56 protein-coding genes and 1 tRNA gene (1 of these 57 running past the window's edge) are annotated in these 55,665 nt (G+C 68.1%); 33 read left to right on the top strand and 24 right to left on the bottom strand.

Annotation, left to right across the window (positions count from 1 at the left end):
* Positions 1-10: 10 nt before the first annotated feature.
* Complete coding sequence (locus tag PK98_RS17310; protein WP_039093539.1) at positions 11-373, bottom strand: hypothetical protein; 363 nt, start codon at positions 371-373, stop codon at positions 11-13.
* A gap of 140 nt (positions 374-513) precedes the next feature.
* Between PK98_RS17310 and PK98_RS00575 the strand changes: the two genes are divergently transcribed.
* Positions 514-598 (top strand) — tRNA-Leu (locus PK98_RS00575).
* A 64-nt stretch (positions 599-662) separates the two neighbouring features.
* Positions 663-2,255 carry a trigger factor gene (gene tig / locus PK98_RS00570; protein WP_039093537.1) on the top strand — a complete coding sequence of 531 codons (1,593 nt, stop codon included), beginning with the start codon at positions 663-665 and terminating at the stop codon, positions 2,253-2,255.
* A 62-nt stretch (positions 2,256-2,317) separates the two neighbouring features.
* On the opposite strand, the gene PK98_RS00565 is transcribed toward tig, so the two are convergent.
* Positions 2,318-3,751: an amidase gene (locus tag PK98_RS00565; protein ID WP_235425340.1), complete on the bottom strand. Its 1,434-nt coding sequence runs from the start codon at positions 3,749-3,751 to the stop codon at positions 2,318-2,320.
* Positions 3,752-3,901: 150 nt separating this feature from the next.
* On the opposite strand from PK98_RS00565, the gene PK98_RS00560 reads away from it, so the two are divergent.
* From PK98_RS00560 to clpX, 3 genes are all read left to right on the top strand, one after another.
* On the top strand, positions 3,902-4,594 hold the full coding sequence (locus PK98_RS00560) for an ATP-dependent Clp protease proteolytic subunit (protein ID WP_039093536.1): 693 nt from the start codon (positions 3,902-3,904) through the stop codon (positions 4,592-4,594).
* Between the two features lie 46 nt (positions 4,595-4,640).
* A complete protein-coding gene (locus PK98_RS00555; protein WP_039093535.1) occupies positions 4,641-5,567 on the top strand; it encodes an acyltransferase family protein in 927 nt (308 codons plus the stop codon).
* A gap of 191 nt (positions 5,568-5,758) precedes the next feature.
* The gene (gene clpX / locus PK98_RS00550) at positions 5,759-7,027 is read left to right on the top strand and encodes an ATP-dependent Clp protease ATP-binding subunit ClpX (protein WP_039093534.1); all 1,269 of its coding nucleotides are present in this window, start codon (positions 5,759-5,761) and stop codon (positions 7,025-7,027) included.
* Positions 7,028-7,266: 239 nt separating this feature from the next.
* Here clpX and PK98_RS00545 read toward each other — a convergent pair whose 3' ends face one another.
* The 12 genes from PK98_RS00545 to PK98_RS00490 all read right to left on the bottom strand — a co-directional run bounded on the left by PK98_RS00545 (position 7,267) and on the right by PK98_RS00490 (position 16,544).
* Positions 7,267-8,190 (bottom strand): cation diffusion facilitator family transporter, encoded by a 924-nt coding sequence (locus PK98_RS00545; protein WP_039093533.1) that lies wholly within the window; start codon positions 8,188-8,190, stop codon positions 7,267-7,269.
* Positions 8,191-8,194: 4 nt separating this feature from the next.
* Positions 8,195-8,866: a monofunctional biosynthetic peptidoglycan transglycosylase gene (gene mtgA, locus PK98_RS00540; protein ID WP_039093532.1), complete on the bottom strand. Its 672-nt coding sequence runs from the start codon at positions 8,864-8,866 to the stop codon at positions 8,195-8,197.
* Between the two features lie 72 nt (positions 8,867-8,938).
* Complete coding sequence (gene tatC / locus PK98_RS00535) at positions 8,939-9,763, bottom strand: twin-arginine translocase subunit TatC (RefSeq protein WP_039093531.1); 825 nt, start codon at positions 9,761-9,763, stop codon at positions 8,939-8,941.
* Positions 9,760-10,200, bottom strand: coding sequence for a Sec-independent protein translocase protein TatB (gene tatB / locus PK98_RS15825; protein ID WP_052207812.1), 441 nt, complete (start codon positions 10,198-10,200; stop codon positions 9,760-9,762). The genes tatC and tatB overlap by 4 nt, the downstream gene beginning before the upstream one ends.
* A 27-nt stretch (positions 10,201-10,227) precedes the next feature.
* A complete protein-coding gene (gene tatA / locus PK98_RS00525; RefSeq protein ID WP_039093530.1) occupies positions 10,228-10,485 on the bottom strand; it encodes a twin-arginine translocase TatA/TatE family subunit in 258 nt (85 codons plus the stop codon).
* Between the two features lie 31 nt (positions 10,486-10,516).
* Positions 10,517-11,113, bottom strand: coding sequence for an SMC-Scp complex subunit ScpB (gene scpB, locus PK98_RS00520; protein ID WP_039093529.1), 597 nt, complete (start codon positions 11,111-11,113; stop codon positions 10,517-10,519).
* 7 nt (positions 11,114-11,120) lie between these two features.
* Entirely contained in the window at positions 11,121-11,888 is a 768-nt protein-coding gene (locus PK98_RS00515) for a segregation and condensation protein A (RefSeq protein ID WP_039093528.1), read from the bottom strand.
* Positions 11,885-12,895 (bottom strand): beta-N-acetylhexosaminidase, encoded by a 1,011-nt coding sequence (nagZ, locus tag PK98_RS00510; RefSeq protein ID WP_039096039.1) that lies wholly within the window; start codon positions 12,893-12,895, stop codon positions 11,885-11,887. Before nagZ ends, PK98_RS00515 begins: the two co-directional genes overlap by 4 nt.
* Positions 12,892-13,437 carry a cytochrome b gene (locus tag PK98_RS00505; protein ID WP_039093527.1) on the bottom strand — a complete coding sequence of 182 codons (546 nt, stop codon included), beginning with the start codon at positions 13,435-13,437 and terminating at the stop codon, positions 12,892-12,894. Before PK98_RS00505 ends, nagZ begins: the two co-directional genes overlap by 4 nt.
* Before the next feature lie 13 nt (positions 13,438-13,450).
* Positions 13,451-14,062: an SPOR domain-containing protein gene (locus PK98_RS00500; RefSeq protein ID WP_052207810.1), complete on the bottom strand. Its 612-nt coding sequence runs from the start codon at positions 14,060-14,062 to the stop codon at positions 13,451-13,453.
* 5 nt (positions 14,063-14,067) lie between these two features.
* Positions 14,068-15,810 (bottom strand): arginine--tRNA ligase, encoded by a 1,743-nt coding sequence (argS, locus tag PK98_RS00495; protein WP_039093526.1) that lies wholly within the window; start codon positions 15,808-15,810, stop codon positions 14,068-14,070.
* A gap of 83 nt (positions 15,811-15,893) precedes the next feature.
* On the bottom strand, positions 15,894-16,544 hold the full coding sequence (locus PK98_RS00490) for a hypothetical protein (protein ID WP_039093525.1): 651 nt from the start codon (positions 16,542-16,544) through the stop codon (positions 15,894-15,896).
* Positions 16,545-16,622: 78 nt separating this feature from the next.
* On the opposite strand from PK98_RS00490, the gene ispH reads away from it, so the two are divergent.
* The 3 genes from ispH to rnhA are packed head-to-tail and all read left to right on the top strand — an operon-like array spanning position 16,623 to position 19,010.
* Positions 16,623-17,600, top strand: coding sequence for a 4-hydroxy-3-methylbut-2-enyl diphosphate reductase (gene ispH, locus PK98_RS00485; protein ID WP_039093523.1), 978 nt, complete (start codon positions 16,623-16,625; stop codon positions 17,598-17,600).
* A gap of 19 nt (positions 17,601-17,619) precedes the next feature.
* Complete coding sequence (thrB, locus tag PK98_RS00480) at positions 17,620-18,570, top strand: homoserine kinase (protein WP_039093522.1); 951 nt, start codon at positions 17,620-17,622, stop codon at positions 18,568-18,570.
* Positions 18,567-19,010: a ribonuclease HI gene (rnhA, locus tag PK98_RS00475; RefSeq protein ID WP_039093521.1), complete on the top strand. Its 444-nt coding sequence runs from the start codon at positions 18,567-18,569 to the stop codon at positions 19,008-19,010. The genes thrB and rnhA overlap by 4 nt, the downstream gene beginning before the upstream one ends.
* On the opposite strand, the gene PK98_RS17305 is transcribed toward rnhA, so the two are convergent.
* Genes PK98_RS17305 through PK98_RS16580 form a run of 4 tightly spaced genes read right to left on the bottom strand, consistent with a single transcriptional unit; the run spans position 19,007 to position 22,666 of the window.
* On the bottom strand, positions 19,007-20,035 hold the full coding sequence (locus PK98_RS17305; protein ID WP_052207807.1) for an OmpA family protein: 1,029 nt from the start codon (positions 20,033-20,035) through the stop codon (positions 19,007-19,009). The genes rnhA and PK98_RS17305 overlap by 4 nt on opposite strands.
* A complete protein-coding gene (locus tag PK98_RS15815; RefSeq protein ID WP_152608490.1) occupies positions 20,032-20,571 on the bottom strand; it encodes a hypothetical protein in 540 nt (179 codons plus the stop codon). Before PK98_RS15815 ends, PK98_RS17305 begins: the two co-directional genes overlap by 4 nt.
* Positions 20,571-21,698, bottom strand: coding sequence for an NAD(P)/FAD-dependent oxidoreductase (locus tag PK98_RS00460; protein WP_152608583.1), 1,128 nt, complete (start codon positions 21,696-21,698; stop codon positions 20,571-20,573). Before PK98_RS00460 ends, PK98_RS15815 begins: the two co-directional genes overlap by 1 nt.
* A gap of 2 nt (positions 21,699-21,700) precedes the next feature.
* Positions 21,701-22,666, bottom strand: coding sequence for an alpha/beta fold hydrolase (locus PK98_RS16580; protein ID WP_039093519.1), 966 nt, complete (start codon positions 22,664-22,666; stop codon positions 21,701-21,703).
* 50 nt (positions 22,667-22,716) lie between these two features.
* On the opposite strand from PK98_RS16580, the gene PK98_RS00450 reads away from it, so the two are divergent.
* From PK98_RS00450 to PK98_RS00420, 7 genes are all read left to right on the top strand, one after another.
* A complete protein-coding gene (locus PK98_RS00450; RefSeq protein WP_039093518.1) occupies positions 22,717-23,163 on the top strand; it encodes a prepilin peptidase in 447 nt (148 codons plus the stop codon).
* A gap of 88 nt (positions 23,164-23,251) precedes the next feature.
* Positions 23,252-24,250: a Flp pilus assembly protein CpaB gene (gene cpaB / locus PK98_RS00445; protein WP_039093517.1), complete on the top strand. Its 999-nt coding sequence runs from the start codon at positions 23,252-23,254 to the stop codon at positions 24,248-24,250.
* Between the two features lie 53 nt (positions 24,251-24,303).
* On the top strand, positions 24,304-25,779 hold the full coding sequence (locus PK98_RS00440) for a type II and III secretion system protein family protein (protein ID WP_081996120.1): 1,476 nt from the start codon (positions 24,304-24,306) through the stop codon (positions 25,777-25,779).
* A gap of 44 nt (positions 25,780-25,823) precedes the next feature.
* Positions 25,824-26,492 carry a CpaD family pilus assembly protein gene (locus PK98_RS00435; protein ID WP_039093516.1) on the top strand — a complete coding sequence of 223 codons (669 nt, stop codon included), beginning with the start codon at positions 25,824-25,826 and terminating at the stop codon, positions 26,490-26,492.
* Entirely contained in the window at positions 26,489-27,784 is a 1,296-nt protein-coding gene (locus PK98_RS00430) for an AAA family ATPase (protein ID WP_039093515.1), read from the top strand. The genes PK98_RS00435 and PK98_RS00430 overlap by 4 nt, the downstream gene beginning before the upstream one ends.
* Positions 27,784-28,755 carry a type II secretion system F family protein gene (locus tag PK98_RS00425; protein WP_039093514.1) on the top strand — a complete coding sequence of 324 codons (972 nt, stop codon included), beginning with the start codon at positions 27,784-27,786 and terminating at the stop codon, positions 28,753-28,755. The genes PK98_RS00430 and PK98_RS00425 overlap by 1 nt, the downstream gene beginning before the upstream one ends.
* A gap of 19 nt (positions 28,756-28,774) precedes the next feature.
* Complete coding sequence (locus tag PK98_RS00420) at positions 28,775-29,800, top strand: type II secretion system F family protein (RefSeq protein ID WP_039093513.1); 1,026 nt, start codon at positions 28,775-28,777, stop codon at positions 29,798-29,800.
* A 16-nt stretch (positions 29,801-29,816) separates the two neighbouring features.
* Here the strand turns inward: PK98_RS00420 and PK98_RS00415 are convergent, their stop codons facing one another.
* A complete protein-coding gene (locus PK98_RS00415) occupies positions 29,817-30,311 on the bottom strand; it encodes a MarR family winged helix-turn-helix transcriptional regulator (protein WP_052207801.1) in 495 nt (164 codons plus the stop codon).
* A 309-nt stretch (positions 30,312-30,620) separates the two neighbouring features.
* Here PK98_RS00415 and PK98_RS00410 point away from each other — a divergent pair, with 309 nt between their 5' ends.
* On the top strand, positions 30,621-33,848 hold the full coding sequence (locus PK98_RS00410) for a TonB-dependent receptor domain-containing protein (RefSeq protein ID WP_039093512.1): 3,228 nt from the start codon (positions 30,621-30,623) through the stop codon (positions 33,846-33,848).
* A gap of 91 nt (positions 33,849-33,939) precedes the next feature.
* The gene (locus PK98_RS00405) at positions 33,940-34,938 is read left to right on the top strand and encodes a prolyl hydroxylase family protein (RefSeq protein WP_052207799.1); all 999 of its coding nucleotides are present in this window, start codon (positions 33,940-33,942) and stop codon (positions 34,936-34,938) included.
* A 7-nt stretch (positions 34,939-34,945) separates the two neighbouring features.
* On the opposite strand, the gene clpB is transcribed toward PK98_RS00405, so the two are convergent.
* On the bottom strand, positions 34,946-37,525 hold the full coding sequence (clpB, locus tag PK98_RS00400) for an ATP-dependent chaperone ClpB (protein WP_039093511.1): 2,580 nt from the start codon (positions 37,523-37,525) through the stop codon (positions 34,946-34,948).
* 188 nt (positions 37,526-37,713) lie between these two features.
* Between clpB and PK98_RS00395 the strand changes: the two genes are divergently transcribed.
* From PK98_RS00395 to PK98_RS00385, 4 genes are all read left to right on the top strand, one after another.
* Positions 37,714-38,412: an LLM class flavin-dependent oxidoreductase gene (locus tag PK98_RS00395; protein WP_235425339.1), complete on the top strand. Its 699-nt coding sequence runs from the start codon at positions 37,714-37,716 to the stop codon at positions 38,410-38,412.
* Positions 38,413-38,541: 129 nt separating this feature from the next.
* Entirely contained in the window at positions 38,542-38,733 is a 192-nt protein-coding gene (locus PK98_RS17300; protein ID WP_235425338.1) for a hypothetical protein, read from the top strand.
* Between the two features lie 61 nt (positions 38,734-38,794).
* Positions 38,795-39,001, top strand: coding sequence for a hypothetical protein (locus tag PK98_RS00390; RefSeq protein WP_039093510.1), 207 nt, complete (start codon positions 38,795-38,797; stop codon positions 38,999-39,001).
* The gene (locus PK98_RS00385) at positions 38,998-39,750 is read left to right on the top strand and encodes a hypothetical protein (RefSeq protein ID WP_039093509.1); all 753 of its coding nucleotides are present in this window, start codon (positions 38,998-39,000) and stop codon (positions 39,748-39,750) included. Before PK98_RS00390 ends, PK98_RS00385 begins: the two co-directional genes overlap by 4 nt.
* 6 nt (positions 39,751-39,756) lie before the next feature.
* Here the strand turns inward: PK98_RS00385 and PK98_RS00380 are convergent, their stop codons facing one another.
* On the bottom strand, positions 39,757-41,097 hold the full coding sequence (locus tag PK98_RS00380) for an MFS transporter (protein WP_039093508.1): 1,341 nt from the start codon (positions 41,095-41,097) through the stop codon (positions 39,757-39,759).
* Between the two features lie 190 nt (positions 41,098-41,287).
* Between PK98_RS00380 and cyoA the strand changes: the two genes are divergently transcribed.
* The 9 genes from cyoA to PK98_RS00335 all read left to right on the top strand — a co-directional run bounded on the left by cyoA (position 41,288) and on the right by PK98_RS00335 (position 49,900).
* Positions 41,288-42,460: a ubiquinol oxidase subunit II gene (gene cyoA / locus PK98_RS00375; protein ID WP_052207796.1), complete on the top strand. Its 1,173-nt coding sequence runs from the start codon at positions 41,288-41,290 to the stop codon at positions 42,458-42,460.
* Positions 42,461-42,480: 20 nt separating this feature from the next.
* Positions 42,481-42,756, top strand: coding sequence for a hypothetical protein (locus PK98_RS00370; RefSeq protein ID WP_052207794.1), 276 nt, complete (start codon positions 42,481-42,483; stop codon positions 42,754-42,756).
* The gene (gene cyoB, locus PK98_RS00365) at positions 42,753-44,786 is read left to right on the top strand and encodes a cytochrome o ubiquinol oxidase subunit I (protein WP_039093506.1); all 2,034 of its coding nucleotides are present in this window, start codon (positions 42,753-42,755) and stop codon (positions 44,784-44,786) included. The genes PK98_RS00370 and cyoB overlap by 4 nt, the downstream gene beginning before the upstream one ends.
* 125 nt (positions 44,787-44,911) lie before the next feature.
* A complete protein-coding gene (cyoC, locus tag PK98_RS00360; protein ID WP_235425452.1) occupies positions 44,912-45,454 on the top strand; it encodes a cytochrome o ubiquinol oxidase subunit III in 543 nt (180 codons plus the stop codon).
* Complete coding sequence (gene cyoD, locus PK98_RS00355; RefSeq protein ID WP_081995963.1) at positions 45,451-45,921, top strand: cytochrome o ubiquinol oxidase subunit IV; 471 nt, start codon at positions 45,451-45,453, stop codon at positions 45,919-45,921. Before cyoC ends, cyoD begins: the two co-directional genes overlap by 4 nt.
* Positions 45,922-45,940: 19 nt before the next feature.
* Positions 45,941-46,681 carry an SURF1 family protein gene (locus PK98_RS00350; protein ID WP_052207790.1) on the top strand — a complete coding sequence of 247 codons (741 nt, stop codon included), beginning with the start codon at positions 45,941-45,943 and terminating at the stop codon, positions 46,679-46,681.
* Between the two features lie 18 nt (positions 46,682-46,699).
* A complete protein-coding gene (locus PK98_RS00345; RefSeq protein ID WP_039093505.1) occupies positions 46,700-48,037 on the top strand; it encodes an ATP-binding protein in 1,338 nt (445 codons plus the stop codon).
* Complete coding sequence (locus PK98_RS00340) at positions 48,030-48,596, top strand: response regulator transcription factor (protein ID WP_052207789.1); 567 nt, start codon at positions 48,030-48,032, stop codon at positions 48,594-48,596. Before PK98_RS00345 ends, PK98_RS00340 begins: the two co-directional genes overlap by 8 nt.
* Positions 48,597-48,637: 41 nt before the next feature.
* Positions 48,638-49,900 (top strand): spinster family MFS transporter, encoded by a 1,263-nt coding sequence (locus PK98_RS00335; protein ID WP_039093504.1) that lies wholly within the window; start codon positions 48,638-48,640, stop codon positions 49,898-49,900.
* Here PK98_RS00335 and PK98_RS15810 read toward each other — a convergent pair.
* Positions 49,897-50,253 carry a UrcA family protein gene (locus PK98_RS15810; RefSeq protein WP_052207787.1) on the bottom strand — a complete coding sequence of 119 codons (357 nt, stop codon included), beginning with the start codon at positions 50,251-50,253 and terminating at the stop codon, positions 49,897-49,899. The genes PK98_RS00335 and PK98_RS15810 overlap by 4 nt on opposite strands.
* Positions 50,254-50,523: 270 nt before the next feature.
* Between PK98_RS15810 and PK98_RS00325 the strand changes: the two genes are divergently transcribed.
* Positions 50,524-51,669: a DUF3182 family protein gene (locus PK98_RS00325; RefSeq protein WP_052207785.1), complete on the top strand. Its 1,146-nt coding sequence runs from the start codon at positions 50,524-50,526 to the stop codon at positions 51,667-51,669.
* Entirely contained in the window at positions 51,666-52,484 is an 819-nt protein-coding gene (locus PK98_RS00320) for an alpha/beta hydrolase family protein (protein WP_081995962.1), read from the top strand. The genes PK98_RS00325 and PK98_RS00320 overlap by 4 nt, the downstream gene beginning before the upstream one ends.
* A 13-nt stretch (positions 52,485-52,497) precedes the next feature.
* Here the strand turns inward: PK98_RS00320 and glsA are convergent, their stop codons facing one another.
* On the bottom strand, positions 52,498-53,409 hold the full coding sequence (glsA, locus tag PK98_RS00315) for a glutaminase A (protein ID WP_039093503.1): 912 nt from the start codon (positions 53,407-53,409) through the stop codon (positions 52,498-52,500).
* Between the two features lie 72 nt (positions 53,410-53,481).
* Between glsA and PK98_RS00310 the strand changes: the two genes are divergently transcribed.
* Positions 53,482-54,447 (top strand): 2-hydroxyacid dehydrogenase, encoded by a 966-nt coding sequence (locus PK98_RS00310; protein ID WP_039093502.1) that lies wholly within the window; start codon positions 53,482-53,484, stop codon positions 54,445-54,447.
* A gap of 67 nt (positions 54,448-54,514) precedes the next feature.
* Here the strand turns inward: PK98_RS00310 and PK98_RS00305 are convergent, their stop codons facing one another.
* Positions 54,515-55,665 carry the final stretch of a hybrid sensor histidine kinase/response regulator gene (locus tag PK98_RS00305; protein ID WP_081995961.1) on the bottom strand. 1,705 nt of this gene lie beyond the right edge of the window, so 1,151 of the gene's 2,856 nt are visible here — the last part of the coding sequence; its start codon lies off the right edge, out of view; it ends in the stop codon at positions 54,515-54,517.

Below are 55,665 nucleotides of genomic sequence, written 5' to 3'. Positions count from 1 at the left end.
GGCTGCAAAATCAATATTGCGGCGGCGGGGTTTCCGCCGGTGCCTCGCCCGGGAGCGATGGCACATCGTCCGGAACGGCGCCGGGTTCGTCGATGTCGCCACCGTCCGGAAACACTTCGGGCGGCGGGGCTGGCTCGATCGGATTGGGGGTTTCCGGTACCACCTCGTCCGGAGTGGAGCCCGGCTGCAGTTCCTCGTCCTCTTCGGAGCGGTCGAAATCCCACAGCACGCTGCCGGGCGAATCACTGTCGCCATCGGCATCGGTCAAGGTAGCGGCATCCTGCGCGCTGGCGTGGGTATCCACCGCAGGCGGGGTTGCCGGCGGGATGCTGGGCGTCCCGTAATCGTCGGCGGAATAGATGGGGTCGGCCATGGCAAGCACTCCTTTGCCCACTCAACGTGATGGCTGCTGCACCTGTTCCCCGCAGAAGCTTGCCCTTTCCGTGCCAGCCGATTAAGGGCGCAGGCTTCGCATCGCAGGTGTCTCGCCTGCTGCGCTTCGTCGTGATCCGTGCGGGCGTGGCGGAACTGGTAGACGCGCTGGATTTAGGTTCCAGTATCGCAAGATGTGGGGGTTCGAGTCCCTTCGCCCGCACCAGCGCAGCCGTCGCCACCGTTCCGCTGACGAAACCCGTTCGCTTATGTGTGGAAGGCTTGTTTGAATGCAGATCGTCGAGACCACCAATGAAGGCCTGAAGCGCGCCTTTACACTTACGATACCGGCCGGCGAGATCCAGGCGCGCGTCGATGCGGAGATCAAGAAGGTCGCCCCGCAGGTAAAGATGCCCGGCTTCCGCCCCGGCAAGGTGCCCGCCAACCTGGTGCGCAAGATGCACGGCGAGGCGATCCATGCCGATGCGCTGAACACCACGCTGCAGGAATCGGTCGAATCGCTGCTGCGCGACAAGCAGCTGCGCCCGGCGCTGCAGCCCAAGGTCGACATGGCCGAGGGGTATGAGCAGGGCAAGGATGCCCAGCTGACCGTGGAACTGGAAGTGCTGCCCGACATCGCGGCGCCGTCCGTCGACGGGCTGACGCTGGAAAAGCTGACCGTGCCCGCCACGGACGAGGCGGTCGATGCCGCCATCCGCCAGCTGGCCGACCGGCAGAAGAGCTACTCCGATGCGCCGGAGGGCCATGCGGCCGCCGACGGCAACCAGCTGATCATCGACTTCACCGGCAGCATCGACGGCGTCGAGTTCGACGGCGGCAAGGGCGAGGACCAGCCGCTGGTGCTCGGTTCCGGCCAGTTCATCCCCGGCTTCGAGGAGCAGCTGACGGGGGCCAAGGCCGGTGAGGAGAAGACCATCACCGTGACCTTCCCCGCCGACTATCCGGCCGAAGACCTGAAGGGCAAGGACGCGCAGTTCGCCATCACCGTGAAGGCGGTGAAGGTCGAGGGCGATACGGTTATTGATGACGAGTTCGCCAAGAACTTCGGCCTGGAAGGTCTCGACAAGCTGAAGGAGCTGATGAAGGCGCAGGTCGAGCAGGAGACTGCCGGTCTTACCCGGACGCAGATGAAGCGTCAGCTGCTGGACCGTCTGGCCGCCGATCACGACTTCGCCGTGCCGCCGAGCATGGTGGAGGCCGAGTTCAACCAGATCTGGCAGCAGCTGGAAGCCGAGATCGCCCGCGAGGAGGATCCGGAGGCCGCCCGTGCCGAGATCGAGTCCGAGAAGGACGATTACCGCCGCATTGCCGAGCGCCGCGTGCGCCTGGGCCTGCTGCTGTCGGAGATCGGCCAGGCCAACGGCGTCGAGATCAGCCAGCAGGAAATGGGCATGCTGGTCCAGCAGGCGGCGCAGCAGTACCGCCCGCAGGATCGCGAGCGGTTCGTGGAGTTCGTGCGCAACGATCCCATGGCCCTCGCCCAGCTGCGTGCCCCGCTGTACGAGGACAAGGTCGTCGACTTCCTGTTCGACAAGGCCGAAGTGACCGAGCGGGAAGTGACCCGCGAGGAACTGGAAGCCGCGATCGAGGCCGAGGAAGGCACCGACGCGCAGCCGGCTGACGCGAAGCCTGCCAAGAAGGCTGGCGCCAAGAAGACCAAGGTCGCTGCCGACGACGCTCCTGTCGAGGCAGGCGCCGATGCCACCGATGGCGAAGGCGAGAAGCCGAATAAGAAGGCTGCGCCCAAGAAGAAGGCCGAACCTGCGGCCGAGGGTGCCTCCGAGAGCGAGGACGCGGCCGACAAGCCCGCCGCTAAGAAGAAGGCTCCGGCCAAGAAGAAGGCGGACGACACCGCCGAGTAACCCGCTCGCGCGCCCCTGCCCTTCATCAAGGGCAGGGGCAGCCTGCGAAACCTGTCCGCCGCCTAGTCGGCCTGCCAGGGCCTGAAGCCCGGCTCCGCCAGCACAGCTGTCCGCGCGCGTTCATACGCCGCCCCGGCGCGCAGCACGGCGGCATCCGACCAGCGCGCGCCGATGATCGACAGCCCGACCGGCAGCCGCTCCACCGCACCCATCGGCACGCTGAGATGCGGGTACCCCGCCACAGCGGCCAGCGACCCGGCGCCGATCGATCCGTCGTAATTGTCGCCATTGACCAGATCGGTGGCCCAGGCGGGGCCGCTCGTGGGCGCAACCAGCACCTGCACGCCATGCGCCGACAGAAGACGGTCGATCCCCTCCGGTCCGGCCAGCCGCAACGCATTGGCGCGCGCCCGCTCATAGCCGGCGCGGTCGGTCGCCACCTCGGCCTGCTCGAAGGTCTCCTGCCCGAACCAGCGCAATTCCTCCGCGCCATGTGCGCGGTTGAAGGCAATGACATCCGCCAGACTGCGGGCCGGAATGGCTGCAGGCGAGCCGGCCAGGTAAATGCCCAGATCCTCGCGCAGTTCGAACAGCAGCGTGGCAAACTCGTCCCGGCCCAGCTCCTCTGGCGGGCTCCAGTCGATCTCCACGATGCGGGCCCCGGCGCGGGCAAGATCGGCCAGCGCGGCATCGAACAAGGCCGCGACCGCGGGATTGTTGCCCACTGCCGGCCGCAGCACGCCGACGCCGACCCCGGCCAGACTGGCATCGGCAAGGCCGTCGGTGAAGTCGGCCTTTCGCGCATCCGCCTCCATCGTGGCCGGATCAGCCGGATCGCTGCCGGCAATGGCGGTCAGCAGCAGCGCCGCATCGGCCACGCTGCGGGTCATCGGCCCGGCGGTGTCCTGGCTGTGGCTGATCGGCACCACATGGGTCCGGCTGACGAGGCCCAGCGTGGGCTTGAAGCCGACGATGCCGTTCACGCTGGCCGGGCAGGTGATCGAACCGTCAGTCTCTGTCCCGATCGCACCCCAGGCGAGGCCTGCCGCCACCGCCGCCCCGCTCCCGCTGGAGGAGCCGCAGCTGTTGCGGTCGGTGGCATGGGGGTTCTTCACCAGCCCGCCGGTCGCGCTCCACCCGCTGGTCGCCCGGGGGGAGCGGATGTTGGCCCATTCGGACAGGTTGGTCTTGCCCAGCACCACACCGCCTGCACCCCGCAGCCGGGCGATCAGCGGCGCGTCACGCCCGGTGCGGTTGCCCGCCAGCGCCAGCGATCCCGCAGTGGTCGGCCATTCGCGCGTCTCGATATTGTCCTTCACCAGCACGGTCCGCCCGCCCAGCGGCAGCGCGGCCGCAGCACGCGCGTGGGCCGGTGCATCCGAATTGGTGACGATCACCGCATCGAGCCGCGGTCCGGCATCGTCGATCGCGGCGATGCGGCGCAGATAGGTCGCGCATCGCCCGCCGGATCGGCCAGCACCGGCTTGGCGGAACACAGCAACAGGGCGGCGAGCATGGCGGTGCGGGTCATGCGACCAGCTTGCCACACATGGCGTGGCAGGCAAGCATGCCGCCAGCTGCAAAGCCACTTGAACCGGCGGCAGGCAGGGGCGACATAGGCGCCCTGTTTGACGGAAGGGTTTGCAATGATCGACGTGTTTGGCGACGCCTATGGTACACAGGGACAGTTCCGGCAGGATCCGGTGACCGGTGCCCTGGTGCCGGTGGTCGTGGAAAGCACCAGCCGGGGCGAGCGCAGCTTCGACATTTTCAGCCGCCTGCTGCGCGAACGCATCGTGTTCGTGACCGGCCAGGTGGAGGACAACATGGCCTCGCTGATCGTCGCCCAGCTGCTGTTCCTGGAAAGCGAGAACAGCCAGGACATCTCGATGTACATCAACTCGCCCGGCGGCGTGGTGACGGCCGGCATGGCGATCCATGACACGATGCAGTACATCAAGCCGAAGGTGCGGACCGTGTGCGTCGGCCAGGCGGCAAGCATGGGCAGCTTCCTGCTGGCCGCGGGCGAGCCAGGCATGCGCGTGGCGTTGCCCAATGCCCGCATCATGATTCACCAGCCCAGCGGCGGTGCCCGCGGCATGGCGTCCGACATCGAGATCCAGGCGCGGGAAATCCTGCGGATCCGCAAGCGGATGAACGATCTTTACGTGCAGTATACCGGCAAGACGCTGGACGAGATCGAGCGGGCGATGGACCGCGACACCTTCCTGGAGGCGGACGAGGCGCTGGCCTTCGGCCTGGTCGACAAGGTGTTCGCGCACCGGCCGAAGGACCAGGAAGCAGGCAAGGAAAGCGGCACGGGCGGCGCGCCAGAGTAGGGGCTTCCCGGTTTACCTGCTGCACATCGTGCGTTAGACGCGAGATGTGCAGCAGCGGGAACATTGGAAGGAACTGGACGGCCTGCGCGGGGTCCTTGCGCTTGGCGTCGTACTGTTCCACTTCGGTTTCAACTCGTTCACCGCGCGGCACGGCTGGGCCGGAGTTCAGTTTCCGCTGGCCGTGGATGTATTTTTTCTGTTGAGCGGGTTCGTCCTCGCCTATTCGGCGCGCAATGGCATTGATCCTGGTCGGTTTCTTTACCGACGGTTCTGGCGGCTCTCACCGGTCTTCTATATCACTCTGCTCATGGCAGTGCTCGTATCGAGCGACGAGCCCCACCCGTTAGAGGCGCTGGCTGCCGTGCCTTGGTTGGGGCAGACGCCCATCAACAGCCCGTCGTGGAGCGTATCCTGGGAGTTCTATCTTCCGGTCATCGCGGTGCTTTCCGGCGTCAGGATCCCGCAGAAAGCCGTCCGCCCGCTGCTGGTCCTTTCCCTGGTCGGGCTGGGATTGGCGGACATATGGGTTGAGACGCTCTGGGTGTATCCTCTGCGCGCCCTGTTTGGTCTGTCGGGCGGGTACCTGCTTTACCGTTCCGGTTTCGACCTAAAGGTGCCCATGCTCCTGCCGGTAGGTCTGCTTGGCTTGTCGATGACTGCCGCGCAGTACGCCCCGGTCGTGGCGTTTACCGCCCCATTCTTCGCGTGCGCGAGCATTCTGGCCGGTCGTCATAGCAACACGGCCCTCTCCACCCCGCCGATCCAGTTGCTAGGAACACTTTCCTACACGCTTTATCTTGCCCACATGCCTGTCTTCATGCTGATGGAGCAAGTCGCGAATGTCGATCAGAATCCCCTCGCGAAGGTGGTCGCGCTTGTCATCTCACTGGCGGTTGCGGGCATCCTCACGGTGTGCGTCGAACGCCCGCTCATGCGGGGTTTTCGCAGGCTTCCGGCCGCTTCCGCACCTTGAGCGGGTGGGCGATGGTCGGGTAAAGATGACCTGGCGCATAAGCGCTGCTACGGCCGCTTGGCATTCGGTAGGACTAACCCCAACTCCCGGTTAGGCGACCAGCTCGGGCAACTCGCGATTGATCTTGTCCTTGCCCTGCCTACATTACCCACGAGTTTTCCCGGCCCCTTGCCGGGCCATCGGACGAGAGTATGACCAAATTGAGCGGATCGGACAGCAAGAGCACCCTTTACTGCAGCTTCTGCGGCAAGAGCCAGCACGAGGTTCGCAAGCTGATTGCCGGCCCCACCGTGTTCATCTGCGATGAATGCGTCGAGCTGTGCAACGACATCATCCGGGAAGAAGCCAAGGGCGGCATCGCCGGACGCAAGGACGGCGAAGTCACCTCCCCGCGCGAGATCTGCGACACCCTGAACGATTATGTGATCGGACAGGAGAAGGCGAAGCGCGTGCTCTCCGTCGCGGTGCACAATCACTACAAGCGGCTGAAGCATTCGGGCAAGTCGGGCGATGTCGAGCTGGCGAAGTCGAACATCCTGCTGATCGGCCCCACCGGTTCGGGCAAGACGCTGCTGGCGCAGACGCTGGCACGCACCTTCGACGTGCCCTTCACCATGGCCGATGCCACCACGCTGACGGAGGCCGGCTATGTCGGCGAGGATGTGGAGAACATCATCCTGAAGCTGCTGCAGGCCAGCGACTACAATGTCGAAAAGGCACAGCAGGGCATCGTCTACATCGACGAGATCGACAAGATCACGCGCAAGGCGGAGAACCCGTCCATTACGCGCGACGTCAGCGGTGAAGGCGTGCAGCAGGCGCTGCTGAAGCTGATGGAAGGCACCACGGCCAGCGTGCCGCCGCAGGGCGGGCGCAAGCATCCGCAGCAGGAATTCCTGCAGGTGGACACGACCAACATCCTGTTCATCTGCGGTGGCGCCTTTGCCGGCTTGGAAAAGATCATCGGCGATCGCCTGCAGAAGCGTTCGATCGGCTTCGGCGCGCATGTCGCTGATCCCGAACAGCGCAAGATCGGCGAGATGCTGATGCAGACGGAGCCCGAGGATCTGCTGCGGTTCGGCCTGATTCCCGAATTCGTCGGCCGCCTGCCGGTGATCGCCACCCTGCACGACCTGGACGTGCCGGCGCTGGTCATGATCCTGAAGGAGCCCAAGAACGCGCTGGCCAAGCAGTATGCCAAGCTGTTCGAGCTGGAAGACGTGAAGCTGACCTTCACGGACGAGGCGCTGGAGGCGATCGCCAAGAAGGCGATCAAGCGCAAGACCGGCGCCCGCGGCCTGCGCTCCATCGTCGAGGCGATCCTGCTCGACACGATGTTCGACCTGCCCGGCATGGACGATGTGACCGAGGTGGTCGTCGATCACGAGGTGGTCGAGGGCCGCAAGGAACCTGTCCGGGTGGTCAGCAGCGAAGGCAAGCAGCAGGAAGCTGCCGCCTGATCAGGTGAATTGAGCCCGGGCGGCACTGCACGTGCCGCCCGGCGCACAATTTTGTTAACCGCGTATGTTCACGCGGCTTCAGCGCTTCGCCGACCACCATGCTCCTGCCATTTTGCAGGAGCCGTCCGTTGCGTATCTTCCGGGTTTTTCCAGTTCTTGCCTGTGCTCTCGCTCTGGCTGCTGCCCCCGCGGGCGCGGCCATCTGGAGCAGCATGATGGGGCCGCTTTCGCCCGGCTGATCAGACGTGTCCGTCTTCCAGTACGCAGGGGTGCCCGCTTCCCCGCTCCACCTGCACCGTGGTGTGACCAATGCCGAAGCGATGCTCCAGCCGGTGGGCCAGATCGTGCAGGAAGCCGTCATCACTGCCGCATGGCATCACCAGATGCACGCTCAGGGCGGTCTCGGTGGTGCTCATCGGCCAGATATGCAGATCGTGCACCTGCGTGACGCCGGGCAACCCGGCCAGGTAGCCGCGCACCGCGGTCTCGTCGATCGATGGCGGAACGGCGAGCAGGCCCATCCGCAGGCTGTCCCTCAACAGCCCCCAGGTGCCCCAGCCGATCGCGGCCACGATCACCAGGCTGGTCAGAGGATCGACCCACCACGCGCCGGTCAGCAGGATGGCCACGCCGGCGATCACCACGCCCAGGCTGACCAGCGCATCGGCCGCCATGTGCAGGAACGCGCCGCGGATGTTGAGGTCGTGACCGCCCCCTGCGAACAGCAGCGCCGTCGCCCCGTTCACGACGATACCGATCCCGGCGACCACGATCATGGTCCAGCCGGCCACCGGTGCGGGATCGGCCAGCCGCTGCACCGTTTCGAACAGGATCGCACCCAGCGCCACCAGCAGCAGCCCGGCATTGGCGAGCGCCGCCAGGATCGAGCTGGACTTGTAGCCCCAGGTGAAGCGCGCATTGGCGGGTCTGGCGCTGGCCACGCTGGCAGCCCAGGCCACGGCGAGGCTGAGCACATCGGACAGGTTGTGCCCGGCATCGGCGACCAGCGCCATCGAGCCCGACCAGAAGCCGAAGCCCGCTTCCACCACCACGAACAGCGTGTTCAGCACCACGCCGATGGCGAAGGCCCGGCCATAGCTGGCGGGCTGATGCCCGTGCCCATGGCCGTGGGTATGCCCGTGATGATGGTGGTGCGCGCCCATTGCGCTAGCCGTAGATGCAGCTGTCGAGCCGGTCACGGCGGACAATGCCAAGCCGCGCCCGGATGCTGTTGCCGTAGCGGCGGGTAAACCCGGTCGGGCTGACCACTGCGCGTTCCTTGGGCAACGGCAGCACCGCCGCCATGCGCGCCGCCTCGCTGGCGGACAGGCGCGCGGCGGAATGGTGGTAGTAGCGTTCGGCCCCGGCAGCCACGCCATAGGTGCCGATGCCAGTTTCCGCCACGTTGAGATACACCTCCATGATCCTGCGCTTGCCCCACAGCTGCTCGATCAGCACGGTGAACCAGGCCTCCAGCCCCTTGCGGAAGTAGCCGCCGCCCTGCCACAGGAACACGTTCTTGGCGGTCTGCTGACTGATGGTGGAACCGCCGCGCAACCGCTCTCCCGCCATGTTGCGGCGGAAGGCCTGCTCGATCGCTTCCCGGTCGAAACCGTCATGGGTGCAGAACTTGGCGTCCTCCCCGGCAATCACCGCGCCCACCATCGTGCGGTCTATGCGGCTGAGCGGTTCCCAGTCCTTGGTGATGCCGTTGTCATCCATCAGCATGGTCAGGGTGACCGGCACCGGCACGAAGCGGAACACGATCACAGCCGCCAGGCTGAGGCCGATGAAGCCGAGGCCCAGCCAGACAAGCGCGCGCAGGATCGATCCGAACATGGTCAGATGTGCTAGCGCCTGCCGGCCGAACCCGCAAAGGGGTTACGGGTCCTGCCCGGCCCGTTCGGCGCTTTATTCCGCCGGGGCCTCGTCCAGCACGGCCTCGGCCTCGCGCGCGGCGCGTTCGGCGGCGTCGCGCTTTTCGTAGATCTTCATCAGCACCATGGTGGCCTCGAACAGGATCCACAGCGGGATGGCCAGCATCAGCTGGCTGACCACGTCAGGCGGCGTGATGACGGCGGCGACGATGGTGATGCCCACGATGATGTAGCGGCGGGAGGTCACCAGCTGCGAGCGCGTGACCAGGCCGGCCCGGTTCAGCAGCATCAGCAGGACCGGCAGCAGGAAGCTGATGCCGAAGGCGAGGATGAAGCGCATCACCAGGTCGAGGTAGTCGCCCATCGCCGGCAGCGCTTCCTGCTGCAGGCCGGAGGTGACCCCCTGGAAGCCCAGGAACCAGCGGAATGCCGTCGGCATGACCACGAAATAGGCCAGCGACGCCCCCATCGCGAACAGCACCGGCGTCGCGATCAGGAACGGCAGAAACGCCTTCTTCTCCTTCGCATACAGGCCCGGCGCGATGAAGGCCCACAGCTGGTTGGCGATGATCGGGAAGCTGACGAAGAAGGCGGCAAACAGACCGACCTTGATCTCCACGAAGAACGCCTCGTACAGCTTGGTATAGACCAGCCGCCCTTCCCCGTCCGGGAAGGCGTAGGCCAGCGGCCGCACCAGCAGGGCGAAGATGTCCTCCGCGAAATACATGCACACGGCGAACGAGACTGCCAGCGCCATGATCGCGCGCAGGAGGCGGGAGCGCAGTTCGATCAGATGATCGAGCAGCGGCGCCTGCGTGTCGTCGATATCCGCAAGGCTGAAGGGCTTCAGCGGCTTCATGCCCGCGGTTCCTCGGCCAGGGCCGGCGAGTGTGCCGGTTCAGCCGTCGCCGGAGCCGGGACCGGAGGCGGCGCGATCACGGCCGGCTCCGCAGGCGCGGGCGGCGCTTCGGCAGGATCGCTCATGATCGGTTCGGCCTGGACCGGCGGGGCCGCAGGCGCGGTCGCGTCAGGCAAGGCGGCCGTCTCGGCTGTGGCGCCGCCAGCCTGCGCCTGCATGATCTTCTCGTTCTGATCGCGCCATTTCTTTTCCATTTCGGCCATCTCCGATTCGCGGATCATGGCATCGAGCCCGGCGCGGAAATGGTTGGACAGGCGACGCATCTGGCCGATCCACTTGCCCGCAGTGCGCAATGCGAGCGGCAGGTCCTTGGGGCCGATCACGACCACCGCAACGACCACGATCAGCAATAGTTCGGTGGCACCGATGTCCAGCACGCTTCAACCTCTCCGATCGGCCGCGGGTCAGACCGGGGTCTTGTCGACGGGCTGCGCGTCGATCACGGCATCGTCCGAGGTGGCGGTGCGGGTGACCGGCACCGGTCCTTCGATGCGCTGCGGCGCCGCAGGCGGGTCGGTCCGCGCGTCCTCCTCGTTCAGGCCCTGCTTGAAGCTTTTTACACCCTTGCCGAAATCGCCCATCATCTCGCTGATCCGGCCGCGGCCGAACAGCACCAGGATGACGAGCGCGATGATCAGGATCTGGAAGGGTCCGAGGCTCACGATGGCAAAACTCCGTAACGTTTCACCGAGTCTAGGCGCTTTCCCCACCCTTTTCCAGCGCGCCCTGCTCGTCCGCTTCCTCGCCCCGCGCCAGCGCCTCGAACGCCTCGTCGACAGGGTCGAGCAGGCCGGCGGCGCGCAGCTCGTCGATCCCGGGCAGGTCGCGCCGGCTCGCCAGGCCGAAGTGGCTCAGGAAGTCGGCCGTGGTGGCATAGATGACCGGCCGGCCCGGAACGTCGCGCCGCCCGGCCACCCGCACCCAGCCTGCTTCCAGCAGCACATCCAGCGTGCCCTTGGCCGTCTGCACGCCGCGGATCGCCTCGATCTGCGCGCGGCTGACCGGCTCGTGATAGGCGATGATCGCCAGCACCTCGGTCGCTGCGCGGCTCAAACGGCGCGGCTGCTCGCGCGTGCGGCGCAGCAGGTGGGCAAGGTCGGGCGCGGTCTGGAACTGCCACCGCCCGCCGCGCTCCACCAGATGCACGCCGCGCTCCGCATAATCATCGACCAGCGCATGCAGCGCCGGCAGGACGGCGGCGCCGTTCAGCAGGGCGGCAAGCTGGTCGGTGGTCATGGGTGCTTCGGCTGCGAACAGGGCCGCCTCCACAGCGCGGGTCAGGTCGTCCATCGGCAGCTCAGGCCAGGCGGCGCAGATGCAGCGGGCCGAAGGTCACGTCCTGTCGCAGCTGCGCCCGCCCCTGCTTGGCCAGTTCCAGCGCCGCCACGAAGCTGCTGGCGAGGGCGGAGCGGCGCAGGCGCGGCTCGGTCCATTCGCCGTCGCGCGCGGGCAGGAACTCGCGCAGCTCCATCCAGTCGAGCGTGATCCCCAGCATGGCGGAGACCCGGTCCAGCGCCGAGTCGAGCGTCATCACCGGGCGTTCGCGCACCATGTGGACCACCGGCCGGGTGCGCACCTGCACCTGCCCATAAGACGATACCAGCCCGAACCAGTCGCACTGCCAGCGCGTACGCCGGTCCAGCCGCAGCCCCTCGGGCGCGCCGCGGGCGAATACGTCGCGGCCCAGCCGGTCGCGCGCCATCAGCCGGGCGGCGGCGTCGCGCATGGCGTTCAGCCGCTGCAGCCGCAATTGCAGGCGCAGCGCCAGTTCCTCGGGGTCCGGATCGGGCTGTTCCTCGCGCGGCAGCAGCAGCGCGGATTTCAGATAGGCCAGCCACGCCGCCATCACCAGGTAATCGGCCGCCAGTTCCAGCCGCATCCGCTCCGCCTCGATAAAGGCGAGATACTGGTCCACCAGCGCCAGAATGGAGATCTGCCGCAGATCGACCTTCTGCCGACGGGCGAGGTCGAGCAGCAGGTCCAGCGGCCCCTCCCATCCGTCCAGCTCCAGGTGCAGCTTGTCCGCCTCCGCCGCAGGCGGGGAGAACAGGTCCGGTTCGTTCACGCGGCGATCCGCAGCAGCGCATCCCGGCTGGCCAGCAGCGCCCCCCGGTCGAGCGGCTCGGCCGCGTCAGCCACCGCCAGGGCCGCGTCGAGCCGGGCCAGACGCGCATCGTCCATCGCCGGCAGCAGGTTGGCCATGCCGACCATGTCGTCCATCTTCGCCCAGCAGTTCAGCGCCAGGTCGCAGCCGGCCCGGTGCGCGGCAGCTGCGCGCTCCGGCACGGAGCCGGACAACGCCTCCATGTCGAGGTCGTCGCTCAGCAGCAGGCCGGCAAACCCGATCGTCTCGCGGATGATCCTCCCCACCACGAAGGGCGACAGCGTGCCGGGCGCGGCATCGTCCCACGCGGTATAGCGGACATGCGCGGTCATGCCGATGCGGGCACGGGCCGCCAGCGTGCGGAAGGGGGCGAGGTCCAGCGCCAGCGCCTCCGCATCGGCGGTCACGGTGGGCAGTTCCTTGTGGCTGTCGGCCCCCGCCCGGCCGTGGCCCGGCATGTGCTTGATGCAGCCGGCAACTCCGGCAGCGGCCAGCCCGTCCAGCACCGCGCGGCCCAGCGCCGCCACCTGCAGGGGTTCGGTGCCCAGCGCCCGGTCACCGATCACGTCATGCGCGCCGGGCTGGCGCACATCCAGCAGCGGCGAGTAATCGACGTTGATGCCGACCTCCGCCAGATCCAGGCCGAGCAGCGCGCCGTTGCAGCGCGCCGCCTCGATCGCGCTTGACGGGGCGATCTGCCACAGATCGGCAAAGGCCTGCCCGGTGGGGTAAGCGTCCCAGACGGGCGGTTTCATCCGCGCCACGCGGCCGCCTTCCTGGTCGATCGAGATCAGCAGGCGGTCCCGCCCGTGCAGCGCGCGCAGCTCGTCCGTCAGCGCGCGCAGCTGCTCCCGGTCTGCCACGTTGCGGCCGAACAGGATGTAGCCGGCGGGCTGTGCCTCCCGGAAAAAGGCCCGTTCCTCGGCCGACAGGGTCAGGCCGGCAGGACTGAAGATCGCGGGGGTCATCGCCCGCGCCACATGCGGGCCAGCGTGCCATCCCGGCGGACGAGGCCATGCCACAGCGCAAAACCGACATGCCCCACCACCAGCGATGCCAGTACCCAGCCAAGCGTGCCGTGCAGCGCGTTGCCTGCGGCGGTGAACGCCGGGATCTCGGGCGTCCCCTCGGGCATCCACTGGATGCCATACAGCCGCACGCCGCGCCCGCGCCCGGCCGCGCGGAGCAGGGCCAGCGTGGGCACCACCACCATCAGAGCGTACAAGGCCAGATGGCCCATCGTCGCAGCGCGAGCGAGCAGCGGCGAGCCTTCGTGCGGGGGCCGGCGACGATAATTGGCAAGCGCCCAGCTGCCGCGCAGCAGCACCAGCCACCACAGGGTGAAGCCGATCTGGAAATGCAGCGGCCAGACCGTTCTGGCGGCAGCGCTGTCGCCTGCCAGCAGGTGCAGCAGCGCGGTGGTGACCTGCAGCACGAGCAGCAGCGCCATGGCCCAGTGAAACGTCCGGCTGACGATACCGTAGCCTTGCGCGCTGTCCCGGACCTGCATCACCAATCCCCCCTCAACCCTTGACCTGGCAGTCGCCGCCCTCGCGGCGCAGCGCGGCGCAGAAATCATGCGCCTCCGCCACCGATCCGGCGACGACCTGCAGCCACCACACCGTGCCGCTGTCCGCGCGCCCCTCGACCACGCGATGCGAACGGCCTTGCAGCAACTGCAGGCGCTGGACCATCAGCTGCCAGCCCGCCGTTGCCGCCTCCTGCGAGGGATAGGCCCCGATCTGCACCCCTACCAGCCCCGTCGCCGGTGCGGCCGGCCCCGCCGGCCGCTGCTCCGTGATGCGCGCCTCCACCCGGCGGCCTTCCGCCACCTGGAAGCTGGTGTCGCCGGTCCCCTCCACGGTGCGGCCACCACGATCACCGGGCCGGACCTTGTAGGGGCCGGCGGGCGCTTCGATCAGGCTGCCATCCGCCTCGGGTGCAGCCTCCCCCGGTCCCGCCAGCAGCCACCAGCCGGCGATGCCCAGCGCGACCAGCACGACCAGCGTGACCAGGCCGGCCTGGGCCACCCGGGCGGTGTCGAGCCCGGCATCCTCGTCCTCGTCACCATCCAGCCAGGGATGCTGCTCATCCTCCAGCGCCAGCCGCAGCGTGCCGTCCTCGTCGCGCGCCATCGCAGTTACAGCTCCTCAACCGCCTCCACGCCCAGCAGCGCCAGGCCGTTCTTCACAACCTGCCCGATCTGCGTCGCCAGGAACAGCCGTGCCTGCGTCAGTTCGGCATCTTCGGTGATGATGCGCAGGGCATGGTCATCATTGCCCATGTTCCAGAAGGCGTGAAACGCGGCCGCCACCTCGTACAGGTAGAACGCGATCCGGTGCGGTTCGCGCGCCTGCGCGGCGGCTTCCACCTCGCGCGGGAACTGCGCCGCCAGCTTCACCAGCGTCAGCTCCGGCCGGCCCAGCCGCTCCAGCGCCTCCGCCGCCGGGGCCAGGCCCTGTGCCGCCGCCTTGCGCAGGGTGGAGCTGATCCGGGCATTGGCATATTGCACATAGAAGACCGGATTGTCCTTCGACGCCTCCACCACCTTGGCGAAGTCGAATTCCATCTGCGCCTCCGGCTTGCGGGTCAGCATGGTGAAGCGGACCACGTCCTTGCCCACCTCCTCCACCACTTCGGCCAGGGTGATGAAGTTGCCCGAACGCTTGGACATCTTCACCGGCTCGCCGTCGCGCAGCAAGGCAACCATCTGCACCAGCTTGACGTCGAACGGGATCGGGCGTCCCTCGCCTTCCGCCAGCGCCTCCACGGCCGCCTTGATGCGCTTCACCGTGCCGGCATGGTCCGCGCCCCAGATGTCGATCAGCTCGTCCGCGCTGTCCGCCTTCTGCATGTGGTAGGCGAGGTCGGCGCCGAAATAGGTCCAGTTGCCGTCCGACTTGCGGATCGGCCGGTCCTGGTCGTCCCCGAACCGGGTGGAGCGGAACAGGGGCAGCTCGACCGCCTCCCAGTCTTCCAGCAGCTTGCCCTTCGGCGCTTCCAGCACGCCGTCGAACACCAGGTCATGCTTGCGCAGCCATGCCTCGGCGGCGGCCGGCTTGCCGGCCCGCTGCAGCTCCGCCTCGCTGGAGAACACGGCATGGTGGATGCCCAGCAACGCCAGGTCGGCGCGGATCATGTCCATCATCGCCGCGACCGACCGCTCGCGGAACAGGTCGAGCCACTCGTTCTCGGGCGCGGCGGCGTAGCGGGTGCCGAACTCAGCTGCCAAATCTCGCGCAACTGGCACAAGATAATCGCCCGGATACAATCCCTCAGGAATAGCGCCGATACCTTGGCCTAGCGCCTCCAGATAACGCATGTGGACCGACCGGGCCAAGACCTGCACCTGCGCCCCGGCATCGTTGACGTAATATTCGCGCGTGACTTCGTGCCCGCCGAACTCCAGCAGGGCGGCCAGCGCATCGCCCACAACCGCGCCGCGGCAATGGCCCATATGCATGGGGCCGGTGGGATTGGCGGAGACATATTCGATGTTCACCCGCCGCCCGGCACCCTTCGTGCTGCGCCCGTAATCGGCACCGGTGGCAGCGATCGCCTCCAGCTCCGTCACCCAGTTGCGGTCGGCCAGGCGCAGGTTGATGAAGCCCGGCCCGGCGATCTCCGCCCCGGTCAGCAGCGGGTCGCCGGCCAGCTTCTCCACGATCTTTTCTGCCAGCGCGCGGGGATTGGTCTTCGCCTGCTTGGCCAGCACCATCGCGGCATTGGTGGAAAGGTCGCCATGCGCGGGGTCGCGCGGCGGCTCCAGGCTGACATTGGTGCGCGGCGTGCCGGGCGGCAGCGCGCCTTCCATCTCCAGCGCGGCAAGCGCGGCATCGATGCGGGCGGCGAAGGCGGCGTAGAGCGTGGGTGTGTCGGTCATCACCCGCGCCGTTAGCCGGATTTGGCGGGGGCGCAAAGGGAGGCCGGGCGACAGGCCTGAACGAGGCCCGCCACCATGACAGCCTAGCGCGTGGCGTTGTAGGCCAGCTGGTCCTGCGTCAGCTGGAAACCGACCAGCAGCTCGAACGTCGCCTGCGCCACCGCCGCGCGCACTTCCGGCGTGCTCAGCGGGTCGATCGCGGCGGATTCGTCGCCGGCCTTGCGCCGCTGCGTGATCTGCCGGCGAATATCGTCGGGCAGCGTCGCCGCCGTGCGGTTCACGGTGCCGGCGGCCACGCCCTGGCCCTGCGCCCGCGCCTGCCCGTCGGCGAACTGCACCACCACGGTGCCCACCCGCTTCGCCGTGATCGCCGATCCGCCGCGCACCACCGCCGAGTAGTACGGCAGCTCCACCGTGCGCGCACCCTGCGTGTTGCGGCGCTGCGCCACCACGTCGAACGTCGCCTCGGTATAGACCTGGTCCGACGCATCGTTGCAGCGGCTGCGCAGGTTGGTGATGGAGGCGGTCACATCCAGCGCATCGGCCGTGCGGGCCTCGGCCGGGGTGAACAGCGTGATGTTGCCGGTGTGGTCAGGCACGCCCACCGCCGGGCACACCGTGCGCAGGGCGGTGATGCCCACGCCCTGCTCGATCACCAGATCGCCTTCCGACCGGCAGCCCGCCAGCGCGATGGTGGCGGCAGTAGCAGCGAACAGCGCCCGGCGAGCGATCATGCGTGGCAATCCTTCTGGAACAACTTGGCGAGGCCCTAGCCCTTTCCCCTTTGGCCAGCAACCGCTACAGCCCGCCCCATGAACGCTCCCTTTCAGGCCCCCGTGGCTCCGGCTACCGACAAGCTCCCGCTGGAGGTGCTGATCGCCGCCCCGCGCGGTTTCTGTGCCGGGGTCGACCGGGCCATCGAGATCGTCGAGAAGGCGATCGAGCGCTACGGTGCGCCCGTCTATGTCCGGCACGAGATCGTCCACAACAAGTTCGTGGTGGACGGGCTGCGCGCCAAGGGTGCCGTGTTCGTGGAGGAACTGGACGAGGTGCCGCTGGACGCACCGGTCGTCTTCAGCGCCCATGGCGTGCCCAAGAGCGTGCCGGCGGAGGCGCAGGCGCGCAAGATGATCTGGCTGGATGCCACCTGTCCGCTGGTCAGCAAGGTGCACCGGCAGGCCGAACGGCAGGTGAAGGATGGCCGCCACATCATCTTCATCGGCCATCGCGGCCACCCTGAGGTAATCGGCACGCTGGGTCAGGTGCCCGAAGGCGTGATGACGCTGGTGGAGACGGAGGCCGATGTCGCCGCCCTGACCCTGCCGCAGGACCAGCCGCTGTCCTTCCTGACGCAGACCACCCTCTCGGTCGACGATACCGCCCGGGTGGTGGAGGCGCTGAAGGCCAAGTATCCGGCCATCAAGGGCCCGAGGGCGGAGGATATCTGCTACGCCACGTCCAACCGGCAGGCCTCCGTCAAGGAGATCGCGCCCGCCTGCGATCTGGTGCTGGTGATCGGTGCGCCCAATTCGTCCAACTCGGTGCGGCTGGTGGAGGTGTCGGAACGCTGCGGCACGCCGGCCCGGCTGATCCAGCGCGCGCACGAGATCGATCCGGCGTGGCTGGACGGCATCGGCACGATCGGCGTCACCGCCGGCGCCTCCGCGCCCGAACTGCTGGTGCGCGAGGTGGTGGACCAGCTGGCGCAATGGCGCGACATCTCGGAACGGCAGGTCACGATGGCGGAGGAGACGATGATCTTCAAGCTGCCCCGCCAGCTGGCCAGCTGACGACGGACGTCCGACCCACATGGCTGTCTACACCACGCTGGCCGCGCTCGAGCTGGCGACCCTGATCGCGCATTACGATGTCGGCACGCTGGTCAGCGCCAAGGGCATCGCCGAAGGCGTCAGCAATTCCAACTGGCTGATCGAGACGAGCGAGGCCCGCTTCATCCTGACCATGTACGAACAGCGGATGGACGTGGCCGAACTGCCGTTCTTCCTGGGCCTGCTGGACCATCTGGCGGCAAAGGGCAGCCCGGTGCCACGCACCATCCACGACGGGGGCGGCGCGGCGTTCCGCACCGTGGGCGGCAAGGCGGTCGCGCTGATCGAGTTCCTGCCGGGTGTCTCCGTCGACCGGCCGACGCCGGCGCAGGCACGGGCCGTGGGCGCGGCCCTGGCCGGGCTGCACCGGCACGCGGCGGATTTCACGGGGGAGCGAGCCAACAGCCTGGCCCTGCCGCAATGGCGCGAACTGTTCGCCGACTGCGGTGCGGATGGTCTGGCCAGCATCGATCCGGCCCTGCCCGCCACCGTGGCGCAGGAGCTGGCCTTTCTGGAAGCCAGCTGGCCGCATCACCTGCCACGCTCGGTCATCCATGCCGACCTGTTTCCGGACAATGTCCTGCTGCTGGACGACCGGGTCAGCGGGCTGATCGACTTCTACTTCGCCTGCCGCGACCTGACCGCGTACGATCTGGCGGTGACGCACAGCGCGTGGTGCTTCGATCGGGACGGCACGTTCCGCGCTGATATCTCCGCGGCGCTGCTGGCGGGGTACGGTCCGCTCTCGGCGGACGAGGCGGTGGCGCTGCCGGTGCTGGCGCGCGGGGCGGCGATGCGGTTCATGGCGACGCGCGCCTATGACTGGCTCAATACCCCGGCCGATGCGCTGGTCACCCGCAAGGACCCGATGGACTTCGCCCGGCGCCTTGCGTTCTACCAGCAGGCCGGCGCACAGGCGTTCGCGGCATGAAGCAGGTCGAGATCTTCACCGATGGCGCCTGCAAGGGCAATCCCGGTCCTGGCGGCTGGGGCGCGATCCTGCGCATGGGCGACCATGAGAAGGAACTGAGCGGCGGCGAGGCGCAGACCACCAACAACCGCATGGAACTGACCGCCGCGATCCGCGCCCTGACCGCGCTGAAGGAAGCCTGCACGGTGACGCTGCACACCGACAGCAAATATGTGATCGACGGCATCACCAAGTGGATCCACGGCTGGCGCCGCAACAATTGGATCAACTCGCAGAAGAAGCCGGTGCTCAACGCCGATCTGTGGCGCGAACTCGCCACCGCCAGCGACGCGCACAAGGTGACCTGGCAATGGGTCAAGGGCCATGCCGGTCATCCGGAGAACGAGCGGGCAGACCGGCTGGCCTCCGCCGCGGCGGAGGCTGCCGGGCGGAAGCGCTAGGGCGCTGCCGGGGCGCTGCCACCCGCCTGCGGCAGGATGACCTCGACACGGCGGTTGCGCTGCCGGCCAGCCTCGTCATCGCTGCCATCGGCATTGGCGTTCGGCGCCACCGGGCGCAACTCGCCCAGGCCGATCGTGGCCAGCCGCCCGGTCTCCACGCCCTTGCCCGCCAGATAGGTCTTCACCGCGTTGGCCCGCTGTTCGGACAGGCGCTTGTTGTAATCGTCGTCTCCGCGGGCATCGGTGTGCCCTTCGATGGTGATCTGCCCCGCCTGTCCGGCCTTGATCAGCTCCGCCAGGCGATCCAGCGTGGCGGTGGCGCTGCTGCGAATGGTCGCCTTGTCGAAATCGAAGGTGACGTCGCCGGCCAGCGACACGACCGTGCCGCGTTCCGAATCGACCGCGCCCAGTTCGGACTTCAGCTTGTCCACGACATTCAGGCTGCTGGTGGCGCGCGCCGCCTGCCCGAAGCTGGAACCGCCCTCCGTCGCGATGCCCATGGTGGATGCGGGCAGGTTCTGCATGTTCGACAGGGCGGACACCTCCGGCACCGATCCGCCGCGCGAGCCGGTGAGCGGCAGCTCGACCTCGAACCGGGGAGAGTTGCTGTACTTGTTGTCGATGCTGTCGCTGGCGTTGAGCATCAGCGTCGCGGTGCCGGACGAAGGCACGGCGCCGGCAAATACCAGCGCGCCGTCCATGGTCTTGCCCGGTGGCACCGCCAGATCGGCATTGGTCGGGGAAGGCACCAGCAGCAGCTTCTCGCCGCTGTCGGTCACGATGTAGCTGTTCTCGGTCCCGGCATTCAGCTCGACCTCCCGGTCGCGCCCGTTGATCACGCGCACCGACACCAGCGTGCGCTCTCCCGATGATTGCACGGACAGCACCTGCAGCACGGCGCCGTTCGCATGCACCGCCTGCGTGTCGACCGGCGAACCGCCGCCGCCGCCCAGTGCGCCATCGCACCCAGCCAGCATCAGCAGCGCCGCGGCGATCGCAGCGCCGCCCGCAGCACGCGGCGTCACTGCGCGGCGTCCTTCACCGGCAGGTCGACCCGGAAACCGGGCGTGGTGGAATATTGATTATCCGACGTGTGATTCTCGTTCAGGACCAGCACGGCGGCGTTGACCGGTTCCAGACGCCCCAGGAACACCAGCTCGCCTTCGAATGTCTGGCCCGCGGGGATCGACAGGCTGGGATTGCTGGCCGGTGGCGAGAGGTACAGGCGCTCGCCCGTCTCCAGCAGCAGGTAGCTCGTCCGGTTGGAAGGGAACTGGTTCAGATCGACGTCACGGTCGCGACCATTGATGACCCGCAGGCCCACTGCCGTATCGGTCGGTCGGGACTGCAGCGATGTCAGCTGCAGCACCGTCCCGTTCTGATGGGCGACCTGGATATCGAGCGGCCTGGCCGTGCCGTTGTTCCACAGCTTGGCGCTCGATGCCGGCGTGACTCCGGCGCTGGCGGACGCCTGCTCCTGCGGCGCGTCGGCGGATGGCTGGGTGCATGCGGCCAGCCCCAGGGTGGCGAAAGCGACAGTTCGGGATAGCACGTTCGACATCATACCCTCTTGGTTGTGGCGGTGTCTGCGAAACGGTCAGGTGCGTACAACGCATGATCCAGCGTTTCGGTCATCGTGTCCCGCCCGTGCCCGAGCAGCAGCTGTGCGCCCAGGCGGGCGGCGGCGGGCGCGGTCTGGATGCCGAAGCCGCCCTGCCCAGCGAACCAGAAGAAGCCCGGCACCCGCGGATCCCAGCCATAGACCGGCCGGCGATCGGGCGCGAAGCTGCGCAGGCCGGCCCAGCGGCGCTCCACCGCCTGCACCTGCCAGTCGACCACATGCTCCAGCCGGTCGATCGCCAGCGCCACATCCAGTTCCTCGGCCGCTGCGTCGCATGGATCGCTGGGCGTCTCGTCATGCGGGCTCAGCCACAACCGGCCGGATTCGGGCTTGAAGTAGAACCGCCCCGCCAGATCCAGCACCAGCGGCAGCGTGGCGGGCGCGGGCGGATCGGTGCGCAGCTGCGCCACCGTCCGCCGCAGTGGCTGGATGCCGAAGGCGTGCGCGCCGGCCAGGGCAGCGATGCTGTCGGCCCAGGCGCCGGCGGCGTTCACCACCACGCCTGCGTTGATGACGGTGCCATCCTCCGTTACCAGCCGCCAACCTTCGCCGTCACGCTCCATCGCGGCAATGCGGGAGGCCGCGCGCAGCGCCACGCCTCCGTCGCGCGCCAGCGCCAGGTAATGCGCGTGCAAGCCGGCCACGTCGATGTCGGCACAGGCCGGTTCGTGGATGGCCAGGTCCCAGCCGGACCGCAGGCCGGGGATCATGGGGGCGAGGCGGGCGCGATCCAGCACCTCGATCTGCACGCCCGTTCCGGCGAACCGGTCCACGAAGGCGCTCACCTCCGCCTCTGCCCCGGCGCGTGCCACATACAGCGCGCCGCGCGTGGTCAGGAAGCCGCCGTCACGCAGATACGGCCCGGAAGCGAGCGTCAGCGGCACGATCGGCGGACCGCCATAACATTCTTCCCAGAACGCTGCCGAGCGCCCGGTCGTGTGGTAGCCCGGCTGCCGCTCCGCCTCGATCAGCAGCACGCCGGTCCCCGGCCCGGCGAGCGATGCCAGCTCGGCCGCGATGCTGGCGCCGGCCATGCCGGCACCGATCACCGCGATGTCGCAGGTCAGCGTCACGCGGCCGTTACCCGGTCCAGGAAGGTGTCGATTGCCGCCAGCGCCGGCACGCGTATCGCATCCACCTCGCGCAGGAGCTCGTGCCGCGCTGCGAACCAGTGCAGTTCCGCCCACGGCAGGCGGGCCGCAGTGCGGCGGATGGCCCGCGGGCTCACCAGCCGGTCGGCTGGGGTGGCGATGATGCAGCAGGGCGTGGTGACCGCCTCCAGCAGGCCGGCCCGGTCCAGCCGCCGGATGGAGCGTACCGCACCCGCCATCCAGCCCCAGCTGCCCGGTCCCATCGCCAGTTCCGGCCGCGCGCCCCGCCACCACAGCTCGTCGGCATAACGGTCGTCGCAATGGGTCAGCAGGGTCTGGCGCGACAGCACCTTGCCGCCCGGCTTCTCGCTGGCCTTCCATGCCGGGCGGCGCGGATCGCCGACGCGCACCATGGTGGCCGCCAGCGCGCGCTTCAGCATGCCGGGCAGCGCATCGGGGCCGATGTCGAGCATCGGCGCGCTCAGCACCAGTGCGGCGGGTGCCGGGTCGAGCATCCGCTCCGCCAGCGCGCGCAACACCAGATGACCGCCCATGGAATGGCCGGCCAGCACATGCGGGCCGGGATGGCGCGCGGTCCAGTCCCGCCAGAACGCTGCCAGATCGTCCAGCCAGGCTGCGAAATCATCGATATGTCCGGTGGTGGCGTCCAGCCCCAGCCGGCCCGATCCGCCCTGCCCGCGCCACTCGGCCGCGCCGGCCTGCCAGCCCTGACCGCGCCAGTGCTCCAGCGTCTCGAGATATTTCTCGTAGGCGTCGCCACGTCCGCACAGGAACAGCAGCGATCCGCGTGGGGGACCGTCCGGCGGGGTCCAGTCCAGCTGGCGGATCAGATGGCCGTCACCGGCGCGCCAGCGGCTTTCACGGGCGCCATCGGGGATGTGGCGCCGGTCGAACGCCCGCAGCTCGCCGGTGGTGGTTACCATTTCGCAAGCGGTCCCGCGCTAGCTGCGGCAGTGTGACGCCTCATCCGACAATGACCTATGGCCTGCTGGCCCTGTTGGCAATCGCCCTGCTGGCCGCCGCGCTGGGCGACTGGCGCCACCGGCTGATCCGCAACCGGCTGAACGGCGCCATTGCCGCCGGCGCGCCGCTGTTCTGGCTCGCCTGCCACATGGAGCCATGGCCCGGCATCGCGATCCAGCTCGCCCTCGCCTTGCTGGTCCTGGCGGTCTGCGCCGCACTGTTCGCCGCCCGAATGCTGGGCGGCGGAGATGCCAAGCTGCTGGCGGCGCTGGCGCTGTGGGTGCCGCCGGCCGCCTTTGCCGAACTGCTGCTGGTGATGGCACTGGCCGGCGGGCTGCTGGCGGGTGCGATGCTGGTCACCCGTCGGCGCATGGCACCGGGCACACCGGCCAGCGTCCCCTATGGCATCGCCATCGCGGCTGGTGGTTTGTGGGTGCTGCCGGCGCTCTCCGCATGATCCCGCAGCCGGGCCCAACGGGGCATTAACCATTCGCCCCTAACCCTGTCCGGCAGGGCCGCACGGCAAGAAGGGGCATCGGCAGATCATGGACAGGAAGAAGCTGGCATTGCTGGGGGGTGCGATGGTGGTGGCAATGGCCACGGCGCTCGCCGCCCGGTCGATGTTCGCCGGCGCCGCCGCGCCGCAGGCCATCGCGATCGAGGCGCCCGTGCCTGCCGGACCGAAGGTGCTGGTCGCCCGGCGCGGCCTGCCGGTCGGCACGATCATTTCCGCCGACGCGGTCAGCTACCAGCCCTGGCCCTCCGAACTGGTGCAGGACGCCTATTTCGTGGATGGCGAGGCGTCGATCGACAAGCTGCTGGGCACGGTCGTCCGCTACCCCATCACGGCGGGGGAGCCGGTGACGCAGGGTTCGCTGGTGAAGCCGGGCGATCGCGGGTTCCTGGCGGCGGCGCTGGGCGCGGGCATGCGGGCGGTGACGGTCGACGTCTCGGCGCGCACCGGGGTCGCCGGCTTCGTGTTCCCGGGTGACCGGGTGGACATCATCCTGACGCAGTCGGTCACCGGCGAAGGGCAGCCGCTGCGCGCCACGGAGACCATCATGCGCAACGTCCGCGTGCTGGCCACCGACCAGTCGGCCGAAAGCACGACGGAGGAAGGCAAGACGCTGGTGCAGACCTTCCGCACCGTGACGCTGGAAGTGACGCCCCGCATGGCCGAGAAGATCGCGGTGTCCGAACAGATCGGCACGCTCAGCCTGTCGCTGCGCTCGATTGCCGACAGCCAGGGCGAGCTGGACCAGGCGCTGGCCGCCGGCGAGATCGACCTGCCGCCCGGCGCCACCCCGGCGCAGGAAGAGCAGCTGCTGCGCGCCGCCCTTGCCCGGCCGATGGATGTGCGCGGCTCCTTCGTCACCGGCGGCGATGTGTCGCGGTTCCAGCGCAGCACCATGCCGCGCACGGACAGCGCGGTGGCAACGCCGGCGCCGTCGCAACCGGCGGCCAATGTCGTGGCCGTCCCCGCCGGCCCGGCCGTGCGGGTGACCCGCGGCCAGCAATCCAGCCTGGTGCCGGTGGCCCGATGAGCATCCGTCGCCGCCCCACGCGCCCCGCTCCGCCCCATCGCGAGACCACCGCCATGCCCCGCCGCCTCCGCCTCCTGCCCTGCCTGCTGGCCGCCGCTGTCATCGCCCTGCCGCCCGGCACGGCGCAGGCGCAGCACCTGTCCGCCCCGTCGCAGGAGGTGGTGCTGTCCATCGGTCGCGGGCAGCTGGTCACCCTGCCCGCGGCGATGAGCGACATCTTCGTCGCCAACGAGGAGATCGCCGACGTGGAGGTGAAGAGCCGGCGGGAGCTGTACGTCATGGGGCGCGCCGGCGGCGAGACGGTGGTCTATGCCAGCAACGCCCTGGGCGAGACCATCTGGGCCGCCAATGTGCGTGTGGGATCGAACATCGACAGCGTGGACCAGATGCTGACGCTGGCCATGCCGGATGCACGAATTGCCGTCGCCACCATCGGCACCGGCACGCTGCTGCTGACCGGCACCGTCGCCGCGCCGGAGGATGCGGCGGAAGCCGCGCGGCTGGTCCAGGCCTATGCCGGGAAGGACGCCAACGTCATCTCCCGCCTGCGCCTGACGACACCGTTGCAAGTCATGCTGCGCGTGCGCATCGCGGAGGTCAGCCGGACGCTGGTCCGCGCCCTGGGCATCAACGTCGCCAGCCGTGATGCGGGCAGCGGCTTCCAGTTCGGCTTCGGACAGGGCCGCAACTTCTTCGACCAGTTCGGGCCCGATGGCCCCTTGTGGGCGTCTCCGGAGGGGGACAAGACCGGCCCCGGCACCTTGCTGAACAGCGTCAGTCCCGGCACCACGATCACCGGTATGGCCCGGTTCCTGGGCTTGGACCTGCTTGGCGCTCTGGACCTGGCGGAAACGGACGGGCTGGTCACCACGCTGGCGGAACCCAACCTCACCGCCATCTCCGGCGAGACGGGGCAGTTCCTGGCTGGCGGCGAATTCCCCATTCCGCTGAACCAGGGACTGGGCAACACCACGATCGAGTACAAGAATTACGGCGTCAGCTTGGCCTATACCCCCGTGGTCCTGTCCAGCGGACGCATCTCGCTGCGGGTGCGCCCGGAGGTGTCCGAGCTGTCGGCCCAGGGGGCGGTGACGCTGAACGGCTTCCAGATCCCGGCACTGACCGTGCGCCGGGCCGAAACGACGGTGGAGCTGGGTTCCGGCCAGAGCTTCATGATCGCCGGGCTGATCAGCAACGACGCACAGAATACCGTCAACCGCGCCCCGGGGCTGGGCGACCTGCCGATCATCGGCAATCTGTTCCGCTCGCGGGAGTTCCGCAAAGGCGAGACGGAGCTGGTGATCGTGGTCACCCCCTATCTGGTGCGACCGGTGGACGACAGCGCGATCCGCCTGCCGACCGATGGATTGCGGATCCCCGGCCTTGGCGAACAGCTGCTGCATGACAGCGCCACCGCACGCGATGGCGGCGGCGCGCGACCCGGCCCGGTCGCGGCCGAGACGGTCGCCCCGGACGCGACCCCCACCACCGCAGCCGCTCCCGAACCCGGCTTCAGCCTGATCCCGTGACAGCGAGGAACACCATGCCGCCACTCCGCAGACATCTGCCTTCGATGCACCGCCTCCGCTCCTCACGGCAATGGGCCCTGCTCGCCCTGCCGCTCGCCACGGCGCTGACGGCCTGCAGCACCGGCGCGGCCGGGCCGGCCGGCACCAACCGGGGGCTCGATTCGATCCACCAGCCGGTGGTCGAACGCACCACCTATACACTGGACCTGATCGGCGGCGTCACCGGCCTGCCGGCGATGGAACGCCAGCGGCTGGATGCCTGGCTGTCGGCGCTCGAGGCTGGTTCCGGCGACATGCTGGCGGTCGATGGCGCGGTCAGCCCGGCGGCGCTGGCGGACGTCGCCGCGATCACCGGACGGCATGGCCTGCTGGCGGCTCGCGCGGATGTCGCCGTGACCGGCCTGACGCCGCCCGGCATGCTGCGCGTGGCGGTGACCCGGTCCAGCGCGCATGTGCCCGGCTGCCCCGACTGGGCCGATCGCTCCGCCAGCCAGCTCGATAACCGCACGTCCAGCAATTACGGCTGCGGGGTCAACAGCAACATGGCCGCGATGATCGCCGATCCGCAGGACCTGCTGCGCGGGCGCGACGACACCGGGCGGACGCAGGCGATGACGTCCGACGGTGCGATCCGGACCTGGCGGGCGCGCGAGCCCGGCGTCGCCAAGGAACTGCCCCGCTCGGCCACGCTCAGCCGGGGAGGTGACCAGTGAACGCACCCTGGAAACCGCCGACCGGCCGCGATGCCTTCGCCGCCTTCGTGTGCGACGATCCCACGTTGGACCGGATCCGTGCGGCCGCAATCGGGCTGGGCTTCGCGCCGGAGAAATGCGTCCGCGGCGGCCTGCGCAGCGCGATCCAGGCGCTGGCCGTCAGCACCAGTCCGGCGATCCTGCTGGTCGACCTGTCCGACTGCATCGACCCGCTGAACGAGATCCAGGGTCTCGCCGAAGTGTGCGAGCCCGGCACGGTGGTGATCGCGCTGGGCCAGACCAATGATGTGCGGCTGTACCGCACGCTGCTGGCCAGCGGGCTGCACGATTACCTGCTGAAGCCGGTCATGACCGACCAGCTGACGGAGGCGCTGGCCGGTGCCCGCGCCGCCCTTGCCGCCCCGCGGGCCAGTGCATCGGACGGGGAACGGCCCCATGCCGCGATCGCGGTGATTGGCACCCGCGGGGGCGTGGGCGCCTCCACCCTTGCCGCCTCCATCGCCTGGAGCTGCAGCACGGCCGACGCGGCCAGCACCGCCCTGCTGGATCTGGACGTGCATTTCGGCACCGCCGCGCTCGCCTTCGACCTGGAGCCGGGCCGCGGACTGGCCGACGCGATCGACAATCCCGGGCGGATCGACGGGCTGTTCATCGAACGGGCGATGTCGCGCGCCAATCCCAACCTGGCGATCCTGTCGTCGGAGGCACCGCTCGCCACCACGCTCGCCACGGATGGCACCGCCTTCGTGCAGCTGCTGGCGGAGTTCCGCACTAGCTTTGCGCGCACGGTGATCGACCTGCCACGCGGGGTGATGATCAACTTCCCGCAGGTGCTCGCCAATGTCGGGACGATCATCCTGGTGACGGAACTGACGCTGGCCGGCGCGCGCGACAGCATCCGGATGCTGGCCTGGCTGCGCGCCCATGCGCCGGGCGCACAGACGCTGGTGGTCGCCAACCGCACCGGGCCGGGCACGGGCGAGATCGGCCGGTCGGAGTTCGAGACCACGATCGAAGGCAAGATCGCGCATCTGGTGCCGCTGGATGCCAAGGGGGCAGCGACCGCCGCCAAGCAGGGGCAATGTCTGGCCGAAGCCGCCAGGGGCAGCAAGACAGGCGCCGCGCTGAAGGCCCTGCAGGCCGCGATCAACGCAAGCTGCGCGGACGGTGACGCCGATGGCGCGCTGGTGCTGCGCGACCCGGCGGATGCGGCCGGCGGGGGCAAGGCCCGGTTCGACCTGAAGGCGCTGCTGGCCCGCGGGCGCTCGGGCGCGAAGGTGGCGGCGTCCTGATGGACCCGGTCGACCTGCTGCTGACAGGCGGAATGGTGGCGGGTGCCATCATCCTGGGCGCGCTGCTGCTGACGGGCGGCACGTCCGGCAAGCAGACGCAGCGCCGGCTGGAGGCGATGCGCCTGCGCCATGGCGACAGCGCGCAGATGCGCGTGGAATCGCAGCTGAAGAAGGCGATCGCCGCCCGCCAGCCGAAGGCTGCCGGTGCCGACGGCATCCAGGGACGGATCGCGGCCCTGGCCCTGCGGCTGGAACGCAGCGGCACGGGCTGGAGCCTGCGCGGCTATGGCCGGGCCTGCGGTACCATCGGGCTGGTGGTGGCCGCCCTTGCGTGGTTGCAGACCGGCGCGCTGCTGCTGGCGCTGGTGCTGGGCCTCGCCGTGGGTATCGGCCTGCCGCACATGGTGCTCGGATCCATGATCAGGCGCCGGCTGAACGGCTTCAACGCCCGCTTTCCCGATGCGCTGGAACTGCTGGTCCGCGGCCTGCGCTCCGGCCTGCCGGTCGGCGAGACGCTGAACGTCATCGCGAACGAGATCCCCGGCCCGGTCGGCCGCGAGTTCCGCACCGTGGTGGACGGGATCCGTATCGGCCGCTCCATGGAAGAATCGCTGCAGACGGTGGCCGACCGGCTGGCCACCGCGGAGTTCCAGTTCTTCGTCATCACCATCGCCATCCAGCGGGAAACCGGCGGCAATCTGGCGGAAACGCTGTCCAACCTGGCCGACGTGCTGCGCAAGCGCGGGCAGATGAAGCTGAAGATCCGGGCCATGAGCTCCGAGTCCAAGGCGTCCGCCTATATCGTCGGCGCACTGCCCTTTGCGGTCGCCGGCATGATCACCGTCGTCAATCCCGGCTACATCGAACCGTTCATGACCGACCAGCGGCTGACGGTGATCGGCCTGGGCGCGATGGTGTGGATGGGGATTGGCGTGTTCGTCATGGCCAAGATGGTCAGCTTCGAGATCTGACGGGGAAAGCACTGCAGCCATGGAACCGCTCCTGCACCAGCCCGCCGGCCCCACCTTGCTGGGCTTCGACATGATCGCCGTCGGCACCCTGCTGGCCGGTATCGCCGCGGTCGCGGTGATGGTGGCGTTCTACGCCGCGCTGGGCATGCGTACGCCAATGGGCCGGCGATCCAGGGCGCTGGTCGCCCGTCGCGACGAACTGAAGGCCGGCATCCTGACACGCAGCGGTCCCGGTCGGCGGCGGCAGAGCCTGTCGCGCCGCACCGCCACCACCGACCGGATCCGCGAATGGCTGAACCGGATGAAGGTGCTGCAGGACAGCCAGATCACCGCCATCCAGCAGAAGCTGGCCCATGCCGGATACCGCAATCGCGAACTGGCGGTCACGGTCATCCTCGCCCGCATGATCCTGCCGGTGGCGCTGGGCCTGCTGGCGGTGATCGTGCTGTACTGGGCGGAGCTGTATCCCGAGTGGGGTCCGTTCAAGCGGTTCTGCGGGTTCGCCGCCGCTGTTATCGCCGGCTACAAGGGGCCGGAGGTCTACCTGTCCAACAAGGCCAGCAAGCGCACGCTCGCCATCCGTCGCGGCCTGCCCGATGCACTGGACCTGCTGGTGATCTGCGCGGAGGCCGGCCTGACCGTGGACGCCGCCTTTACCCGCGTCAGCCGCGAACTGGGCCGCGCCTATCCCGAACTGGGCGAGGAGTTCGCGCTCGCCGCGATCGAGCTGTCGTTCCTGACCGAACGGCGTCACGCGTTCGAGAACCTGGCCTTCCGCGTCAACCTGGACCAGGTGCGCGGCGTCGTCACCACCCTGATCCAGACCGAACGCTACGGCACTCCGCTCGCCTCCTCGTTGCGCGTGCTGTCGGCCGAGTTCCGGAACGAGCGGATGATGCGGGCGGAGGAGAAGGCCGCGCGGCTACCGGCGATCATGACCGTGCCGCTGATCCTGTTCATCCTGCCGGTGCTGTTCGTGGTGATCCTGGGGCCGGCGGCCTGCACGCTGAGCGATGCGTTCAGCAATGGCGGCCTGGGGGGCTGAGACACGACCGCGCCGGTCAGTCGAAACCCCAGTCGTCGCCGATCGTCCCGCCATCCAGCTGGCGTCCGTCAAGCTGGCCGACCTGCCCTCGCACCCGTTCCAGCAGCGCCCGGAACTGGCGCTGCTCGTCCTCGCTCAGCACGCCCATGATCCGGCGGGTCATGTCCACCGCCAGGGGCATGATCTGCCCGTGCATCCCCCGCCCGTCAGCTGTCAGCTCCAGCAGATGGGACCGGCCATCCTGCACATTGGGGCTGCGCGCGATCAGCCCGCGCTCCTCCAGCACCTTGCAGGCGCGATTCACTGCCACCTTGTCCATCAGGGTCATGCCGGTAAGTTCCCGCTGGGTCAGCGGTTCATGATCCCCCAGCACCGCCATCACCCGCCATTCGGGCACGGACAGGCCGAACTGCACCTTGTATTCCAGTGCGATGCGGCCGCTCACCGCATTGGAGGTGACCGAAAGCAAGTACGGCAGGAAGTCCAGCAGGGGTGTGCTTGTTCTGTTCATTTGTTGCAGGAGATACCGCTTGCGTGAAACGATGCAAGTCTATGCATCGCTTCCATGGTGCATCTGAACGCAACCACCTCACCGGTGTTGTGCATCTGCATCGCACCGGGCCCATGCACCGGCCATGTTCGTCCGTTTCCGGACGCTTCACTGTAACTGAGAAGTCACAGTCGCGACGCGATCCATCAGCCGGCTGATTGTTCTGATTGTAACCATGCCCGGGATACCGCAGCAATCTGTTCAGATCAGTGCAAGCTTTGGGCCCGCGGGCGCACTCACTGGCAGGGAAAACATGGGGATAGCTCTAACATGAAGACCAACCAATTCCGTGGACGCGTGCTGAAGGCCGGCGTGGCTATGCCGGCGCTCGCCTTGATGAGCATTGCGGCCCCGGCCTTTGCGCAGGACGTCACCACCTCCACCACGCGGCCCGCCGCCGACCAGGCCGATGAGGGCACGCCCATCATCGTCACCGGTTCGCGCATCGCCCGCGCCAATCTCGACACGCCGACGCCCGTCACGGTCATCGGTGGCGAGGCGTTCTTCAACCAGGGCACCGTCAATGTCGGCGAGACCCTGAACGAACTGCCGCAGCTGCGCAGCACCTTCAGCCAGTCCAACGCGGGCCGCTTCCTCGGCACCACCGGCCTGAACCTGCTCGATCTGCGCGGCCTCGGCACGCAGCGCACGCTGACGCTGGTGAACGGCCGCCGGCACGTTCCGTCCGACATCCTGAACAACGCGGTCTCGACCGACGTCAACACCATCCCGTCCGACCTGATCGAGCGCGTGGACGTGGTGACCGGCGGCAACTCCGCCATCTACGGTTCGGACGCGATCGCCGGCGTCGTGAACTTCATCCTCAAGGATGATTTCGAAGGCTTCTCGGTCCGCGGCCACGCCAACATCAACACCGATGGCGATTTCAACGGCCAGTACATCTCCGGCATGTTCGGCCAGAACTTCGCCGAAGGTCGCGGCAACGTCACCCTTCACGCCGAATACGCCAACCAGGATCGCGTCTATGGTTCGGACGTGCCCTGGCTGCGCCGCCAGGATGGCTTCCTGACGATCGACGTCGATCCGGCACTGGCCGCCAGCCGCAACGGCAGCGACGGCTTCCCGGATCGCGCCTTCTTCCGCGACATCCGCTCGGCCTCGATCAACAATTTCGGCCTCGTGGCAATCCCGCAGCCGGCAGGTGCGGGAGCCCGTTGCGGCACCGGTCTTGCTGCCAGCGATGGCGGTCCGGCAAACACCGGCACGCCGTACAACTGCAGCTTCATCTTCGCTCCCGATGGCACGCTGGTCCCGCAGACCGGCACCCGCGTGGGCACCGGCCCGCTCGGCAGCATCGTCGGTGGCAACGGGCAGACGGGCCGCGAAGGCACGCTGCTGACGCTGCTGCCCTCGCAGGAGCGTATCAACGTCAACCTGCTCGCCAAGTTCGAGGTGTCGCCGGCGTTCATCCCGTTCGTCGAGGCGAAGTACGTCAACATCAAGACGCAGGGTCAGAACTCCACCCCCGCGTTCGTGCAGGGCACCACCTACGGCGACCCGCGTGAAACCCCGCGCCTGGACAACCCGTACCTGAGCACAGATGCTCGCAACACGATCGCCAGCAGCATCCTGGCATCCGGCATCAACGCCAACAGCCTGACCACCCGCACCGCGCTGAGCGCAGCGCAGCGGACGGCCGTGGCCAACGGTACGTACCGGTTCGCCATTGCGCGGATGCTGTCCGACCTCGGCAACCGTGACGAGGCTTCGGAGCGTGAACTGTACCGGATCGTCGGCGGTGTGCGCGGCGACTTCGCCGACAGCTTCAGCTACGAGTTCTCGGTCAACTACGGCAAGGTCAGGGAGGACACGACCGTCCTCGGCAACCTGATCCCGCAGCGCTTCATGCTGGCCATGGACTCGGCCCGCAACGCTTCCGGCCAGATCGTCTGCCGCTCGCAGATCGATCCTGCCGCTGCCACGGAATACGGCAACCCCGGCGATGCCGAGGCGCTGGCGCAGGACATCGCGAACTGCGTTCCGTACAACCCGTTCGGTGCCGGCAACAATGCGGCTGCCCGGGCCTACATCAACGAAGACACCGTCTCCAAGGCGGAGCTGGAGCAGCTCGTCGTGTCCGGCTTCGTGTCGGGTGACAGCTCCTCGTTCTTCGAATTGCCGGGTGGCCCGGTCGGCTTCGCGCTGGGCGGCGAGTACCGTCGTGAGGAGCTGTTCTTCCAGGCCGACCCGATCGTCGAGCAGGGCCGGACGTTCTACAACGCCCTGCCGACCTTCTCGCCCGATCCGTTCGAGGTGAAGGAAGCCTTCGCCGAACTGCGTCTGCCGCTGCTGGCCGACCTGCCGTTCATCGAGAGCTTCTCCGTCTCCGGCGCGGTCCGCGTATCCGACTACAACGGTGCGGTCGGTACCACCTGGGCCTACAACGGCGGCGCGGAGTGGGAGATCGTCCGTGGTCTGCGTCTGCGCGGCCAGTATGGCCGTTCGGTGCGCGCCCCCAACCTGACGGAGACGGCATCGCCCCTGTCGCAGAACTTCGCGCCTGGCTTCAGCGATCCGTGTCTGCCGCAGAACATCGGCAACAACCCGAACCGGGCCGCCAACTGCGCCGCCGATCTGGGCGCATTGCTGACCAGCCCTGCCTTCACGTCGCTGCCGGCCTACTCGCTGGAGATCCTCAGCGGTTCCAACCCGCTGCTGATCGAGGAAAAGTCTGACTCGTACACGGCAGGTGTGGTGTTCACCCCGGTCGCCGTTCCGGGCCTGTCGCTGACGGTCGACTACTTCGACATCTCGGTCGACAACGTGATCACCTCGCCGTCGGCCCAGGCCATCGTCAACGCCTGCTACGACCAGCCTGACCTGAACAACCAGTTCTGCAGCCTGTTCAACCGCTTCGACGGACCTGGTGCCGGTCCGAACCAGGAAGTTCCGGGTCAGGTTCTCGACAGCAACGCCGAGATCATCCCGCTCAACTTCGCATCGCGTACCGCGCGCGGGATCGACGTCGACTTCAGCTACGGGACCGATATCGGTGCGGATGCCCGGATCAGCACCCGCATGCTGTACACCCACACCCTGGAACGCAGCAATTACGAGAACCCGTCGAACCCGGACTTCGAGAACCGTCTGCTGGGTGAGCTGGGCTGGCCGGAAGACGAGTTCCGCTGGAACGTCAACCTGAGCCGCGGTCCCGTGACGCTGGGCTACACGATGTCCTACATCGGGCCGCAGACGATCGACCTGTACGAGAACGTCTATGCCGTCCCGGGTGCCTGCACCGCGAACGGCTGCCCGCCGAACAACCTCGATTATGCAGACATCATCGAATATCCGGACATCTTCTACCACGACCTGCGCCTGCAGGTGGACGTAGAGGAGAATTCCCAGTTCGTGGTTGGTGTGGACAACCTCCTCAACACCATCCCGCCGCTGGGCCTGACCGGTACGACCGAAGGCAGCGGCATCTACCGCGTCCGCGGCCGCAACCTGTTCGTCAGCTTCCTGGGTCGCTTCTGATCCACGGCTGACTGCCAGTCGCAAGCAAGGGGGTCGGAACCGGTCGGTTCCGGCCCCTTTTCTTATGCGCTTATCCAGTCCAGACAGGGGAATGGCCGGCACGCAGCAACCGTCAGACATCGCCACCGAAATGGCGCAACGTGGTGCCGTGGATCAGGCCTATGACCTGCTGGGCCGCGCAACCGACGCGGGCGATGCCGCCTCGGCCATGCTGCTGGCCGGCTGGCGCATGGCGGGCAACCTGATCCGGCGCGACCTGGTGGCGGCGCGCGACCTGTATGGCCGTGCGGCACTGCTTGGTGCGGACGAGGCGGAGCCGGTGTTCATCGCTCTGCTGGCAAACGGCGCAGGCGGCACCGCGGCACGCGACTGGCCCCGTGCACTACACCTGCTGCGTGATCGCGCACGGCGTGACACAACGGCGCGGCGGCAGGTCGACCTGCTCGATGCCATGGCCCTGGACGCGGACGGAGACCCAACGCATCGGCCCGCCACGGTCGCACTGTCACCGGCACCTGGCATGTGGCACAGCCCGGGGTTCTTCACGCCGGCGGAGTGCCGCTACCTGGCGGATCGTGCCGCGCCGACACTGCAACCGGCCAGTGTGGTCGATCCGCGGACCGGCGCCATGGTGCAGCATCCGGTGCGCCGCGCCCACGCCACGAGCTTCCCCTTCGTGCAGGAAGACATGGTGCTGCACGCACTCAATCGCCGCATCGCGGCGGCCACCGGTCATGCTGCGGAGCAGGGCGAGCCGCTACAGGTCCTGGGTTACGGCTCCGGGCACGAATATCGCCTGCATTCCGACGCTCTGCCGACGGCCGAGCCGAACCAGCGGATCGGCACGGTACTGGTCGTGCTGCAGGATGAATTCACCGGCGGCGAAACCGCTTTTCCGCCGCTCCGGTGGCAGTGGCGCGGGCAATTGGGAGAGGCACTGCACTTCCCCAGCCTGGATGCAGCCGGACGGGCGGACGAGCGGATGTGGCACGCCGGCCTGCCGGTCACGAGCGGGGTGAAGCTGATCGCCTCCAGATGGATCCGCGCCGCCCCGCTCGACCTGTCCGGTCCACCCGGCCGGCCGTTCTGATGCGGGCTCAGGTCACGCTGAACACCAGCGCTCCGTCGCCATCTTCCACATGCACGGTGCTGCCATCGGGCACCTCGCCCGCCAGCAGCTGCTCGGCCAGCGGATCCTGCACGTAACGCTGCACCGCCCGCTTCAGCGGCCGTGCGCCGTAGACCGGGTCGTAACCCACCCGGCCCAGCCAGCGCTTCGCGGCGTCCGACAGGTCCAGCACGATCTTGCGGTCGCGCAGCAGCTTCTGCACCCGCCCGACCTGGATCTCCACGATCGGCGCCATGTGCTCCTGTCCCAGCCGGTGAAACAGGATGATCTCGTCCAGCCGGTTCAGGAATTCGGGGCGGAAATGCCCGCGCACCACATCCATCACCTGCGGCTCGACTTCCTCCACGCTCTGCCCTTCGTCCATGCCGGCCAGGAACTGGCTGCCCAGATTGCTGGTCAGGATGATCAGCGTGTTGCTGAAATCCACCGCCCGGCCCTGCCCGTCGGTCAGCCGGCCATCGTCCAGCACCTGCAACAGCACGTTGAACACGTCCGGATGGGCCTTCTCGACCTCATCGAACAGCACCACCTGGTACGGGCGGCGGCGCACGGCCTCGGTCAGCACACCGCCTTCCTCGTATCCGACATAGCCAGGAGGGGCACCGATCAGGCGGGCGACGGCGTGCTTTTCCATGAATTCGCTCATATCGATCCGCACCATGGCGGTGTCATCGTCGAACAGGAACGCGGCCAGCGCCTTGGTCAGCTCCGTCTTGCCGACACCCGTGGGACCCAGGAACAGGAAGCTGCCGAGCGGCCGGTTGGGATCCTGCAAGCCGGCCCGTGCGCGGCGCACCGCCTTGCTGACGGCGGCCACGGCCTGCTGCTGGCCGATCACCCGCTGGCCGATCACCTGCTCCATCCTGAGCAGCTTCTCGCGCTCGCCCTGCATCATCCGTTCGACCGGAACGCCGGTCCAGCGGCTGACGACCCCGGCGATGTCGTCCGCGGTCACTTCCTCGCGCAGCATGGCCGTGCCGGTCAGCGCCTGCGCATCGGCCAGCTGGCGCTCCAGTTCGGGGATCCGGCCATAGGACAGCTCGCCCGCCCGGCCCAGATCGCCGGACCGCTGCGCCTGCTCCAGCTCCAGCCGCAGGGCATCGAGCTGCTCCTTGATCCGCGCCTCGGCATGGATCTTGTCGCGTTCCCCCTGCCAGCGGACGGTCAGCTCCGCGCTCTCGCCTTCCAGCCGGCCCAGTTCCGCGCGCAGGGCGGTCAGGCGATCGCGGCTGGCGCCATCGGTTTCCTTGCCGAGCGCCTGTTCCTCGATCTTCAGCTGGATGATCCGGCGGTCGAGCGCCTCGATCTCCTCCGGCTTGCTTTCCACCTCCATGCGGATGCGGCTGGCGGCCTCGTCCATCAGGTCGATGGCCTTGTCCGGCAGGAAGCGGTCCTGGATGTACCGGTTGCTCAGCTGCGCCGCGGCGACGATCGCGCCGTCGGTGATGCGTACGCCATGGTGCAGCTCGTACTTTTCCTTCAGCCCGCGCAGGATGGAGACCGTGTCCTCCACCGTCGGCTCCGCCACGAACACCGGCTGGAAACGCCGCTGCAGCGCCGCGTCCTTCTCCACATACTTCTGGTACTCATCCAGGGTGGTCGCGCCGATGCAGTGCAGCTCGCCCCGGGCCAGCGCCGGCTTCAGCAGATTGCCGGCATCCATGCTGCCCTCGCTGGCACCCGCGCCGATCAGCGTGTGCATCTCGTCGATGAACAGGATGATGTGCCCTTCGGCGCCCTTCACCTCGTCCAGCACGGCCTTCAGCCGCTCCTCGAACTCGCCGCGATACTTGGCGCCCGCAATCAGGGAACCCAGGTCCAGGCTCATCAGCGCGCGATCCTTCAGGCTGTCGGGCACGTCGCCATTGGCGATGCGCAACGCGAGGCCCTCGGCGATGGCGGTCTTGCCGGTGCCGGGCTCGCCGATCAGCACGGGGTTGTTCTTGGTCCGCCGGGCCAGGATCTGGATGGTGCGGCGGATCTCCTCGTCCCGGCCGATCACCGGATCCAGCTTGCCCGCACGTGCCGCTTCGGTCAGGTCGCGGGCGTAGCGCTTCATCGCGTCATAGGCCTGTTCGGCATTGGCGCTGTCCGCGCTGCGGCCGCCGCGCAGGGCATTGATGGCGGTGTTGAGCGCCTCCGCCGTCACGCCCGCCGCCTCCAGCGCACGGCCGGCTGGGGTCGTCTTCGCCAGCGCCAGCGCCAGCAGCAGCCGCTCCACCGTGACGAAGCTGTCGCCTGCCTTGGCCGCGACCTGCTCCGCCTGGTCGAGCACGCGCACCAGATCATTGTCGAGCCCCGGCGTAGCCTGGGCGCCGGAGCCGGAGACCGCGGGGATCTTCGCCAGCGCCTGCGCCAGCGCATCGGTCGCCGCCTTGGGATCGCCACCCGCACGGGTGATCAGGCCGGCCGCCATCCCTTCGGGATCGTCCAGCAAGGCCTGCAGCAGATGTTCCGGGGCAATCCGCTGGTGGCTGTTGCGGATGGCCACGGTCTGCGCCGCCTGCAGGAAGCCCTTCGCCCGGTCGGTATACTTGTCCAGATTCATGCCTGCCCTTGCTCCCCAGCAATGATGATAGCTTGAAACGTAGTGTGGCCATCGGGCAACACAAGAGGAAGGTGTCCTGCCGACCTAAAACAGCGGCGGTGCCCCGGTTACACCCATGTCCCTCCTTGCAGGATCACCGGCCGATCCCCTGATGGCAGGGAACAGCATTCCCGGACGGACCTGATCTCATGCGCAAGAATATCGGCTTTCTCAGCTTTGGCCACTGGTCGCCCCATGGCCAGTCGCACACCCGTTCCGCCGCGGACGTGCTGCTGCAATCGATCGACCTGGCGGTCGCGGCGGAGGAGCTGGGCGTGGACGGCGCCTATTACCGGGTGCACCATTTCGCCCGCCAGCTCGCCAGCCCGTTCCCGCTGCTGGCGGCCGTCGGCGCGCGCACCAGCCGGATCGAGATCGGCACCGGCGTGATCGACATGCGGTACGAGAACCCGTTCTACATGGTGGAAGACGCCAGCGCCGCCGACCTGATCAGCGGCGGGCGGCTGCAGCTGGGCATCAGCCGCGGATCGCCCGAACAGGTGATCGAAGGGTGGCGACACTTCGGCTACGCCCCGGCACCGGGGGAGAGCGACGGCGACATGGGCCGGCGCCACGGTGCGCTGTTCTTCGACCTGCTGCGCGGCGAAGGCTTTGCGGAGCCGAACTCCCGGCCGATGTTCACCAATCCGCCGGGCAAGCTGCGGCTGGAGCCGACCTCCGAGGGGCTGCGCGACCGGATCTGGTGGGGCAGCGCCAGCAACGCCACCGCCATCTGGGCCGGTCAGCAGGGCATGAACCTGCAGAGCAGCACGCTGAAGGAGGATGAAAGTGGCGAGCCTTTCCATGTGCAGCAGGCGCGGCAGATCAGGCTGTACCGCGACGCCTAGGCCGCGGCCGGGCACACGCGCACTCCGCGCGTCTCCGTCAGCCGCTCGATCTTCGCCATCACCGATGATCGTGACCGGGCCTATTTCGGGCGCAGCGGGGATCAGGACCAGATCGGCATCATCGACAACATGCGCGCGGTGTTCGGCCGCTCCTATGCGGCGGAGCCGGACCGGCTGGTGGAGCAGCTGAAGGCGGACGAGGCGATTGCCGAGGCGGACACGCTGCTGCTGACGGTGCCCAACCAGCTGGGTGTCGACTACAACGCGCATGTCCTTGAAAGCATCCTGACCCACGTCGCGCCGGCGCTGGGCTGGCGCTGAGTGGCGGATGATTGCAAGCATCGCCGGCTGTGCCTAGATTGACCGAACTCTGGAGCGCCGCATGCAGATCAATTCCGACCAGTCCCTCGAACTCGGCATGGCCATTCACCACCGCTTCGGCAGCTGGGAAGCCGTGCGCAAGGCGATGCGGGAGAAGGGCTGGTCCTATGTGGTCGACACTGCGGGCGTTCCGCCACCGGCCGATGACGAGCGGCCGACCTATACTGGCGGTCCGATCTCCATGATGCGCCGCTCCGGCGAACGATGACCTTCAGCTACACGCTGTTCCTGGTGCTCCTGCTGCTGGCACCCGGGTTCAGCGTGTGGGCCGGCCTCAGGCTCGGCGAACGTAACGAGCTGATCTCCCAGGCGCCCGAACGCCCCGGCTCGACCTTCTCGCTGCTGGTCATCGTGCTGGGTGCGCTGGCCGGGCACATCCTCCTCGCCACCATCCTGGCCGTCCAGGAAAGCGGCTGCCGTGCGAGCGGCGCCTGCCTGATGGTCGGCTTCGATCCCAACATCTATCGCGTCATCATGGCCGGGGATCGGCTGCGGCCCGGTGCCGCAGATGTGCCCCCGCTGCCAAGCTGGGCGGTGCTGTACTGGCTGGCGAGCCTGCTGCTGCCCGCGGTGCTGACCGGCTGGACGGCCTACCGCGTCAGCCAGTGGCGGCGGGTCCGGGTGTTGCGGGAACAATCGACGCTGGGCTGGCTGCAGAACTGGGTCGACCAGTCGCGCCAGCATGACCGCTTCATCATCGCCTATGTCGTCACCACCATGACCCATGATGGTGCCTACGTCGCCTATGAAGGGGCCGTGGTGAACTTCGCGCTGGACGACAACCGCGCCATCGCGATGATCGTGCTGGGCGGGTGTGACCGCTTCCTGGTCAGGATCACGGAAGACGGCGTCAAGCGCGTCGACGCCCCCACCTCCATCGGCCTGATCCAGCTGGATGCACGCAACTGCCTGAACATCGCGCTGGAGCTGTTCGGCGACCCCCGCGCGATGTCCTGAACCGCCCTATTCGATGTTCCGGCCCAGCTCGCGGTTGATCCACAGCGCGACCAGCGTGCACACCGCACCCGACAGCAGATAGGCACCCGCCGCGATCAGCCCGAACCGGGCCGACAGCCACAAGGCCGCCAGCGGCGCAAAGCCCGCACCGAACAGCCAGGCGAAGTCCGCCGTCAGCGCCGAGGCGGTGTAGCGGTGCCGCTGCGCGAAGCGGGAGGAGAGCGCGCCCGAGGACTGGCCGAAGGCCAGACCCAGCAGCACGAAACCGACCATCATGAAGATGACCTCGCCGGTTTCGCCCGCATCCAGCAATTGCGGCGCGACAAAGGAGAACACCGCGATCAGCGCCGCGGTGGCACCCAGCAGCGTGCGCCGGCCGAACCGGTCGGCCAGCAGGCCCGATCCGATCACTGCCAGCACGCCGACGCCGCCGGCGATCGCCTCGATCACTAGGAAGCGTATCGGGCTCTCCTCCGTGTAGAGGAACACCCACGACAGCGGATAGACGGTGACCATGTGGAACAGCGCGAAGCTGGCCAGCGGGGCAAAGGCACCGGCGGCGATCACCTTCCACTCGCTGCGGATGGTGTCGAGGATGGGGGCCGGCTGCAGCTCCCGCTTCTCGAACAGGGTCGCATATTCCGGCGTCACCACGATGCGCAGGCGGGCGAACAGCGCCACCACGTTGATGGCGAAGGCCACGAAGAACGGATAGCGCCAGCCCCAAGCCAGGAAATCCTGTGCCGGCAGCACGCTGACCAGGAACACGAACAGCAGGCTGGCCACGATCAGGCCGATCGGCGCGCCCAGCTGCGGGATCATCGCCCACCAGCCGCGTCGCCCTTCCGGCGCATTGACCGCCAGCAGCGATGCCAGGCCGTCCCACGTGCCGCCCAGTGCGAAGCCCTGTCCCATGCGGAACAGCGCCAGCAGCACGGCGGACCATGTGCCGATCGATTCGTAGCCGGGCAGGAAGGCGATCACCACGGTGGACACGCCCAGCAGGAACAGCGCCGTGATCAGCTTGGCACCGCGGCCCTTGCGCTGGTCGAGCCAGGTGAACGCCACGGTGCCCACCGGCCGCGCCAGGAAGGCGAGCGCGAAGATGGCAAAGGACCACAGCGTGCCCTGCAGCGGGTCCATGTACGGGAATACCAGGCGCGGGAACACCAGCACGGAGGCGATCGCGTACACGAAGAAGTCGAAGAACTCGGACGTGCGCCCGATGATCACGCCGACGGCGATCTCACCCGGCTCGATCCGGTGACCATGAGGGTCGCCCTTGTCCGCGTTGGCGACGCGGGCATCGCGCTCTGCCTCGTTGGTCGGCACCGTTCCGGCGGCCATGTTGATCCCTCTTGTTCCTGCAGCTGCTTGGACCGCCCGCCTTTACCCGGCAAACGCCAGGATGCAATCGGCATTGCTGCACTGCGATAGCGAGCGGAGTAATGATGCCATTTGCCCGCCTCATCCCGCGGTGTGGATTGGACAAATTGCCCTATGTGCAATGCAACATCATCGGTGTAGGCGCCGAACCATGCCTACGAATCCGAACGCTGGCCGCCTTATCCGTCGTGCCCTGCCCGTGCTCGCAGCCCTGCCCTTGCTGGCAGGTTGCGGTGAGCTGATCGTGCTTGATCCTGCGGGCGACATCGCCCGGCAGCAGGGCAATCTGGTGGTCATATCCACTCTGCTGATGCTGCTGATCGTGGCACCGGTCATGGCCGCGACCGCCTGGTTCGCGTGGAAATATCGCGCCGCGAACACGCAGGCGAAATATGCGCCCGACTGGGACCATTCGACGCATCTGGAGCTGCTGATCTGGGCCGCGCCGCTGATGATCATCATCTGCCTCGGCGCGCTGACCTGGGTCAGCACCCACCTGCTCGATCCCTATCGTCCGCTGACCTCCGGCGGATCGGACTCGCCGCTCGGGCCGGGGCAGGAAGCCGCCGCCCCCATGGAGGTGCAGGTGGTGGCGCTCGACTGGAAGTGGCTGTTCATCTACCCTGAACTGGGCATCGCGACGGTGAACGAGTTCGCCGCCCCGATCGACCGGCCGATCAGCTTCCGCATCTCCGGCTCGTCCGTGATGAACAGCTTCTACATCCCGGCGCTGGCAGGGCAGATCTACGCCATGCCGGGCATGGAGACCAAGCTGCATGGCGAGTTCGACCAGCCGGGCGAGTTCACCGGCTTCTCCGCCAACTATTCGGGTGCCGGCTTCTCCAACATGCGCTTCGCCGCCCGCAGCATGCCGGCGGGCGAGTTCGACCGCTGGGTTGCCGAGGTACGCGCCAGCTCCGGGCAGCTGACCCGCGCCGCTTACCTGGCGCTGGAGCGGCCGAGCGAGAAGGTGCCGCCGATGTACTTCTCGGCCGTGGAGCCGCAGCTGTTCGACCTGGTGGTCAACATGTGCGTCGATACCGACAAGATGTGCGCGCACGAGATGATGGCGATCGACGAGCGTGGCGGCCTGGGCATCGCCGGCATCCACAATGTCCGCCGCCTGGCCTACGACAAGTTCGGCGGTCGCGGCAGCGCGGGTGGGGACAGCGTGCTGCTGGCATCCGGCTCGCGCTACGTCCAGGCGACCTGCCTGGCGCAGCTCGACCCGGTCAAGGGCGGCCTGCTCGATCCCGTGAATGTCGCCCCGCTGACCGGCGCGGGCCTGTCGCGGCCGGCGACGCTCGCCGCCGCGTTCCTGTAATCCTGGGAAGACAACGTACCATGGACAAGCAATCACCCCCCGGCTCGCCCCAGCCCAGTTCACGCAAGCTGGGCCGTGCCGCCGTGCTGGTCGTGGCGCTGTTCGCCATCACGGGCGCGGTCGTCTTCGTCGGCATGAACATCTGGCATGCAACCGAGGTGAGCGAGGACGTGGCCACCGGCCAGACCCGCAATACCGAGCACACGCCACCCAATTTCGTCGACCGTAACGACGTGCCCGAACCCGATCGGGGCGTCCCCGCCGACCTGACACAGAGCGACCAGACGCAGCCATGACCCCCCATCCCGCACCCGAAGTCGGCCCCATCCTGGGCCGCCTCTCGCTCGAAGCGATCCCGCTGCACGAGCCGATCCTGATCGCGACCTTCGGCATGGTCGCCGTCGGCGGCGTGGCGCTGCTGGCGCTGCTGACCAAGTTCCGCCTGTGGGGCTATCTGTGGAACGAGTGGTTCACCAGCGTGGACCACAAGAAGATCGGCATCATGTACATGGTGCTGGGCCTGGTCATGTTCCTGCGCGGCTTTGCCGATGCCATCATGATGCGCATCCAGCAGGCGATCGCCTTCAACGGGTCCGAAGGATACCTGAACGCGCACCATTACGACCAGGTGTTCACCGCCCACGGCGTCATCATGATCTTCTTCGTGGCGATGCCGTTCGTGACCGGGCTGATGAACTATGTCGTGCCGCTGCAGATCGGCGCGCGTGACGTCAGCTTCCCGTTCCTGAACAATTTCAGCTTCTGGATGACAACGGCCGGCGCGGTGCTGGTGATGATGAGCCTGTTCATCGGCGAGTTCGCGCAGACCGGCTGGCTGGCCTACCCGCCGCTGTCGGGCATCGCGTACAGTCCCAATGTGGGTGTCGACTACTACCTGTGGTCGCTGCAGATCGCGGGCGTCGGCACGACGCTGTCGGGCATCAACCTGATCGTCACCATCCTGAAGCTGCGCGCACCCGGCATGGGCCTGATGAAGATGCCGATCTTCACCTGGACCAGCCTGTGCACCAACATCCTGATCGTGGCGTCCTTCCCCGTGCTGACCGCCGTGCTCGCGTTGCTGAGCCTGGACCGGTATGTCGGCACCAACTTCTTCACGAACGACTTCGGCGGCAGCGCCATGATGTACGTGAACCTGATCTGGATCTGGGGCCACCCGGAGGTGTACATCCTGATCCTGCCGCTGTTCGGCGTCTTCAGCGAAGTCACCAGCACCTTCAGCGGCAAGCGCCTGTTCGGCTATACCTCCATGGTCTACGCCACGATCGTCATCATGATCCTGAGCTACCTGGTGTGGCTGCACCACTTCTTCACCATGGGTAGCGGTGCTTCGGTGAACAGCTTCTTCGGCATCACCACCATGATCATCTCGATCCCGACGGGTGCCAAGCTCTTCAACTGGCTGTTCACCATGTATCGCGGGCGCATCCGCTACGAACTGCCGATGATGTGGACCGTCGCGTTCATGCTGACCTTCACCGTGGGCGGCATGACGGGCGTGCTGCTGGCGGTGCCGCCGGCGGACTTCGTGCTGCACAACTCGCTGTTCCTGATCGCCCACTTCCACAACGTGATCATCGGCGGCGTGCTGTTCGGCGTCTTCGCGGCGATCAACTTCTGGTGGCCCAAGGCCTTCGGCTTCAAGCTGAACAGCTTCTGGGGCAAGGTCAGCTTCTGGTTCTGGGTCCCCGGCTTCTGGGTGGCGTTCATGCCGCTCTACGTCATGGGCCTGATGGGCGTGACCCGCCGGATGCGCGTGTTCGACGATCCGGACCTGCAGATCTGGTTCGTGATCGCGGGCATCGGCGCGGCCATGATCGCGGCCGGCATCGGCGCCATGCTGGTGCAGTTCGCCGTCAGCATCTGGAAGCGCGAGGAGCTCGTCGACGAGAGCGGCGATCCGTGGAACGGCCGCACCCTGGAATGGGCAACCAGCAGCCCGCCGCCGGAATACAACTTCGCCTTCACCCCCAACATCCATGACCTGGACGCGTGGTACGACATGAAGAACCGTCACCATGACCGCCCCGTCACCGGGTTCCGCGACATCCACATGCCGCGCAGCACCGGCTCGGGCGTGATCCTGGCGGGGATCAGCCTGGTGATGGGCTTTGCACTGGTGTGGCACATCTGGTGGCTGGCCGGTCTCAGCCTGGTGAGCCTGATCAGCTACGCCATCTACCACACCTTCAATTACGACCGCGACTTCCACATCCCCGCCGCCCATGTGGCGGAGGTGGAGGAAGCCCGCTCGCGCCAGCTTGATGCGGTGCGCGCGCGGGAGACGCAGGCGGCAGGAGCATAGCTGCGATGAGCACCACCGACTGGGGCATCGACGTACCCGACGCCCCCCACACCGAAACGGTCGAAGGCCAGCCCATCCGCTTCTACGAGGTGGACGAACACAGCCATCCCGAAGGCTACAGCACCATGCTGGGCTTCTGGATCTACCTGATGAGCGACTGCCTGATCTTCGCGATCCTGTTCGCCACCTATGGCGTGCTCGGCGGCAACTACGCCGCCGGGCCGGGCCCGCGCGACCTGTTCGAACTGCCGCTGATCGCGGTGAACACGGCCATGCTGCTGTTCTCCTCCATCACCTATGGCTTCGCCATGCTGTCGATGCAGGCGAACAGGCTGCGCGCGACGCAGGGCTGGCTGGCGGTCACCGGCCTGTTCGGCCTCGCCTTCCTGGGGATCGAGCTGTACGAGTTCCAGCACCTGATCCACATCGGTGCCGGCCCGCAGCGCAGCGCCTTCCTGTCGTCCTTCTTCACGCTGGTCGGCACGCACGGCCTGCACGTCACCTTCGGCCTGATCTGGCTGGTCACGCTGATCGTGCAGCTGAACAAGCGCGGCCTGGTCCCGGCCAACCAGCGCCGGGTCGCCTGCCTCAGCATGTTCTGGCACTTCCTGGATGTCGTGTGGATCGGCGTCTTCACCGTTGTCTATCTGATGGGGATGCTGCGATGAGCTCGCACGACCAGACCGCCGACCTGTCCCATCCGGACCTCAAGCCGGACGGCGCGTTGCCGGCAGCGACCGAAACCGGGCACGAGGGCGGCCACGGGGCGCATCATGGCGGCCAGCATGATGGCCACGCCGTGGCGGAACTGCCGCATGCCACCATGCGCGACTACGTCATCGGTTTCACCCTGTCCGTGATCCTGACCGCCATCCCGTTCTGGCTGGTCATGGCCGGCACCTTCTCCGCCGCGGCGACCGCCGCGATCATCACCGTGTTCGCGATCATGCAGATCGTGGTGCACATGGTCTTCTTCCTGCACATGAATGCGAAGGCGGAAGGCGGCTGGTCGCTGTCGACGCTGGTGTTCACCATCATCGTGGTGGTCATCATGCTGTCGGGTTCGCTGTGGGTCATGAGCCACCTGCACACCAACATGATGCCGCAGGCGCACGAGCTGTCGCAGGTCCCATGATGACGGTCGGGGGCCGGGCATGATCGACCGTCCCCCCACATCCCCGTCGGCGCGCGCCCGGCGGGGCAGCCAGTGGCTGCTGGCGGGCATCGCCATCCTGCTCGCCGCCATTTGTATCGCACTCGCCATCTGGCAGGTGCAGCGGCGCGAATGGAAGCACCAGCTGATCCATGCAGCGGAGACGCGCTCGACCGCCGCTCCGGTCCCCGCCCCCGGTCCCGACCGCTGGCCCGCCATCACCGAAACGGATGACGTCTATCGCCGGGTGACCGCCACCGGCACCTTCCGCCATGACCGCGAGGCGCTGGTCCAGGCCGTCACCGACCTGGGCGGCGGCTTCTGGGTCATGACGCCGCTGGTGACCGATCGCGGCTTCACCGTGCTGGTCAATCGCGGCTTCGTCCCGCGGGAGCAGCGCGCGCCCGCCACCCGCGCCGCCGGCAACACCGCCGGGCCTGTCACCGTTACCGGCCTGCTGCGCGTGACCGAACCGGATGGCGGCTTCCTGCGCAGCAACGATCCCGCCGCCAGCCGCTGGTTCTCCCGCGATGTGCCGGCGATCGCGCGGGCGCAGGGCCTCGGCGCAGCCGCCCCCTACTTCATCGATGCGGACGCCACCGCCAATCCCGGCGGCTATCCGGCCGGCGGGCTGACCGTGCTCAGCTTCCCCGACAATCACCTGCCCTACGCGCTGACCTGGGCCGCGCTGGCAGCCTTGTGCCTGTTCGCAGCGTGGCGGGTGTTGCACCTGTCACGCTGATAGGGTCACATGCCCGTCATGGCCGTGACCACCCTCCAGGCTGACCTGCTGCCGGCCGACGCGCCGGCGGATGCCGGCCGTCGCAACCTGCTGCTGCTGATCCAGCTGCGCTGGTTCGCGGTCGGGGGCCAGCTGATCACGATCGAGGTCGTCCGGTCGGTCCTGGGCATCGCGCTGCCGCTGGTGCCGCTGCTGGCCGCGGTGCTGCTGCTGGTGGCGGTCAACCTGCTCAGCCTGCCGCTGCTGCGCCGCCGGCGCGACGTCACCAATCGCGAGCTGACACTGGCGCTGCTGCTGGATGTCGCGGTGCTGGCCTGGCAGCTGCATTTCACCGGCGGCATCGCCAATCCCTTCGCGCCGCTGTTCCTGCTGCAGGTGGTGCTGGGCGCGATCCTGCTGTCGCAACGCGCCGCCTGGGCGGTCGCGGTCGCAACCCTGGCAACGCTGCTGGCGCAATCGCTGTGGACGAAGCCGCTCCCCCTGCCCGCGCCTTATGCAGCCGATCCGCTGCAGCTCTACCTTCGGGGCAGCTTCGTCTGCTTCGCGCTGATCGCCGTGCTGCTGCTGGTCTTCGTCACCCGCACGGCGCGCAACCTGACGGAACGTGACGCCGCGCTGGCGCAGGTGCGGCAACGCGCGGCGGAGGACGATCACATCGTGCGCATGGGCCTGCTCGCCTCCGGCGCGGCGCACGAGCTGGGCACCCCGCTGGCCTCGCTGGCGGTGCTGATCGGCGACTGGCGCCGCCTGCCGCAGCTGGCGGCGGAGGAGGATCTGCAGGAGGATCTGGCCGACATGGAGGCCGCGGTGCAGCGCTGCAAGGCGATCGTCAGCTCCATCCTGATGGCCGCGGGCGAGGCGCGCGGCACGGTGACGGAGTTCACCAGCGTGCGCGCCTTCCTGCAGGCGATCGTCGCCGAATGGCGCAGCAACGCCACCGGCCGGATGCCGGCCGAGCTGGCCTTTGCCGACCATTTCGGCCAGCCGGACGTGCCGATCATCGCCGACCCTGCCTTGCGGCAGGTGATCGGCAATGCGATCGACAATGCGGTGGAGGTATCGCCCGACTGGGTCGGCCTCACCGCCTTGCGGGCACGGGGCCAGCTGGTGCTGGAAGTGTCCGATCGCGGCCCCGGCTTCGACCCCGCGATGCTGCAATCCTTCGGCCGGCCGTACCATTCCACCAAGGGGCGGGCCGGCGGCGGCGTCGGGCTGTTCCTGCTGGTGAACGTGCTGCGGAAAATGGGCGGAGCGGCCAGCGCACGCAACAATCCCGAAGGCGGTGCCACCGTCCGCATGGAGATCCCGCTGGTTGCGCTTGCCCCGACCGGCCACGATCTATCCGTCGATGGATGATCCCCAGCCGCCACCCGCCAGCGGGAACACGATCCCGCCCCTGCTGCTGATCGTGGAGGACGACGCCGCCTTCGCCCGAACGCTGCGCCGGTCCTTCGAACGGCGCGGCTATCACGTGATCAGCACGGACAGCCATGACGGGATGGTCGATCTCCTGGCCGGGCACCGGCCCGACTACGCCGTGATCGATCTCAAGCTGGGCGGTGCATCCGGCCTGACCTGCGTGCAGACGCTGCGCACTGCCACGCCGGACGTGCAGATCGTGGTGCTGACCGGCTTCGCCAGCATCGCCACCGCAGTGGAGGCGATCAAGCTGGGCGCGTCGCACTACCTCGCCAAGCCGGCCAACACCGACGATATCGAACGGGCCTTCGGCCTGACCACCGGCAATCCGGATGCGCCGGTCGACGGGCGGCAGTCCAGCATCAAGACGGTGGAATGGGAACATATCCACCAGACGCTGGTGGAGGTCGACTTCAACATCTCCGAAGCGGCGCGCCGGCTGGGCATGCATCGCCGCACCCTGGCGCGCAAGCTGGAGAAGCGGCCGCTGCGCTGACGGTGCTTGCCCCGCCCGGCGATAGCGGCGAGAGGGCGGCGATGAGGCAAGCCACCGGCGACACCCGGCCCGGCATCGTTCTGGCGATGCTGCTGCTGGTCTATATCTGCAACTTCGTGGACCGGCAGATCCTCGCCATCCTGGCGGCACCGATCCAGCGCGACCTCCTGCTGGACGATGCGCAGATGGGGCTGCTGGGCGGGGTGGCCTTCGCCCTGCTCTATGCCACCTGCGGCGTGCCCCTGTCGGCGCTGGCCGACCGCACCGGCCGCGCCCGGGTGATCGGCTGGTCGCTGGTGGTGTGGAGTGCCTGCACGGCGCTGTGTGCTGCTGCGCAAGGCTTCTGGCACATCTTCCTGGCGCGGCTGGGCGTCGGCGTCGGGGAAGCGGGCGGGGTCGCGCCGTCCTACGCCCTGATCGGGGAATACTTCCCGTCCCACCAACGCGCGCGGGCGCTGGCGATCTACTCGCTGGGTATCCCCATCGGCTCGGCCGCCGGCGTTCTGGCGGGCGGCACCATTGCGGCGCTGGTCGACTGGCGGCTGGCCTTCATGGTGGTCGGGGCGGTGGGCCTGGTGCTGGCACCGGTCTTCATGCGGCTGGTGCGCGACCGGCCTGCTGCGGCGCGGGTTGCACCCACCTCGCTCCGCCGGACAGCCGGGCTGCTGGTACGGCGGCGGTCGTTCTGGCTGCTGTCGCTGGCGCAGGCGCTTGCGTCCATGGCGGGCTACGGCATCGTGTTCTGGCTGCCTTCGGTGCTGCAGCGCAGCTTCGGGCTGGACCTGCTCGGCTCCGCGCAGTTCTTCGCCGGGCTGCTGCTGCTGGGGGGCATTGCCGGCGTGCTGGGTGGCGGCTGGCTGGGTGACCGGCTGGGGCGCCGGGACCGGGCGTGGCATGCCTGGCTGCCGGGCATGGCCTTCCTGCTGAGCGCCCCGCTGTTCGCCGCCGGGATCGTCAGCGGCAACTGGCGCGCAGCCTTTGCCCTGTTCCTGGTGCCACAGGCGCTCAGCTATTTCTGGATGGGGCCGATCCTGTCGGCGGTGCAGCACCTGGTCGCCGCGGCGGAGCGGTCGATGGCGAGCGCGCTGTTCCTGCTGGTCAACAACCTGTTGGGCCTGGCGGGGGGCACCTGGGCGCTGGGCCTGCTGGCGGACCGCCTGCGGCCGCTCTACGGCGACGATGCGCTACGCCATGCGATGCTGTGGTCGCTGCTGTTCTACCTGGCAGCGGGGCTGCTGCTGCTGGCAGGGGGGCGCTGGATCCGGCAGGATTGGATGCCGGAGCCAGCGCCGCAAGCCGGTTAGATCGACCCGCCGGCCGCGGCCACGGCCGCGCTGGCGGCGTAACCGCGTGCGTCAAGCTGCGCCAGGGCACCCGAACGGGCGCTGTCGAAGCAGTTCAGTGCAGATGGCGTGCGGTTGAGGACCGATCCACGCTCCATGTCGCACACCTCGAACGCCGCGCGGTTGACCCGCAGGGCGAGCGTGCGCTGGTCGTAGGGCGAGGTGAGGTTCAGGTCCGAAACCTTTACCGCGACGGAGCGGCTGTCTTCCGCAAGTGGTGATACGACCATCTTTTCGTTGGCAAGCGCAGGGGTGGCAATGGCGCCGAGGGCAAGAAGCCCGGTCAGCGCCGCGCGGGTGGTGAAATGCGGCATCGTTCTCTCCTGAGAGATCCACCTGCGCTGTGTCCGCGCCGGTTGGTCTATGCTGCTTATATTTGTGGCAGCGTGCCTAATCAATACGCAATGCACCAATTCGTCGCTGCGCTGCGGCACCCGTTCCGGCGGGCTGATCGTGTCCCGCTGCCCTGCCGCCAGTCCTGCCGACCGAACCGGCGGTCACGAATAATCTTCGTCTCGGCTGTTCGACCTGCGCCATGATCCGCTTCGCGCGTTTCCTTGGTCTGTGAGCCGCAAGGAGCAGCCATGATCGACGGGACCTTTCTCCATGTGCCCCAATCACCGCTGATCGGTTCGGCCGGCAGCGCGATCGTCGGGGTCGCCAGTTTCGAAACCGGGGCGCAGAACACGCGCAATCTGCATGACCGCTCCAGCCAGGATGTGCTGTGCGGCCGGATCGCGGGCCTGCTCGGCATTCCGCACCTCGGCGCCCATGCCGGGAGCAGCGCGGCGGATACGCTGTTCCTGGTGCCTGACGAGACTCTCGGGATTGCGGACGCGGCGGCGCTGGGCATCGATGATGGCGATCGCATGTTCGGCGGCATCGTGCCCCACCCGTTCGTCGGCACGAAGGCGATCACTCACGGTCTTGTCTCGCCACAGGCGGTGCGCCCGCCGGGCTGGTCCGACACCATGACCGATGCGATCGCCTCCGCCGTCCTGCCCGGCTTCACCGTGTTCGACAGCGCGGATGCGATGATCGCGGGCGAGCGGCTGCTGCAACGCGGGCCGGCGCGGATCAAGCCCGTGCGGGGCAAGGCCTGGCTGGGCCAGACGGTGGTGCGGGACCGGGCGGAACTGGCCGCGGCGCTGGCCGGACAGGATGCAGAGGAGATGCTGCATTACGGCCTCTGCCTGGAGGAGAACCTGACGGATGTCGCCACCTACAGTGTGGGTGCGGCGAACATCGGACGTCATCGCATCGCCTACTGGGGCACCCAGCGCCTGACCGCCAACCATGCCGGGGAGGAGGTCTATGGCGGCTCGTCGCTGACCGCCGTTCCCGGCGGCCTGGCCGAACTGCACGATGCCGCGCCCGATCCGCTGATCCGGCACGTTGTCGCCCAGGCCATGACGTTTCACGATGCGGCCCATGCGGCCTATCCCGGGCTGCACCTGACACGCAGCAATTACGACGTGATCGAGGGGACCGATGCCGCCGGACAGCGGCAGGTCGCCGTGCTGGAACAGTCCTGGCGCATCGGCGGGGCCAGCGGGGCCGAGATCGCCGCGATGGAAGCGTTCGCCACCGATCCCACGCTGACGGTGGTCACGACCGCCACTGTCGAGGAACATGGGCGCGGCGCCCCGCCGCCGGGTGCCACCGTCTACTTCGATGGCGTCGATCCGGTGGTGGGCCCGCTTGCCAAATGGGCAGAACGGCTGGGATGATCGAGGAAGGAACCGTCAGTGTCCCAGTTGCCGGCCAGCACCTGCGCGGCACCCTGCTCGCGCCCGAGAAGCTGATCCCCGGCTTTCTGTTCGTGCATGGCTGGGGCGGGAAGCAGGATGACGACCTGGACTGTGCGGAGGAGATCGCCCGGCTCGGCTGCCTGTGCTTCACCTTCGACCTGCGCGGCCATGCCGGCAGCGACCTGCAGCAGGATCAGGTGACGCGCGGCGACGGGCTGCAGGACGTGCTCGCCGCCTACGACTTCCTCGCCTCCCACCCGCTGGTGGATCGCAGCGCGATCGGGGTCGTGGGGGTGAGCTATGGCGGCTATCTGTCGACCCTGCTGACCACGGAGCGTCCGGTGCAATGGCTGGCCTTGCGGGTACCCGCGCTCTACCCGGACCGCGACTGGGACACGCCCAAGGCGCTGCTCGACAAGAAGAAGGTACGGGCCTACCGCAACCGCTTCCACACGGCGCGTCGCGACGCCGCGCTCGGCGCCTGCGACAAGTTCGAAGGCGATGTGCTGATCGTGGAATCCGAATTCGACATCCATGTCCCCCACACCGCGATCGCGTCCTACATGGGTGCGTTCCAGCGCGCCAATTCGCTGAGCCATCGCGTGATCCGCGGCGCCGACCATGCGATGCGTGCGCCGGAATATCGCAAGATCTACAAGACCCTGCTGCTCCACTGGGTGGAAGAGATGGTGCGGACCGCGCGTCGTTCGAACCGGCAGGGTGATCACGGCCGGCATGTGGCGCCGGGCGTGGCCAAGGTACTGGATCCGGCGGTGTTCGGCCCACCCGAATGATGTGGCGGTACGGCTAGTCCGCCGGCGGGCCGAACACCGACCAGCCCGTCTGCGCCGCCAGCATCTCCAGCGCGCGCACGCCCAGGATGGAGTTGCCGTGCTGGTCCAGATTGGCCGACCATACCGCGATCGATGCGCGTTCTGGCGCGATGGCCAGGATACCGCCGCCCACGCCGCTCTTCGCCGGCAGCCCGACCCGTACCGCGAAATCGCCCGAACCATCATAATGGCCGCAGGTCATCATCAGGGCCAGCACAGTACGCATCCGGCGGGCGCGCCTGTTTCCGGCATCGTCCCCCGCATGCATGCGGGTCCGGGTCAGGAACCGCCCGGCAAGGGCCAGACCGACGCAATCCACCGCGATGGCGCACTGCTTGCCATAAGCACCCATGACCCGGTCGACCGATGATTCCAGATTGCCATGGTGCTTCATGAAACTGAGCATCGCCTGGTTGAGGTCGCTGTCCTCGTGCAGCACTCCCTCGTCGAGTGTCATCGGATGGCCGTCCAGCTGCTCCCGGACGAAACCGACCACGGCGTCGCCATCCGGCCGTGCCGCCACCAGCATGTCGACGATGACCAGCGCCCCGGCATTGATGAAGGGGTTGCGCGGCACGCCCCGCGTCCGCTCCAGGTCGATGACCGAATTGAACGGATCGCCGGACGGCTCCCGCCCGACCCGCGTGAACACGGCATCCTCGTGCTCCAGCAGCGCCAGTTCCAGCGCCAGCACCTTGGAGATGCTCTGGATCGGGAACGCCACATCGGCCTGCCCCGCAGTCAGCACGCCCTGCTCCGTTGCGACCGCGATGCCGAAGGGTCCGGGCGTGGCGTCCGCATCCTTGGCATCGGCCGCCCCCTCGATCGTGGCGGCGTCCTCCTCGATCTCGGCTGCGATGTCGGTGATGATGCGTTGTATGTCCATCGTGGAGGAACGTGCGCGGGGTCGGTCGGCTCCGCGGCTGTCTTCCGGCCGGCCCCCTGGTAAGGAATACCGATGAAAAGCTGCCAGATCCTGATGCCCGCGCTGCTCTCGCCCGGCGTGATCGCCGCGCTCGAGGATCGCTTCACCCTGCACCGCTTGTGGGAGCAGGTCGATCCGGACCGCTTCCTGCAAGACCATGGCGCGGCCATCAGGGGCATGGCGGCCAGCAGCCGGGCCGGGCAGATCGGCGGTGAACTGTACGACCGGCTGCCCGCGCTGGAGATCGTCGCCAATTTCGGTGTGGGTTATGACACCGTGGACGTGGACGCGGCGGCGGCGCGCGGGATCATCGTCACCAACACGCCGGGCGTGCTGGACGAGGAGGTGGCCGACCTGACGCTTGGCCTGCTGCTGGCGACTGTGCGCCGGATCCCGCAGGCCGACCGTCACGTGCGCGAAGGGCGCTGGCCGGCCGGCTCGTTCCCGCTGTCGCCGACCTTGCGCGGGCGGACGATCGGCATCCTGGGCCTAGGTTCCATCGGCAAGGCGATCGCGCGGCGGCTGGACGGCTTCGGCGTGAAGATCGCCTATCACGGGCGATCGCGGCAGGCCTTGGTCGGCTACGACTACCACCCCACGCCGGAGGCGCTGGCCGAAGCCTGCGATGTGCTGGTCGCCATCGTGCCGGGCGGCACCGAAACCAGGCACCTGGTGGACGCCGCCGTGCTGGCAGCGCTGGGACCACAGGGCATCCTGATCAACGTGGCACGCGGCAGCGTGGTGGATCAGGCGGCACTGGTCGCCGCCCTGCAGTCCGGCACGATCCTGGCCGCCGGGCTCGACGTGTTCGAGGACGAACCGCACGTACCGCAGACGCTGCTGGACCTGCCCGGCGTCGTCGTGCTGCCGCATGTCGGCTCCGCTTCCACCCACACCCGCGCGGCGATGGGCCAGCTGGTCGTGGACAATCTGGTGGCCTGGTTCGACACCGGCCGGCCGGTCACGCCGGTGAATGCCCCACCTGTTCGCACCCGCTGACGGCGCCATTACCGCTCGCCTGGCGGCGTGCTGGGCTCGATCCTCGACGGGAAGCGCTGACCCGCCGTCAGTCCTGGATCAGTTCCTTGATGCGGGTGGCCAGCACGTCCATCGCGAACGGCTTCGTCAGGACGTGCATGCCCGGGTCCAGATGGCCATGGCTCAGCACGGCATTCTCGGCATAGCCGGTGATGAACAGCACCTTCAGGTCCGGGCGGACCGCACGCGCCGCGTCCGCCACCTGCCTGCCGTTCAGCCCGCCCGGCAAGCCGACATCTGTCACCAGCAGGTCGATGCGGAGGTCGGAATTGAGCACCTGCAGGCCCGCGGCACCATCGGCCGCCTCGATCGCATTATAGCCGAGGTCGGTCAGCACCTCCGCCACCAGCATCCGCACGGTCGGTTCGTCATCGACCACCAGCACCGTTTCCCCTTCATCGGCCCGCGGCGCCTTCTCGATCCCGATCTCGCCGTCTGCGGCGTCGGCCTCGCCCAGATGGCGCGGCAGGTAGATGCACACCATCGTCCCCTGCTCCAGCTCCGAATAGATCGCGACCGAACCGCCCGACTGCTTGGCGAAGCCATAGATCATGGACAGGCCTAGCCCCGTCCCCTCCCCCAGCGGCTTGGTGGTGAAGAACGGGTCGAATGCCTTGGCGATCACGTCCGGCGCCATGCCGGTGCCGGTATCCGACACGCAGAGCGAGATGTACTGGCCGGGCTCCATCCCGCGCTGTTCCGCCATGCGCCGGTCGATCCAGCGATTGGCGGTCTCGATCGTGATCGTGCCGCCATCCGGCATGGCGTCACGCGCATTGATGCACAGGTTCAGGACGGCATTTTCCAGCTGGCTGGGATCGATCAGGCTGGGCCACAGGCCGGCCGTGCTCACGGTTTCCAGCTCGATTTCCGGCCCGGCGGTGCGGCGGATCAGTTCCTCCATGCCGGATACCAGCCCGTTCACATTGGTCGGCTTGGGCGCCAGCGTCTGCCGACGCGAAAATGCGAGCAGCCGGTGCGTCAGCGCCGCGGCCCGCTTTGCCGCGCCCTGGGCCGCGTTGACATAGCGTTCGACATCCGCCGTCCGTCCCTGCGCGACGCGGATCTGCATCATCTCCAGACTGCCGGAAATGCCGGTCAGCAGATTGTTGAAATCATGCGCCAGACCGCCGGTAAGCTGGCCGACCGCCTCCATCTTCTGCGCCTGTCGCAACGCGT

The organism is Croceibacterium mercuriale, from assembly GCF_000802385.1.
Classification (GTDB): domain Bacteria; phylum Pseudomonadota; class Alphaproteobacteria; order Sphingomonadales; family Sphingomonadaceae; genus Croceibacterium; species Croceibacterium mercuriale.
Note: the sequence above shows the minus strand (reverse complement) of the source record. Positions and strands in the feature narration are given on the sequence as shown.

Excerpts from the sequence above, each read along its gene's own strand:
- PK98_RS17310 (WP_039093539.1), bottom strand. The coding sequence starts at position 373 with ATGGCCGACCCCATCTATTCCGCCGACGATTACGGGACGCCCAGCATC.
- tig (WP_039093537.1), top strand. The coding sequence starts at position 663 with ATGCAGATCGTCGAGACCACCAATGAAGGCCTGAAGCGCGCCTTTACA.
- PK98_RS00560 (WP_039093536.1), top strand. The coding sequence starts at position 3,902 with ATGATCGACGTGTTTGGCGACGCCTATGGTACACAGGGACAGTTCCGG.
- clpX (WP_039093534.1), top strand. The coding sequence starts at position 5,759 with ATGACCAAATTGAGCGGATCGGACAGCAAGAGCACCCTTTACTGCAGC.
- PK98_RS00545 (WP_039093533.1), bottom strand. The coding sequence starts at position 8,190 with ATGGGCGCGCACCACCATCATCACGGGCATACCCACGGCCATGGGCAC.
- mtgA (WP_039093532.1), bottom strand. The coding sequence starts at position 8,866 with ATGTTCGGATCGATCCTGCGCGCGCTTGTCTGGCTGGGCCTCGGCTTC.
- tatC (WP_039093531.1), bottom strand. The coding sequence starts at position 9,763 with ATGAAGCCGCTGAAGCCCTTCAGCCTTGCGGATATCGACGACACGCAG.
- scpB (WP_039093529.1), bottom strand. The coding sequence starts at position 11,113 with ATGGACGACCTGACCCGCGCTGTGGAGGCGGCCCTGTTCGCAGCCGAA.
- nagZ (WP_039096039.1), bottom strand. The coding sequence starts at position 12,895 with ATGACCCCCGCGATCTTCAGTCCTGCCGGCCTGACCCTGTCGGCCGAG.
- PK98_RS00505 (WP_039093527.1), bottom strand. The coding sequence starts at position 13,437 with ATGCAGGTCCGGGACAGCGCGCAAGGCTACGGTATCGTCAGCCGGACG.
- PK98_RS00500 (WP_052207810.1), bottom strand. The coding sequence starts at position 14,062 with ATGGCGCGCGACGAGGACGGCACGCTGCGGCTGGCGCTGGAGGATGAG.
- argS (WP_039093526.1), bottom strand. The coding sequence starts at position 15,810 with ATGACCGACACACCCACGCTCTACGCCGCCTTCGCCGCCCGCATCGAT.
- PK98_RS00490 (WP_039093525.1), bottom strand. The coding sequence starts at position 16,544 with ATGATCGCTCGCCGGGCGCTGTTCGCTGCTACTGCCGCCACCATCGCG.
- ispH (WP_039093523.1), top strand. The coding sequence starts at position 16,623 with ATGAACGCTCCCTTTCAGGCCCCCGTGGCTCCGGCTACCGACAAGCTC.
- thrB (WP_039093522.1), top strand. The coding sequence starts at position 17,620 with ATGGCTGTCTACACCACGCTGGCCGCGCTCGAGCTGGCGACCCTGATC.
- rnhA (WP_039093521.1), top strand. The coding sequence starts at position 18,567 with ATGAAGCAGGTCGAGATCTTCACCGATGGCGCCTGCAAGGGCAATCCC.
- PK98_RS15815 (WP_152608490.1), bottom strand. The coding sequence starts at position 20,571 with ATGTCGAACGTGCTATCCCGAACTGTCGCTTTCGCCACCCTGGGGCTG.
- PK98_RS16580 (WP_039093519.1), bottom strand. The coding sequence starts at position 22,666 with ATGGTAACCACCACCGGCGAGCTGCGGGCGTTCGACCGGCGCCACATC.
- PK98_RS00450 (WP_039093518.1), top strand. The coding sequence starts at position 22,717 with ATGACCTATGGCCTGCTGGCCCTGTTGGCAATCGCCCTGCTGGCCGCC.
- cpaB (WP_039093517.1), top strand. The coding sequence starts at position 23,252 with ATGGACAGGAAGAAGCTGGCATTGCTGGGGGGTGCGATGGTGGTGGCA.
- PK98_RS00440 (WP_081996120.1), top strand. The coding sequence starts at position 24,304 with ATGCCCCGCCGCCTCCGCCTCCTGCCCTGCCTGCTGGCCGCCGCTGTC.
- PK98_RS00435 (WP_039093516.1), top strand. The coding sequence starts at position 25,824 with ATGCACCGCCTCCGCTCCTCACGGCAATGGGCCCTGCTCGCCCTGCCG.
- PK98_RS00425 (WP_039093514.1), top strand. The coding sequence starts at position 27,784 with ATGGACCCGGTCGACCTGCTGCTGACAGGCGGAATGGTGGCGGGTGCC.
- PK98_RS00420 (WP_039093513.1), top strand. The coding sequence starts at position 28,775 with ATGGAACCGCTCCTGCACCAGCCCGCCGGCCCCACCTTGCTGGGCTTC.
- PK98_RS00415 (WP_052207801.1), bottom strand. The coding sequence starts at position 30,311 with ATGAACAGAACAAGCACACCCCTGCTGGACTTCCTGCCGTACTTGCTT.
- PK98_RS00410 (WP_039093512.1), top strand. The coding sequence starts at position 30,621 with ATGAAGACCAACCAATTCCGTGGACGCGTGCTGAAGGCCGGCGTGGCT.
- PK98_RS00405 (WP_052207799.1), top strand. The coding sequence starts at position 33,940 with ATGGCCGGCACGCAGCAACCGTCAGACATCGCCACCGAAATGGCGCAA.
- clpB (WP_039093511.1), bottom strand. The coding sequence starts at position 37,525 with ATGAATCTGGACAAGTATACCGACCGGGCGAAGGGCTTCCTGCAGGCG.
- PK98_RS00395 (WP_235425339.1), top strand. The coding sequence starts at position 37,714 with ATGCGCAAGAATATCGGCTTTCTCAGCTTTGGCCACTGGTCGCCCCAT.
- PK98_RS17300 (WP_235425338.1), top strand. The coding sequence starts at position 38,542 with ATGCGCGCGGTGTTCGGCCGCTCCTATGCGGCGGAGCCGGACCGGCTG.
- PK98_RS00390 (WP_039093510.1), top strand. The coding sequence starts at position 38,795 with ATGCAGATCAATTCCGACCAGTCCCTCGAACTCGGCATGGCCATTCAC.
- PK98_RS00385 (WP_039093509.1), top strand. The coding sequence starts at position 38,998 with ATGACCTTCAGCTACACGCTGTTCCTGGTGCTCCTGCTGCTGGCACCC.
- PK98_RS00380 (WP_039093508.1), bottom strand. The coding sequence starts at position 41,097 with ATGGCCGCCGGAACGGTGCCGACCAACGAGGCAGAGCGCGATGCCCGC.
- cyoA (WP_052207796.1), top strand. The coding sequence starts at position 41,288 with ATGCCTACGAATCCGAACGCTGGCCGCCTTATCCGTCGTGCCCTGCCC.
- PK98_RS00370 (WP_052207794.1), top strand. The coding sequence starts at position 42,481 with ATGGACAAGCAATCACCCCCCGGCTCGCCCCAGCCCAGTTCACGCAAG.
- cyoB (WP_039093506.1), top strand. The coding sequence starts at position 42,753 with ATGACCCCCCATCCCGCACCCGAAGTCGGCCCCATCCTGGGCCGCCTC.
- cyoC (WP_235425452.1), top strand. The coding sequence starts at position 44,912 with ATGCTGGGCTTCTGGATCTACCTGATGAGCGACTGCCTGATCTTCGCG.
- cyoD (WP_081995963.1), top strand. The coding sequence starts at position 45,451 with ATGAGCTCGCACGACCAGACCGCCGACCTGTCCCATCCGGACCTCAAG.
- PK98_RS00350 (WP_052207790.1), top strand. The coding sequence starts at position 45,941 with ATGATCGACCGTCCCCCCACATCCCCGTCGGCGCGCGCCCGGCGGGGC.
- PK98_RS00345 (WP_039093505.1), top strand. The coding sequence starts at position 46,700 with ATGGCCGTGACCACCCTCCAGGCTGACCTGCTGCCGGCCGACGCGCCG.
- PK98_RS00340 (WP_052207789.1), top strand. The coding sequence starts at position 48,030 with ATGGATGATCCCCAGCCGCCACCCGCCAGCGGGAACACGATCCCGCCC.
- PK98_RS00335 (WP_039093504.1), top strand. The coding sequence starts at position 48,638 with ATGAGGCAAGCCACCGGCGACACCCGGCCCGGCATCGTTCTGGCGATG.
- PK98_RS15810 (WP_052207787.1), bottom strand. The coding sequence starts at position 50,253 with ATGCCGCATTTCACCACCCGCGCGGCGCTGACCGGGCTTCTTGCCCTC.
- PK98_RS00325 (WP_052207785.1), top strand. The coding sequence starts at position 50,524 with ATGATCGACGGGACCTTTCTCCATGTGCCCCAATCACCGCTGATCGGT.
- PK98_RS00320 (WP_081995962.1), top strand. The coding sequence starts at position 51,666 with ATGATCGAGGAAGGAACCGTCAGTGTCCCAGTTGCCGGCCAGCACCTG.
- glsA (WP_039093503.1), bottom strand. The coding sequence starts at position 53,409 with ATGGACATACAACGCATCATCACCGACATCGCAGCCGAGATCGAGGAG.
- PK98_RS00310 (WP_039093502.1), top strand. The coding sequence starts at position 53,482 with ATGAAAAGCTGCCAGATCCTGATGCCCGCGCTGCTCTCGCCCGGCGTG.